Origin of the sequence: Pseudomonas sp. IT-P100, assembly GCF_949767185.1 — a bacterium.
Taxonomy (GTDB): Bacteria; Pseudomonadota; Gammaproteobacteria; order Pseudomonadales; family Pseudomonadaceae; genus Aquipseudomonas; species Aquipseudomonas fluorescens_B.
In genome coordinates this window covers 111,986-169,137 of record NZ_CATKQK010000059.1, presented here as the reverse complement: position 1 = coordinate 169,137, position 57,152 = coordinate 111,986, and the positions used below count along the sequence as shown (strand labels likewise).

The following is a 57,152-nucleotide window of genomic DNA, read 5'->3' as shown; positions in this document are numbered from 1 at the left end:
AGCCATCGTCCAGTCCAACGGGCTGAACAAGGCCATCCAGTTACGCCAGCAGACTAACCCCAAGCACATTCTGCTGGGCTTGCTCGAACCCGGCGAACGTTTCGACCTGACCATGTGCAACCCGCCGTTCCACGCCTCGATGGACGAAGCGACCAAAGGCAGCGAGCGCAAATGGCGTGCACTGGGCCGCGCCGACCCGAAACGCAAACTGCCGGTGTTGAACTTCGGCGGGCAATCGGCGGAATTGTGGTGTGAAGGCGGCGAAGCGCGTTTTGTGACGCAACTGATCGCCGAGAGCGCGCATTTCCAGCACAAAGTGCTGTGGTTCAGCACCCTGGTCTCGAAAGCCTCTAACCTTCCGGCGATTCAGACGGCGCTTAAAAAGGCCGGCGTGCTGGAAAGCCAGGTCGTGGAAATGTCCCAGGGCCAGAAGCAAAGCCGCTTCGTTGCCTGGACCTTCCAGACCAAATCCGAACAGCAGGTGTGGCGCGAGCGCTGGATAAAGAAAAGCTAACTGAATACTCCAGCCCTGTGATGAACCTGTGGGAGCGAAGCCCGCCCCCACAGGGATCTGCGGTGTTTGAAGAATTCAAGGTACAAAAAAGCCGTGCCCGGATCACTCCGGAGCACGGCTTTTTTTTACTGCGTCTTACTTGTTAACAGCGTCGGTCAGGCCTTTGGCCACAACCAGCTTGATAACTTTCTTGGCAGCGATTTCGATGGCAGCGCCAGTCGAAGGGTTGCGGCCGGTACGGGCAGGACGCTCAGTCACTTTCAGTTTGCCGATACCTGGCAGAGTGATTTCGCCGCCGTTTTCCAGCTGATCGGCAACGATTTGGCCCAGTTGGTCCAGAGCGTTACGCGCGGTGGTTTTTGGCGCGTCGATAGCTTCAGCGATGTCGGCGATCAGTTGGTCTTTAGTAAGAGCCATGTAGTGTTCCTTCCCTATCAAATTCATATGGATTGCAGAGTGCAGTGTCAGCCATCGAGCCCGATCTTCTGGATCTGGCACCCTCGGCCAATAACCACGGGATCGGGGTTATAGATACCGAAATCAGGGTTTGGTTCGACCTGACAAATGCTGAATGCACGCTTAACGCAGTGACTTCGCGTAAGACGGGGCAAAACTAGCACAGAGACGGGGAAATATCCGCCTCTAGCTACCCATTTGGTCAGCTTTATTGCTCTAAAACAGGAAAAAAACGCACAAGGCCCGCCAGACGACTGCGAATTGTCGTTCGCACCGCGCCAAAACCAGTGGTTGCGGTACACTTGGCACTTTTTCGGGAGCCTGCCCTGCTCTCTCCAACCAGCCGCTTCAAACAGCCGAGAAGCCCATGCCGATCCGTCATTGCATCGTCCACCTGATCGACAAAAAACCCGACGGCACGCCCGCAGTTCTCCACGCTCGTGATTCGGAACTGGCCGAGTCCAGCGCCATCGAGAACATGCTTGCCGACCTCAACGAGAGCTACAACGCCAAGCAAGGCAAGGCCTGGGGTTTTTTCCATGCCGAGTCCGGGGCGCATCCGTTCAGCGGCTGGCTGAAGGAATACCTCGACGGTGGCAAGGATTTCACGGCGTTCAGCCGTGTGGCGGTGGAACACCTGCAAAAGCTAATGGAAGAATCGAACCTCTCTGTGGGCGGCCACGTGCTGTTTGCGCATTACCAGCAGGGCATGACCGATTACCTGGCGATCGCGCTGCTGCACCACAGTGAAGGCGTTGCAGTGACCGATCAGCTGGACGTGACACCGTCCCGCCACCTCGACCTGGGGCAATTGCACCTGGCGGCGCGGATCAACATCTCCGAGTGGCAGAACAACAAGCAGTCCAAGCAGTACATTTCGTTCATCAAAGGCAAGAACGGGAAAAAGGTTTCGGAGTACTTCCGCGACTTCATCGGCTGTCAGGAAGGGGTCGACGGCCCGGGCGAAACCCGCACTCTGCTCAAGGCCTTCAGCGATTTCGTCGAAAGCGAAGACCTGCCGGAAGAGTCCGCCCGCGAGAAAACCAAGACCCTGGTGGACTACGCCAGCAGCCAGGCCAAAATGGGCGAGCCCATGGGCCTCGAAGAGCTGTCGGAGCTGATCGACGAAGAACGCCCGAAGGCTTTCTACGATCACATTCGCAACAAGGACTACGGCCTGTCGCCCGAGATTCCGGCGGATAAACGCACCCTGAACCAGTTCCGCCGTTTCACCGGCCGCGCCGAAGGCTTGTCGATCAGCTTCGAAGCGCACCTGCTGGGCTCGAAGATCGAATACGACGAAGAAGCCGGCACGCTGATCATCAAAGGCCTGCCCACCCAGTTGACTGACCAGCTCAAGCGACGCAACTGATGCTCGGCAGCGTACTGAAGAAATTCCTGCTGATCCTGCTGGTGGTTGTCGTCTATCAGAACTGGGGCAAGATCGAGCGGGTGTTCAACCCCTCGCAGGTGGTATCGGAGCAAACACAGGCAAAGGCCAGTGTCGTGCTCTACGCCACCGAGTGGTGTGGTTACTGCAAACTGACCCGGCGCTTTCTTGACCAGAAAGGTATTCCATACAGGGAGTTCGACATCGAGAAAGATGCCGAGGCGCGCAAGGCTTATGAAGCGCTGGGTGGCGGCGGGATTCCGATCATCGATGTGAACGGGACGTTGATTCGCGGGTATGACCCGGATGCAATCCTGGCAGCCCTCAAATAACCCGACTGCCCTCACCAAATCCCCTGTGGCGAGGGAGCTTGCTCCCGCTTGAGTGCGCAGCGCTTACAAAATAGTTGGGCCTGCTGCGCCGTCCAGCGGGAGCAAGCGCCCTCGCCACAGGTGTGTGTGGTTTATCAGCTTTTTTCGATGCTGAACCCAAACCGCGGAAAGTGCACATGCACCACGCCGCCACGTTCGTCTTCACGACGCAGAATCAATTCTTCCCTGCCCGCAAACAACAACTCCCCGGCCACCGGATCAACGCCATAATCGGTCGCGGCGATGACCACCTGCTGACCCGCCTCAAAACCATTCGGTTCATCAAACTGCTCATCCGGCAACGCGGCCGGTGTCGCATTGCGCGCCACGTCCAGCGCCTCTTCGGACGTCATTTCGCTGGACGCGCCATGACCGAAGCCCATCACCCGTCCCAACCACGCGGAAACCGCCGGATAAGCATCGACCAACGGCGCGGTCACCGGCGTAGCCTTGAGGAACCACAGACAATGAGCCAGGGCAAAGTCGGCAATCGATGGCTCGCCTAACAGGAAATCACCCTGCTCGCGCTGAAGCTGTTGCTCCAGCCGCCCCATGATCGTCGGCCATTGATGCCGGGCTTGCTCAGCGGACAACCGGGTAGCGCTGCCACCGCTAAACAGACCGGCGCGATCGGCGATGAACGCCTTGATCGCTTCCGGTGGCATATTGCCGAAGCGCACGGCAATCGATTCCGGTTGAAACACCAGGCTGACCGCATGCTGGAACACCACCGAATCGGCCCAGGCGGCGAAGGTCGCCGCGATCATTTCCTGACCTTCCGGGAAGAACGCCGGCAGGGCTTTTTCCTGCTCCAGACGACGGGCGATCAGCGCGGTGTCGCAATAAATATCAGCGCCAATCTGCAACACCGGGGTCTTGCGATAGCCGCCAGTCAGGGCCGTCAGATCAGGCTTCGGCATCACCGGCGAAATGTTCACCGAGCGCCAGGACAACCCCTTGAAGCCCAGCAGCAAGCGGGCCTTTTCAGCGAAAAGGGACGTCGGGTAATGATGAAGAATCAACTCTGACATGCTCGGCTCCGCCGCACGGAAAATGAAGCCGCAGCTTAACGCGCATTCAGCGAGCATCCCACCCATCCGCCTGATGGGGACTTATCACTCAGATTGATAAGCCGGCAGCAAACGTCGCCACCAGGCATTCCTTGGCGCTTTTCTTGAGTTTTTTGATCAGCCGCTCCTGGCGTAGCGCTTCGCTTTTATCGCGACAGACTTCGGTATAGACCAACGCCACGGCCGGACTGGAAAGGAAAAATCGCGCGCCTTTGCCGCTCTGGTGAGTGGCAAAGCGGCGGACGGGATCGTCGCTGATCCCGCAATAGAGCGAACCATTCTCCGCACGAACGAGGTAGACAAACCAGGGTTTGCTGACGGGCAGCGGTTCGGCGGCAAGAACGGAAGATTCGCTCGGGTTGTTCACGTGACGATCAAGGCTTGAAAGGAAACAAGCCGCGATCTTATCAGCGACTGGCCTGAAATGCCTTCAGCCCCTTCAACGCCTGAGCGCGAACGGCGTTTCTCACCAAAGGCGTCCAGCCCAGCAGCAGGCCCTTGAACCCCAGCGCCTGACGCGACCAGGTCCACAGATCGAAACTGTCGTGATGCTCGCAGATCTTGCCGTCGCGAAACACAAAGCGTGCCTGAATGTCATTGACCACGGTGTTGCCGGTCTGGCTGAACAGGTACGTCGCCACCCAATGTGCACCGCCGGTGCGTTCATCGCTGCGCACGTTGTCGAAGGTCAGGGAAAAATCCTTGGCCCGGGTGGTGAGCATGCGCCACATGTCGCCCGCGTCGCGCCCGCGCAATTGGCCGAACGCCGGGTCACTGAACACCACGTCATCGGTGTAGCAGGCGCTCATGGCTTCGGCATCGAGGCGCTGGAAGGCCTCATAGAACCGGGTGATCAAGGCGTTGTGGGCATCACTCATGGGCAAACTCCGGACGTTCAAAAGATGGCCTGCACGATAGTCTGCAAACACTGGGAAGACCATGGGCATTCGTGGCGGGAATACCGGGACTGCCCAATTGCACTGCGAACCTAATGCACCATGCCACTCTCACGGGCATAGGCAAACAGGTCCACATCCGTAGAAATACCCAGCCGCTGCATGGCCATGCTTTTCTGTTTGCTGATGGTGGAAACGCTGCGTTTGAAGTAGCCGGCGATTTCACTGACGGTCATGCCGCTGGCGAGCATTCTGACCACTTCGTGCTCTTTTGCGGAAAGCACGGCGGAACTCGACTGAGCCAGAGCGTCCGCCTGAAGCAGCGCCGTGCGCAATGACTCGCTGATATAACGGCGCCCTTCACCCACCGATTTGATCGCCAGGGGCAATTCCTTTGCCGACGCGCCTTTGTCGATGATCGCCACCACGCCTTGTGCGAACGCCGCTCTCAGCGTGGTGACGTTGGCAAACATCGTGACCAGAATGATCGGCGTTGTCGGGTAGCCACGTCGCAAGCGGCTCAGCATCTGCAGCCCGTCGGCCTGCAGGTTGCCCGGCATGCAAAAGTCGGTGATCAACAGATCACAAGGCGTCGTGCACAGCAGACTCGACAGACTGTCGGGCCCCTCCGCCTCCCCGACCACCACACATGTCCGGTTCAGATCGACGAGCATCCGCAAGCCGATACGAACGACCGGATGGTCGTCAGCAATGATTACGCGCATTGTCGGATTTATCCTGTTTGGTGACTGGAATGCGCGAAAAATAGCGCCGTCCGGGTCCTACCACAACGCCCTTTTCCGAGTGAAAAGCCACCTCACCCAATGTAACCGGGGGCCTGTTCTTTCTCCTATGAAACAAAAAGAACCGCCCTACATTTGCAGGCTACATCGGCGACACAGAAGGACTACAGACAACGCTACGCAGCAGGGCGATTTTTAACCCGCAGCACTCTTTCATACACCGGCCCCTCCGTTTTCGTATTAGTTGCATTCCGCCTGGCGACCTCGACCGATAGATTGCGCCCTGTCCGTATCGGGCAACTCCCAATCATCGCTCATCAAGGAAGAGCCATACATGAACACGCGTTTATCCCTTCTGACCGCTGCCTTGCTGCTGACCGTTTCCTCATCCGCCTTTGCTGCCTCCAGCACGGACCTGACCGTGAAAGGTCTGATCACTCCGAATGCATGCACGCCAGTACTGGCCGGGGGCGGCATCGCCGATCACGGCAAGTTTTCCGTACAAGACCTCAATCCCGACAAACACACTTACTTGCCTGAAATAATCATGCAAATGACAGTGAACTGCGATGCGGCTACGCCGTTTGCCATAAACCCGATTGATAACCGTGCAGGCACAAGCACTGCGGGCAATTACTTTGGCCTGGGGCTGATCAATACCCACGAAAAGCTGGGCCACTTTCGCGTTGTTCCGCGCAATGTGATGGCGGACGGCACCCACGCTCAAGCCATTCTCTCCACTGATGGTGGCGAGACCTGGCTTAAGGAAGGGTCTGCGGCATTCTGGGGGGCCAACAACATCTGGAGTGTCGGTGCTCCGGGTGCCGTCATTGCTCCCATCGCGATGAAGGAGTTGAACCTTGATCTCCATGTGCGTACCGGCATCGCCCCCGCTAACAGCCTGACCCTGACCGACGAAGTCACACTCGACGGCTCCGCAACCCTCCAGATCAAGTACCTGTAACCCTCCGTCATCAACGAGCAACGCCTGGCACACAGCGTTGCCCGCTCACTCAAAGGACGACCCATCATGGAAAGATGCTCCCTCGCTCTATTGGTCCCACTGTTGATCGCCTGTGCCCCCGTGGCCTTCGCCGCCAGCAGCACCGACCTGAGTGTCACCGGCCTGATCACCCCGAGCGCCTGCACACCCAGCCTGTCCGGCGGAGGCATCGTCAACCACGGCAAAGTCACGGTGAAAGACCTGAGACCGGACCAGCCCACGGCCCTGGACAACGGCACGCTGTACCTGGAGGTGAATTGCGATGGCGCCACGCCGTTTACCCTGACGACGATCGACAACCGCGAAGGCACTTCCGCCATCCACCCCAATAGTCACGGGCTGGGGGCCATCAACGACGACCAGAACCTGGGTAGCGTTGCACTGGGCCTGTTCGATACGGTGGCCGATGGGGTCGCGGTAAAACCCATCATTTCCCTCAACAACGGTGCCACCTGGCGAGTGTCCTCCTACCTGGGGCATGCCGGCCGGACCGGGTTCGCGGCGCTTAGCGACCTGAGCACCCCGATTGCCATCAAGGATTTACGCGCACGGCTTACGGCGTTCACCACCATCGTTCGCGCGAACGACCTGACGCTGACCGACGAAATCCCCATCGACGGGCACGTCACCGTGCAACTGAATTACTGATCGGCCGGTGTTTCCGGCTCCATTTTTTCGAACATTCAACGAGACACGTCATGACGATGTTTTCCAAAGTCACCCGTCATCTGTTCCATTCCGGCCTCGGCGCATTTGCGCTGCTGCTGACCGCACACGCTCAGGCCGACGGCATGGTGCCGAACACCTCGGTGGTTATCGTCAACGAGGCTGACGGCGAAGCGTCCGTGTCCGTGACCAACACCGATGCCAACCTGGCGTTGATGCACGTCACCCTCGAAGACATTGCCGAAGACAGCGAATCGCTGGTGTTCGTGACGCCACCGCTGGCGCGCGTCGAAGCGGGCAAAACTCAATTGGTGCGGTTCATTCTGCAGTCGGAAAAACCTTTGCTGACCCAGCGTTTGAAACGGGTGATCTTCGAAGGCATACCCCAGGGCAAAGCACCCGCCGAGGCGGGTCAGGCGCGGGTCGGCGTGACGGTGCGGCAGAATTTGCCGGTGATCCTGCACCCCAAAGGCCTGGCGCCCAATCGCACGCCATGGACCGACCTGCAATGGTCGCTGAAGGACGGTCAACTGACCGTGCGCAATGACACGCCGTATGTGGTCCGTCTGGGCCAGGAAGTGCAATTGTTGCCGGCGGCGAGCAATGCGATGTTGCCGAAAACCTACGTGCTTCCCGGTGAGCACATCAGCATCAAGGTGCCCGAAGGCGCCGCCACACAAGTGCGTTTTCAACCGGCGACGGTTTATGGCTTCGCGGTGCCGCATTACGAGGCGCCGATCCAGTCCTGACAGCGCCATGAAGAAACCGTAAGCGCCAATGTTTTCAAGGCGACGGCTCAATGGCCGTTGCCCCTGGCGTACCTGTAATCCCGGTACGCCGCAATAACCCAAGTGAACCCGATGACCACAGTATCCATTTACCGTGACGGCGAAGCCGTGCCCGTTATTCGGGGCCGCGCTCGCTCTCATCCATGGCGGCGGACCCCATTGGCGTTGCTGCTGAGCAATGCGCTGATGATGCTCGACGCCTACGGTGAGGTGTCGCTGCCGGCGTCGTTCGACAAAGACACGTTGCTGCAGCGCGGCATCGATCCGGCGCTGGCGACGTTGCTGATGCAGGCGCCGCAGTTCACGGCCGGCCGCCACCCGGTCACGCTCACCGTCAACGGCCAGCGCCACGGCCGGGTCGACGTCACGTTCGATCGCGAAGGTGCGTTGTGCTTTGATCGCACGCTGCTCGATGCGGCGAACCTTACGGTGCCTGCGCTTACGCTGGACGATAGCCAGTGCCACGATTTCCTGGGTAGCGCGCCGCAGACCGTCATCGAACCGGACCCTGCCAACCTTGCCCTGTCGTTGATCGTGCCCACCGACGCGATACGCCCCACTGCCCGGGATTTTTCCGGCTATCAAACCGGTGGTGTCGCCGGTTTGATCAATTATGACGTCACCGGTTTGCACAGCCGTTCTGGCGACAGCACCAACCGCTATGCCTCGGCCAACACCGAACTTGGCTTCAATGCCGGTGACTGGATCGTGCGCAGCCGTCAGGTACAGACCTGGCAGGACGACCTGTCCACAACGACTCATATTGCGGCGTACGCCCAGCGTACTTTCGCCAGCCAGGAAGCGGTGCTGCAGGCGGGTCAGATCAACCTCTACAACCCGGTGCTCGCCGGTGCGCAGATCACCGGTGTGCAAGTGCTGAATGAACAAGCACTGCAAGTCGAAGGGCAAAGCGCGGTCATTGAAGGGATCGCCAACAGTCAGGCCCAGGTCGAGGTCCGCCAGAACGGTTCGCTGATCCATTCCACGGTGGTGCCGGCCGGGCCGTTCGCACTCACCAACGTGCGCCGACTCAACACGCGCTCCGACGTGGAAGTCACGATCAAAGAGGACGATGGCAGCGAGCGCAGTTTTACCGTGCCGGCCGCAATGTTGGGGATCGGCCTGCCCGCGCCCGGTTATTCGCTGGGCGTCGGTCAGGTGCGCAGTGTCGGTGACGCGCAGGAGGGTGATCCCTGGGTCATCAGCGGCGGCTGGAGCGGTGCGCTCACCCCGCAAGTGTTGCTCAGCGCGGGCCTGACCGGCGCCGCCGACTATCGCGCGGCGGGCGCCAGCGTCGGCCTGCTGCCCTCGCCCGTCACCCAGGTGCAAGCCACGCTGACCGGCGCGGACGCCGCTGGCAAACAAACCAGTCAGGGACTTCAGGCGGACCTGAGCGTCTCGCATCGTTTGAACGAGCAGTGGGCGCTCAATGCCGGCAGTTCTTACCGAACCATGGGCTACCGGGAACTGGAAGAGGCGGTGCTCGCCAGCACGTCCGACCACAACCCGTCCCGTTACCGCGATCAGCAAAGCGCAGCCCTTTCGTGGTCGCATCCATGGCTCGGCGCCTTCAGCAGCGGCTTCAGCCGGTCCAGTTCGTTCGACGGCCAAAGCAACAGCCGCGCCCTTGCCTCCTGGGGCACCAGCATCGCGGGGGTATCCGTCTCGGCAACCGCCGAATGGCAGGTCAGCGGTTCGAACCGCAACGATGACAGCGTCTACTTGAACCTCAGCATTCCCCTGGGCGAGAACCGCCGGGCGCGCACCTGGGTGCGCAGTTCCGCCGGCGAATACCGCAGCGGTGTCGGCTTGAGTGAGCGGGTCAACGATCAACTGGGTTACCGGGTTGGCGTCGAACACGACACGCGCAACAAACAGGTGCAATCCACGGCAGGCGTTTCGCTGCTGCCGCGCTACACCCAGCTCGACCTCAATTACACCCGCGCCGATGCGGAACGCTCCAGCTATCAGGCCAGCGCTCGCGGCGGCGCGGTATTGCACGGCGGTGGCGTGACGCTATCGCCGTACCCGGTGAGCGACACCTTTGCGCTGCTGTCGGTGGGCGACATGGGTTCGATCAAAGTGTCGACGCCCAGCGGTCCGGTGTGGACCGACTGGCAAGGTCAGGCGGTGATCCCGCAAGTGACGGCTTACGGCAACAGCCCGGTGGAAGTCGACACCAAAACCCTGCCGCGCAACGCCGACATTCATAACGGGCTGGCGGTGATTTCGGCCGGTCGCGGCGCCGTCGACAACGTTGAATTCGGCATCACGCTGACCCGTCGTGCCTTGCTCAAGGCCACCACCGCCAACGGCGCCCCCCTGCCGCGCGGTGCCGCGGTGAACACCGAGGATGGCGAGTTCGTGACCCTGGTGCAGGACGGCGGCCTGGTGTTTTTGCCCAACGCTCTCGACCGCCGCGCACTGTGGATCAGCGCGCCGGGGCTGGAGCGTTGCGAACTGCGCTTTGAACTGCCCACCGACGCCGACGCCAATGCGTACTACGAAACCGCCCCCGCCAAGTGCCGAGCCCTCTGAGGATGATTTCATGAACCTGTCGCGCTATCTGCTGCTGACCCTCGCGCCCCTGGCACTGAGCGGATTCACGCCACTGGCCTCGGCGTCCACCGACGACTGCCAGTTCAACCTGAGCCAGCCGGTGCTTGATTACGGACTGATGAACCGGGCGATACGGCCCGATGCCGCACTGGAGCGCAACCTCGGTGAACGCCGGCTCAGCCTGACCTTGAACTGTGCGCAGCCCATCGACATGAGCCTGTTCTACCGGGCGATGGCCGCGACCGCCGAACGCTTTCACTTTGCCGAACGCGGCAGCTATCAGATGCGTATTCACGATGCCGTGCTCGATGGTCAATCAGTCGAGATCGGGTTGATTGCCGGGGTCGGTCAGCTGCCGACAGAAACGGCGTCGAGCCTGATCTGGCGACCGAAGCACGGGGTTGCCCCGGTGCAGACCGGCGTGCCGGTGCAGGGGCGCAGTTTCTCGGCGCAGCTTGAGCTGACGGCCTGGGTTCAAGAGCAAGGCATGCAAGTGCGTGACGCGGTGACCTGGGAGGCCTTCGGGGCGTTCGACGCCGTCGCCGCCGGACGCACCCGCGAGGTGACCTTGCGCGCCCGCTTCGCTCCCGCGGCCTGCGAGCCGGTGCTGTCCAACGGCGGCTTGGTCGACTTCGGCACCCTGTCGAACAAAGACCTGCACGCCGACAAAGACACACGCCTGCCGCCCAAGTCGTTGACGTTGATGGTCGGCTGCGACGCGCCGGCGTCCTTCGCCTTGATCATGCATGACAACCGCTCGGGGTCAGCGACGCTCGACAGCGAGACCGACTACGGCCTGGGCAAGGACAGCCGCGGCAACAGGATTGGCCGTTTTTCACTGCGCGTGGACCCGGCCAACGCCAATGCCGACGGCTTCGCCCGCCTCTATCGAACCGACTCCAGCACCGCCGGCATGGCCTGGAGCACCGGCAGCGCCAGCCCGGCCGCCATCGGCAAAAGCCGCTACATGGCGTTCACCGACAACACCGGCAGCGGCGCCGGCCCGGTGCTGATCCAGAACCTCAGCACCACGGTGACCGTCGACGCCGTCATCGCCCCCACCAACAGCCTCGACCTGAGCAGCGCCATCGATCTCGATGGCGCGGGAACGATCGAGATTATTTACCTGTAACACCCAACCCGATCCTGCTGGATCCGGGACGCACCTGAGCGTCTCGGGGCAGTCAGGGCACAACCTGAGAAGTGAGTAAACAATGATTAAAAAGTACTTTGCAGCACTCTCCGCCACGGCGCTGATTGGCGTTGCGCCTTATGCGCTGGCGGCTTCGAGCACTGATTTGACTGTCACAGGCCTGATCACGCCGAACGCTTGTACACCTTCGCTTTCCGACGGGGGAATGGTCGATGTCGGCAAGGTGCAGGTAAAAGATCTTAGTCCAACACGGTACACAACAGTCGGCAGTCAGCCGATGCAATTGACGGTTGCGTGTGATGCGCCAACTCCATTTGCAATAAACGCTATAGATAACAAAGCCGGGACATCAGCGTCCGACTTGTATTTCGGATTGGGCCTGACCAGCAATAATGAAAAAATAGGTTACTTCACGCCATTGATCCAAAGCGCTCTTGCGGACGGACAGCCTGCACACTCGATCAGATCAATTGATAACGGTGCGAGTTGGACGCGCATCTATCAGATTATTAAGAATAGCCTCACATCGACAAGCGTTGTCGGCACTCTCATTCCGATCGCCGTAAAGGATCTCACTGTGGAATTGATGGTTCAAACCGTCATTGCCCGCGCCGACAGCCTCACCTTAACCGACGATGTTGCTTTCGACGGTTCAGCCACATTTGAAATGAAGTACCTGTAAGCCGTGCTCCTTGCCCGAGGTCACGCTTCGGGCAAGGACTGATTCCGCTCCCCCCACACAGCGAAACCTGTCCCATGAAAAAGATTCCACACGCGCTGACGATGGCGTTCATCGCCCTGACGTCGCCACTCACCTTCGCCGCCTCGTCGACAGACCTGACAGTCACAGGCCTCATCACCCCGAACGCGTGCACCCCGACACTGGCCGACGGTGGCAACATCGACATCGGCAAAGTCCCTGCAAAGAACCTCAATCCAATCGCAAACACGGAAGTAGGCAACCACTACATGGCGTTCAACGTGAACTGCGATGCACCGGTCCTGTTCGCCGTGAAGTCCATCGACAATAAACCCGATACGAACATATCTTCCCCCCTTTTTTTTGGCGTGGGACTGACCCCCGCGGATGAAAAGCTTGGCTACTTCTGGCCATTGGTCGCCAACCTGCAAGCGGACGGTCTGAATGCGGCCGCCATTCGATCGACGGATGGCGGAGAAAGCTGGACCCGCGCCACCACCATCAATTCGAATGAGCTTCTGGCAACAAGCATTATCGGCACCACCACACCCATTGCAGTAAAGGATCTCTCAATGCTTCTGTGGATCAATACCTACATCGCTCGCGCCGACAGCCTGACCCTGAACGAGGAAGTGCCCATCGACGGCTCCATGACGCTTGAAATCAAGTACCTCCCCTGAGTCAACGCGCTGAGTCGCTCGAATGCCGGTTTCGGTCAAAAAGACCGGTTCAGCGCCGATGGGTGCCTGACACAGGCTGAACAAAATCAACGAAATGGATTTTCACAATGCAGCATTACTTCGCCGTACTTGCGACAACCCTGCTCATCAGCGCCACGCAACACACCTGGGCCGCGTCCACCGTTGACTTGACCGTCAAAGGCACCATCACCCCGCTCGCCTGCACCCCGATGCTCTCCAACAACGGCCTCGTCGACTACGGAAAAATCTCCCGGCAAGACCTCAGCGTCGACAAGCGCACACGACTGCGCGACCAGATGCTCGACCTCAACATTCAGTGCAATGCGCCCGCGCGTTTTGCCCTGCTGATGCGCGACAACCGCGACGGCTCGGCCCTCGTCAACAGCGAGATTTACTACGGCCTGAACCTCGACCACAGCAACAATAAAATCGGCTTGTATTCGCTGAACTTCGATCCGGCCAGCACGGTGGTGGACGACCTGACGCAGGTCTATCGAACCGACTCGACCACAGGCGGCAAAGCCTGGAGTTCGTCGAACACCCAGGCCATTCCGATTGGCTCCCGAAGCTATCTCGGTTTTACCGACAGCGCAGGCAGCAGCGCCGGCCCGATTGCCATTCGCAATCTGTCCAGCCGGGTGACGGTTGAAACGGTCATCGCGCCCACCTCCGAACTGGACCTGAGCACCGAGGTGCAGCTCGACGGCTCGGCGACCCTGGACGTTGTTTACCTGTAGTCAGACCTTTTCGCTGACCACCTGCACGTACAACGAACGCCCGGCACCGAGGCCGGCAAGGATGGCGCCAAGGCCGATTACGCCGAAGATCCAGCCTATGGCGTTCCAGCCGCCGGTCCAGTCATGCACGATGCCGACCGCGAACGGCCCCATGGACGCCAGGGTGTAACCGAAGCCCTGGGCCATGCTCGACAGGTTCGCCGCCACGTGCGAGTCCCGCGAACGCAACACGATCAGGGTCAGCGCCAGGCTGAACGTGCCGCCCTGCCCCAGACCGAGCAGAATCGCCCAGCCCCACAGGCCTTCGATCGGCGCGTAGAGGCAACCGAACAGACCGCCGAGGGTCAGCGCCATGACGATCACGATCGCCAGGCGCTGATCTTTGCCGCGCGTGGCCAGCCACGGTGCCGCCAGTGAACTGGCCAGTTGAATGATCACCGAACCTGACAGCACCAGGCCGGCCTGGGTCGGCGTCAGGCCGCGACCGATCAGGATCGATGGCAACCAGCCGAACACGATGTAGGCAAGGGACGATTGCAGGCCCATGTACAAGGTCACCTGCCAGGCCAACGGGTCACGCAACAGACCGCGCACCCGGTAGGCCACGTTGTGCGCGCCGTGTTTGTGCCCGACTTGCGGCAACCAGAACATCGCCGCGACCAGCGCCGGAATCACCCAGAAGCCGAGGCCCAGCGCCCAGCTTTTGTCGAAGTGCTCGCTCAATGGAACGGTTGCGCCGGCTGCCATTGCCGCGCCCAGGCACAACGCCATGGTGTAGACGCCGGTCATGGTTCCAGCGTGTTTGGCGAAGTCGCGCTTGACGATGCCCGGCAACAGAACGCCGATCACACCGATGCTCGCACCGGCCAGCACGCTGCCGGCAAACAGGCCGATTTCGCCGAATGAACTGCGCAGGATGATCCCACCCGCCAGTGTCAGAAGAATGCCCAACACCACGCGTTCAGCGCCGAAACGCCGCGCCAGGATCGGCGCCAGTGGCGCAAACAAGCCAAGGCAAAGGACCGGCAAGGTCGTCAGCAAACCGGCCTGCGCCGCCGACAGGCCGAGGCTTTTCGACACCTCGCTGAGCATCGGCGCCATGCTCGACAGCGCCGGGCGCAGGTTCAGCGCGACCAGAATCAGGCCCAGTAACAACAGCCACGGACGCCGCAGGATCGGATGACTCTGCTGGACCGCTTCATCATCGGCCTCGGCATCGATCAGCAGCTCTTCGAGCTCCGCCGTGCGTTTGGCTTCGTTGATGTGGCTGTTGCGGCTGGACATGGCGTTCTCGGTTTCAAGGTTCATTGATCAACTGCCTCGACAGGGCTTTGGCGCGTTCCGGGTCGCGTTGCTCGACGGCATCGAGCAGGTCGACATGCAGGTCGAACACTTCCTGACGGCGCGGCGTGATGCTCAAGGTCTGGCGCAATTGCGCGCCGACGACGCTGGAGAAGTAGCGATACAACTCGCTGAGGGTCGGGTTGTGCGCGGCGTCCACCAGGCGACGGTGGAACACCAGGTCGCAAGCGATGTAGCTGTCGAGATCGCCGTGATAATGATCGCCGCTGACGCTGAGCGCCTTGCGTAATTCGATGAGGTCTTCGTCGGTCCTGCGCAGGGCGGCAAGGCCGATGGCCTCGACTTCAAGGATGTGCCGTGTTTCCCGCGCCTGTTCGAGAGAGCAGCGTGACAACGCTTTCAGGGTGTCCAGCGGATCGATCACCGCCCGCAGATAACTGCCGTCACCCTGGCGGATTTCGATCAACCCGGAAAACGCCAACACACGCATGGCCTCGCGCACGGTGTTGCGGCTGATGCCCAGCTCTGCAGACAGCTCGGGTTCGGTGGGCAGACGCTGGCCGACGGTCCAGACACCTTCGGTGATGCGCAGACGCAATTGGTCCAAGGCCTGATCGACCAGGGATCGCTTAATTAATGGAGACATTTCTGACATTGGATTCGCCCTTTCATCCAATCATAGGATGAATTTTCTGACATGTTAGTCAGCTTGGCCCGACAGGACAACTGCGAAGTCGGGGCAAACACAAAAACTGTGGCAAGGGAGCTTGCCCCCGCTCAAGCGCGAAGCACTCAAAATAGCCAATCACTGGCCAACCCCTGGGGTCGCTGCACAGCCCAACGGGAGCAAGCTCCCTCGCCACAGGAGTGGTGAAATTTCAGGCAAAAAAAACCCGGAACAGAGTCCGGGTTTATTTCACTGCCTGGCTTCGATCAATGCAGGATCTGGCTCAGGAACAGTTTGGTGCGATCGTTCTGCGGGTTGTCGAAGAAGTCGTTCGGCGCAGCCTGTTCGACGATCTCGCCCTTGTCCATGAAGATCACGCGGTTGGCCACGGTGCGGGCGAAGCCCATTTCGTGGGTCACGCAGAGCATGGTCATGCCGTCTTCGGCCAGGCCGATCATGGTGTCGAGAACTTCCTTCACCATCTCCGGGTCGAGCGCTGAAGTCGGTTCGTCGAACAGCATGATTTTCGGTTTCATGCACAGGGCACGGGCAATCGCCACACGCTGCTGCTGACCGCCGGACAGTTGCCCAGGGAATTTATGTGCCTGCTCCGGAATGCGTACGCGCTCCAGGTAATGCATGGCGATTTCTTCGGCCTTGCGCTTGGGCATCTTGCGCACCCACATCGGCGCCAGCGTGCAGTTCTGCAGGATGGTCAGGTGCGGGAACAGGTTGAAGTGCTGGAACACCATGCCGACTTCGCGGCGGACCGTTTCGATCTGCTTGAGGTCGTTGGTCAGTTCCACGCCATCGACCACGATCCGGCCCTGCTGGTGTTCTTCCAGACGGTTGAGGCAACGGATGGTGGTGGATTTGCCGGAACCCGACGGGCCGCACAGGACGATACGCTCGCCCTGCTTGACGTTCAGGTTGATGTCTTTCAACACGTGGAACTGGCCGTACCACTTGTTCACGCCCTGCATCTGAATAATGCCTTCAGGGCTTGCAGGCTGTTTGATCGCTTCACTCATGACAAAACTTCCTAAATTAGGTACGGCTTTTAGCGCTTGTGGCCTGTGTCCAGCTTACGTTCCAAATGCATGGAATAGCGGGACATACCAAAACAGAAAATCCAGAACACCAGGGCCGCGAATACATAGCCTTCAGTGGCCATGCCCAGCCATTTCGGGTCGGCAGCGGCTTGTTTGACGCTGTTGAGCAAGTCGAACAGGCCGATGATGATCACCAGGCTCGTGTCCTTGAACAGCGCAATGAAGGTGTTGACGATGCCCGGGATCACCATCTTCAGGGCTTGCGGCAGAATCACCAGGCCCATGCTGCGCCAGTAACCGAGGCCCATCGCCGCGGCCGCTTCGTACTGACCTTTTGGAATCGCTTGCAGACCGCCCCGCACCACTTCGGCGACGTAGGCCGACTGGAACAGGATCACGCCGATCAGCGCCCGCAGCAGTTTGTCGAAGTTCATGCCTTCAGGCAGGAACAACGGCAGCATCACCGAGGACATGAACAGCACCGTGATCAACGGCACGCCGCGCCAGAATTCGATGAAGGTCACGCAGACCACTCGAATCGCCGGCATGTTCGAACGACGGCCCAGGGCCAGGACGATACCCAGCGGCAGAGCGCCGGCAATGCCTACGGTGGCGATCACCAGCGTCAGCATCAGGCCGCCCCACTGGCTGGTCGCCACGGTGGTCAGGCCGAACAATCCGCCATGCAGCAGGAAGTAGGCAATGATCGGGTACAGCACCAGGAAGCTCAGCCCGTACACCGCTTTACGCGGGAAGCGCGAGATGAACAACGGTGCCACGCCGATCACCGCCAGCCACACGGTCAGGTCTACGCGCCAGCGCAGGTCCACCGGGTAGTAGCCGTACATGAACTGGCCGAATCGCTGCTGGATGAACACCCAGCAGGCGCCTTCCTTGGTGCAGTCGGCGCGGGTAGTGCCGACCCAGTTGGCGTCGATGATCGCCCATTCCAGAATCGGTGGAACCACCAGGTAAATCAGGTAGAACGCGAACAGGGTCAGCAGGGTGTTGAGCCAGCTGGAGAACATGTTCGCGCGCATCCACGCCATCGGCCCGAAGACTTTGCTTGGTGGCGGCATGTCAGGTTTGAAAATATGAGTACTCATGCGCTTTTCCTTACCGCTCGATCAGCGCAATGCGCTTGTTGTACCAGTTCATCAGCAGGGAAATGCTGATACTGATCGCCAGGTACACGCTCATGGTGATGGCAATGACTTCGATCGCCTGCCCGGTCTGGTTCAGCACCGTACCGGCAAACAACGAGACCATTTCCGGATAACCGATACCGGCCGCCAGCGAGGAGTTCTTCGCCAGGTTCAGGTACTGGCTGGTCAGCGGTGGAATGATCACGCGCAGGGCTTGCGGGATGATCACCTTGCGCAGGGTCGGACCGTTGCGCAGGCCCAGCGAGTGTGCCGCTTCGGTCTGGCCGTGGCTGACCGACTTGATGCCCGAACGCACGATCTCGGCGATGAACGCCGCGGTGTACACGGTCAGGGCCAGGGTCAGCGCCAGCAGTTCCGGGATCAGCACCCAGCCACCGACGAAGTTGAAACCTTGCAGCTTGGGCATTTCCCAGTGCAGTGGGGCACCGAAGATCAACGCGCACAACGCCGGGATCACCAGGAACAACGCCAGGCCGGTCCAGAACTTGTGGAACGGAACGCCGGTGGCTTCGAAACGCTTGTTGGCCCAGCGGCACATCAGCACGATGGCGACGATGGCCACGACGACGCTGACCGCAAACGGCCAGAAACCGTCCGCCGTCAATGCGGCCGGCATGTTCAGGCCGCGGCTGCTGACGAAGAAGGTGTCACCGAAGTTATGGCTGTTGCGTGGCCCTGGCATGGTCAGGAACACCGCGAAGTACCAGAACAGGATTTGCAGCAGCGGCGGAATGTTGCGGAAGACTTCCACATAAACAGTCGCCAGCTTGGCGATGATCCAGTTCTTCGACAGCCGTGACACGCCGACGATGAACCCGAGGATCGTCGCCAGGATCACGCCGATGAAGGTCACCAGCAGCGTGTTGAGCAGGCCGATGACAAACACCCGGGCATAGCTGTCCGATTCGGTGTAGTCGATCAGGGTTTGAGCGATGCCGAAACCGGCACTGCGCTCCAGAAAGCTGAAACCGGAGGTAATGCCCCGGTGTTGAAGGTTGGTCTGCGTGTTGTCGAACAGATACCAGCCCATCGAGACCACCGCCACAATGGTGATGATCTGAAATAGCCACGCACGCACTTTGGGATCGCTGAGGCTGAGCCTCTGCTTTGGTGCGCCGATTGAATTTTGCATGAAGTGCCCCGGATGTAATGGAACAGAACATCACCCGGCGGTTGGCCCACCGGGTGATAGAACCATCAGCGCACTGGTGGTGCGTATTGAATGCCGCCGTTGTTCCACAGAGCGTTCAGCCCGCGGTCAATTTCCAGAGGAGTGCTCTTGCCGAGGTTCTTCTCGAACACTTCGCCATAGTTACCCACTTGCTTGACGATCTGGACGACCCAGTCTTTCTTCACTTTCAGGTCTTTGCCGTATTCACCGTCGGTACCCAGCAGACGTGCAACGTCCGGGTTCTTGGTGCCCTTGGCTTCGGCTTCAACGTTTTTCGAGGTCACGCCTGCTTCTTCAGCGTTGAGCATGGCGTAGCCAACCCAGCGCACGATAGCCAGCCACTCGTCATCGCCGTTACGCACGACCGGGCCCAGCGGTTCCTTGGAAATGGTTTCCGGCAGAACCACGTAGTCCTTCGGCGAAGCCAGCTTGCTGCGCTGGGCAAACAGTTGGGACTTGTCGGAAGTCAGTACGTCGCAACGACCCGATTCCAGCGACTTGGCGCTTTCATCGGAGGTGTCGAAAGTGATCGGGGTGTATTTCAGACCGTTGCCACGGAAGTAGTCGGAAACGTTCAGCTCGGTGGTGGTACCGGCCTGGATGCAGATGGTCGCGCCGTCCAGTTCCTTGGCGCTCTTGACGCCGAGTTTGTTGTTAACCAGGAAGCCGATGCCGTCGTAGTAAGTGATGAAGCCTGGGAATTTCAGACCCATGCCCGAGTCACGGGAGCTGGTCATGGTGGTGTTGCGCGACAGGATGTCGATTTCGCCGGACTGCAGCGCGGTGAAGCGCTCCTTGGCGTTCAACTGACTGAACTTGACCTTGGTCGCGTCGCCAAAGACGGCAGCGGCAACAGCACGGCAGTAGTCAGCATCGATACCAACGATCTTGCCAGTGGAATCCGGAACCGAAAAACCAGGCAGGCCATCACTGACGCCGCACTGTACGAAACCTTTCTTCTGCACTGCATCCAGGGTTGCACCCGCCTGAGCGAACCCGCTGACACCGAGTACTGCGGCTGCAGTCACGATGGCCAGGGTGGATTTCAACATCTTCATTCAAACCTCCAGTTTTGCTCTTGTTGTGTCGGAGCTTGAGTCCAGTCGCACCCTTATGAGGCGTAGTCGACCCGTGTTGGCTTTTTTTAGGGTCAACCGACGTAGGACCTGCGCTATGAGTCTAGTAGGAGAAAATCCAAATCATGGATCACTCACTTCTCACCAATCGGCCGAACGGGCTGTAGCCCTTTCACGTTCGCGAAGCCCGTAGCGGCCACTGGCGAACATCCATCACCGGATTTTTTGCTATCCCACCACGAACAATGGCCTGATAGTGTTACCGACAGGCGTGGGATTTTCGTACAGGCTTTCCTATAGCAAAGCCCGTACCAGACCGGGCGCTAAAGCGATTCAGCGACAGGTCAATAGCAAAACTTGCACCCTTGCGACATCTTCGTAACTGATCAACCCGATACGCACTCACATCACGCACTCAATGAGAGCGCACGCACACATTTGGAGCAGCCATGACCGAGCCCCTTATCCTTGAACCCGTCAAGCCCGCAGACGCCTGCGTTATCTGGCTGCACGGCCTGGGCGCCGACCGTTACGACTTCCTGCCGGTGGCCGAAGCGTTACAGGAAACCTTGCTGACCACTCGCTTCATTCTCCCTCAGGCACCGACCTGCGCCGTGACTATCAACGGTGGCTACGAGATGCCGAGCTGGTACGACATATTGGCCATGAGCCCTGCACGCGCGATCAACCGCGAGCAGCTTGAAGAGTCGTCGGACAGGATCATTAAATTGATCGACGTGCAGCGAGCCGCTGGAATAGACGCCTCGCGGATATTCCTGGCAGGCTTTTCCCAGGGCGGCGCAGTGGTGTTCCATACCGCATTCCTGAAATGGCAGGGGCCGTTGGGTGGCGTACTTGCCCTCTCTACTTATGCACCGACTTTCAGTGATGAACTGGAGCTTTGCGCCAGCCAGCAGCGCATTCCGGTGCTGTCGCTGCACGGTCAGTACGATGATGTGGTGCAGAACTCGATGGGACGGACCGCCTACGAGTATTTAAAGCAGCGTGGTGTCACCGTGACATGGCAGGAATACCCAATGGGTCACGAAGTGTTACCCGAGGAGATTCGCGACATCGGCGTCTGGCTCGGCGAGCGCTTGCGTTAACGGCTCAGCTGAAAAACAGCCCATTGATCCATCCCCCTACGCCGCGCCCGATTCTTGCATTACACTGGCCGCCGTATATTCCTTAATCAATTGATGAGATGACCGTGCTCAAAGCACTCAAGAAAATGTTCGGTAAAAGCGAGACTGAGCAGCTCGCGCCAGTCTCCAGCGCTCCGTCTCACACCCCCAGCCACCGCACCGACGGTAATCAGCCTGGCCGGACCGCACCCGTATCGGCACCGAAACACGCGCCGACGCCTGCACCAGCCACCCCCGCTGTCGAAGCCATTGCCGCTGAAACCCCGTCCGGCGAAGCCGCGAAACCTGCCAGGCCACGTCGCGAGCCCAAGCCAAAAGCACCGGTCATCCCCTGGAAACTTGAAGATTTCGTCGTAGAACCCCAGGAAGGCAAAACCCGTTTCCACGACTTCAAGCTTGCCCCGGAACTGATGCACGCCATCCAGGATCTCGGCTTTCCGTATTGCACGCCGATTCAGGCCCAGGTGCTGGGCTTCACTCTCGCGGGCAAAGACGCCATCGGTCGCGCCCAGACCGGCACCGGTAAAACCGCTGCATTCCTGATTTCGATCATTACCCAGTTGCTGCAAACCCCACCGCCAAAAGAGCGCTACATGGGCGAGCCACGGGCGCTGATTATCGCGCCGACCCGTGAACTGGTTGTGCAGATCGCCAAGGACGCCGCCGACCTGACCAAGTACACCGGCCTCAACGTCATGACGTTTGTCGGCGGCATGGACTTCGACAAGCAGCTCAAGCACCTCGAAGCGCGTCATTGCGACATCCTCGTCGCGACGCCGGGCCGCCTGCTCGACTTCAACCAGCGCGGCGACGTGCACCTGGACATGGTCGAAGTCATGGTCCTGGACGAAGCCGACCGCATGCTCGACATGGGTTTCATCCCGCAAGTGCGTCAGATCATTCGCCAGACGCCGCCAAAGAACGAGCGCCAGACGCTGTTGTTCTCCGCGACGTTCACCGAAGACGTGATGAACCTCGCCAAGCAATGGACCACCGACCCGTCGATCGTCGAGATCGAGTCGCAGAACGTGGCCAGCGAAAACGTCGAACAGCACATCTACGCGGTGGCCGGTGCCGACAAATACAAACTGCTCTACAACCTGGTCAACGACAACGGTTGGGAGCGGGTGATGGTCTTCGCCAACCGCAAGGATGAAGTGCGGCGCATCGAAGAACGCCTGGTACGCGACGGCGTCAATGCCGCGCAATTGTCCGGCGACGTGCCGCAACACAAGCGCATCAAGACGCTTGAAGGCTTTCGCGAAGGCAAGATCCGCGTGTTGGTGGCCACCGATGTCGCCGGTCGCGGCATTCACATCGACGGCATCAGCCACGTGATCAACTTCACCCTGCCGGAAGTCCCGGACGACTACGTGCACCGTATCGGCCGTACCGGTCGTGCCGGCGCCGACGGTGTGTCCATCAGTTTTGCCGGGGAAGATGATTCCTACCAGCTACCGTCCATCGAAGCGCTGCTGGGTCGCAAGATCAGCTGTGAAACGCCACCGACGCATCTGTTGCGGGCGGTTGAGCGCAAGCGCCCGTAACGCGGGCCTTGCTGAAAGAGGCGCAGCCGGAAACGGACTGCGCTTTTTTTTCGCCCCGGATATTGCTCGTGATAACTAAAAGTCCATAATGGACAAATTAGTTTACTTCCAGCTCCCGGAGCCGACCATGTCCAGCACGCCTTTTGTGATCACCCAACCCCAGGCCCGTGAATTGTTGGCACAGGTCGACGTGCCGCAGATCCTGCGCAAACTGTTCCGCGACCTGGCCACCGGGCAAGCGGTGCAACCGGCGCAGCAACTGGTGGAATTCCCCAAGGGTGCCGGCGACTTCATCAACTACCTGGGCGTGCTGGCCGAAGACGGGGTCTACGGGGTCAAGACGTCGCCCTACATCGTGCGCGAACAAGGCCCGCTGGTGACCGCATGGACCTTGCTGATGTCGATGCAGACCGGCCAGCCGCTGTTGCTCTGCGATGCGGGCGAACTGACCACTGCGCGTACCGCCGCGACCACCGCCGTCGCTGTCGACGCCCTTGCCCCGTTGAACGCCCAACGCCTGGCGATCATCGGCAGTGGCAAGGTTGCCCTGGCGCACCTGCATTACGTCAAAGGTTTGCGCGACTGGCAAAGCATCCACCTTTTCTCGCCAAACCTGAGCGACCTCAGCCCTGAAGCCCTGTCCGAGATCAAAAGCCTCGATCCACGCCTGAAGCTCGTCGACAGTCGCGAAGCGGCCGTTGAGGACGCCGACGTCATCATGCTGTGCACCTCGTCTGCTGGTCCGGTGATCGAGCCGTCCAGCCTGAGCAAACCAGCGCTGATCACCTCCATCAGCACCAACGCTCCACGCGCCCACGAAGTACCGCCGCAGAGCCTCAACGACATGCAGGTGTTCTGCGACTATCGTCTGACCACTCCGGGCTCGGCGGGCGAAATGCTGATTGCCGGTGAGCAACATGGCTGGGACACGAACGCGATTGTCGGCGACCTGCCGGACTTGATCAGCGAAAAAGTCCAGCGCCCCCGCTACGACCGCCACGTATTCTTCCGCTCCATCGGCCTGGGCCTGGAAGACATCGCGCTGGCCAATGCCATTTACCGCCTACATTCCTGACACCACAAACCCCTGTAGGAGCTGACGAGTGAAACGAGTCAGCTCCTACAGGGGATTTCTACAATTTTGGCATTTGCGCTCGACAGGAGACGTACATGAGCCAGGCAGATTTCATCATCATCGGCGGCGGGATTGCCGGCGCTTCCACCGGTTTCTGGCTGTCGCAGCACGCCCGGGTGATTGTGCTCGAACGCGAATCCCATCCGGCCTATCACTCCACCGGACGCTCGGCTGCGCTGTTCACCGCCGCTTATGGAACACCGCAGGTCCGGGCACTGACCCAGGCCAGCCGCGATTTTTTCGACGCCCCACCCGCCGGCTTCTGCGAACACCCGCTGCTGACCCCGCGTGGCGAGATGACCGTGGACTTCACCGGCGACCCGGCCGAATTGAACAATCAATACCTCAGCGCCAAGGCCACGGTGCCCGAGATGCAACTGCTCAGCGCCGACGAAGCCTGTGCACGCCTGCCGATCCTGCGCCGGGAAAAAGTCCACGGTGCGATCTACGACCCGACCGCCAGCGACATCGACACCGATGCCCTGCACCAGGGTTACCTGCGCGGCATCCGGCGCAATAAAGGTGAAGTGCATACCGACACGGAAGTCCTGAGCCTGACCCGCGACGGCGAAGACGTGTGGCAGGTCCGGACCAACGGCCAGACCTTCAGCGCCCCGGTCATCATCAACGCCGCCGGCGCCTGGGCCGACAAGATCGGCGAACTGGCCGGCGCCAGGCCGCTGGGTCTGCAACCGAAGCGCCGTGCGGCCTTCATCTTCGCCGGACCAGAAGGCGTGGACATCCACCATTGGCCGATGCTGGTCAGCCTCGACGAGTCGTTCTACATGAAGCCCGACGCCGGCATGTTCCTCGGCTCACCGGCCAACGCCGACCCGGTGGAACCGCACGACGTGCAGCCCGAAGAACTGGACATCGCCATGGGCATCTACCAGATCGAAGAAGCCACCACCCTGACCATCCGCCGTCCGACCCGCACCTGGGCCGGCTTGCGCAGCTTCGTGGCCGACGGCGACTTGCTGTCCGGTTTCGATCTGCAGGTACCCGGCTTGTTCTGGGTGGCCGCGCAAGGCGGTTATGGCATCCAGACCTCGCCCGCCATGGGCCAGGCCAGCGCCGCACTGGTGCGCGGCGTGCCCTTGCCCGAGCAACTCACGCGCTTCGGCCTGGATGCCGGGATGCTCTCCCCCGCTCGCCTGGGCTGATCCGCGTCCTCAGGTGACGTGTCGACACGATTGCGGCAAACTTCCAGCGCCCTTTTTGCAGGGCGCTGACGCTGCCTGGAGCTCCACTGTATGAACGCACCTTTAAAAGACCCGGCCCTGGACAACTTCCGAGCGATTGCCGATGCCATCGCCACGTTGTTCTTTCCCCACGCCGAGGTGGTGCTGCACGATCTGCGCACACAGAAAGTCGATTACATCGCCAATAACCTGTCGAAGCGGGAAGTCGGTGACGACTCCGCGCTGGAAGACATGCTCAGCGATGACATCAGCGAACGGAACATCGGCCCGTACGAAAAACTGAATTGGGATGGTCAGAAGATTCGTAGCCTGAGCAGCGTGCTGCGCGACAGCAACGGTCATCCACTGGCCGTGCTGTGCATCAATCTGAATATTTCGCTGTTCGAAAATGCCAAGGCCGCGCTGGACCTGTTCCTGTCACCGAGCAAGTTGATCCCGCAACCGGACTCACTGTTTCGCGATGACTGGCAGGAGAGGATCAACACCTTCCTCCACGGCTGGCTGCGCGAGCGTCAGCTGAGCCTGAACCTGCTGACCCGCGACCATAAACGCGAACTGGTGCTGGCCCTGCACGCCGAAGGCGCCTTCAAGGGCAAAAGCGCCTCCAACTATGTGGCAAACGTGCTGAACATGGGACGGGCGACGGTGTACAAACACCTGAAGGAATTGAAAGGCTGACAAGCAATTGTGGCGAGGGAGCTTGCTCCCGCTGGGTCGCGAAGCGGCCCCAAAAGATGGGCCTGCTACGCAGTCCAGGGGGAGCAAGCTCCCTCGCCACAGGTTCAGCCGCTTTAGCGGTTATTCCAGCGCCGAAGCCGGGCCGAAGAACTCATAACGGCTTTGCTTCTCAGGCACGCCCAAGGCTTTCAGGTGACGCTTCACCGCCGCCATGAAGCCTTTAGGTCCCAGGAAGTAAGCGTCCAGATCGCGCTGCTGCGGCAGCCACTCGCCCAGTTGTTCCTGGCTCAACAACCCGACCTTGTGTGCCGCCGGGCTGACGCCGTCATCTTCGTCGTAGCAATAGAAGCGCTTGAGTTGCGGGTGACGCTCGGCCAATCCATCAATCCAGTCGCGGAACGCGTGGACGCTGCCGTTGCGTGCGCAGTGGATAAAGTGCACCGGCCGCTGGGTTTCCAGCGCCGCTTCGAGCATGGCCAGGGTCGGGGTGATGCCGACGCCGCCGCTGATCAGCACCAACGGTTTGTCGCTGTCGGTCAGGGTGAATTCGCCCGATGGCGGAAACAACTGAATGCTGGCGCCTACATGCAATTGATCGTGCAGATGGTTCGAGGCGCGGCCACCGTGTTCACGCTTGACGCTGATGCGGTACTGGCCTTTGTTCGCCAGGGCTGACAGCGAATAGTTACGACGAATCTCTTCTCCATCGAGGATCAGTTTCATGCCGATGTACTGGCCGGGTTCTGCGGCGAGGATCGGACCTTTGTCCGCCGGCTCAAAGTAGAACGAGGTGATTTCCGCGCTTTCCTCGACCTTGGCCGCGACGATGAATGCCCGCGCACCGCGCCAGCCGCCCGGCGCCTGCTCTTTCTGGTCGTAGATGCTGGTTTCAGCGCCGATCAGGATTTCGGCCAGTTGACCGTAAGCGGCGCCCCAGGCACTCATCACTTCCGGCGTGGCGATCTCGTCACCCAGCACCTCGGAAATCGCACGCAACAGGCAAGTGCCGACAATAGGGTAGTGTTCCGGGAGAATTTGCAGGGCCACGTGCTTGTTGATGATCTTGGCCACCAGGTCGCCCAACTGGTCGAGCTGATCGATGTGGCGCGCATACATCAATACGCCGTTGGCCAGGGCGCGGGGCTGATCACCGCTGGCCTGGTGAGCCTGGTTGAACAGCGGGCGGACTTCCGGGTATTCGGAGAGCATCATTCGGTAGAAATGCGTGATCAATGCTTCGCCACCGCTTTCCAGCAACGGCACAGTGGATTTGACGATTGCACGGTCTTGAACGCTAAGCATAAGGTGACTCCTGAGCTACTGGGCTTTCTAATTGACTGCCCTCTCTATATCAGTTTTCGTGCCAGCTATTTAGTTGTTAAAAATCAACTACTTAAAAACATTCTAGTCATAACGACACAGCCTGACTTATAGTCATCTCGACTACATGGAGTCACTATGACTGCAAAATCCCTGCTCACTACGTTGCTTCCCCTGGTCTCGGACCTCTCCCGCGAACTCCCCGAGGGCGAGCGTTATCGGCGTCTGCTCGAAGCCATGCGCGCCCTGCTGCCCTGCGATGCCGCCGCACTGCTGCGCCTCGATGGTGAATGGCTGGTGCCGCTGGCCGTCGACGGCTTGAGCACCGACACCCTCGGCCGGCGCTTCAAAGTCAGCGAACACCCGCGCTTCGAGGCCCTGCTCAGCAGCCCCGGTCCGACCCGTTTTGCCGCCGACAGCGACATGCCCGACCCTTACGACGGCTTGGTCGATGGCCTCCACGAGCATCTGGAAGTCCACGACTGCATGGGCTGCCCGCTGTTTATCGACGAGCGCCCGTGGGGCTTGCTGACCCTCGACGCCCTCGACCCGGAACGTTTCGAACCGATCGAACTGGACGCCCTGCAAGCCTTCGCCAGTCTCGCCGCCGCCACAGTCAACGCCGCCGAGCGCATCCAACGGCTGGCCAATCGTGTCGAGGACGAACATCAGCGTGCCGAGGTTTACCGTCAGGCCAGCGGTCAGCAGAACCGTGAAATGATCGGTCAGAGCAAGGCCCACAAACGGCTGGTGGAAGAAATCAGCCTGGTGGGCGGCAGCGATCTGACCGTGCTGATCACAGGAGAAACCGGGGTCGGCAAGGAGCTGGTGGCCCAGGCGATTCATGCCGCCTCGCCCCGGGCCGACAAGCCGATCATCAGCCTCAACTGCGCCGCGCTGCCAGACACGCTGGTGGAAAGCGAACTGTTCGGCCATGTGCGTGGCGCCTTTACCGGGGCAACCAGCGACCGCCGTGGCAAGTTCGAACTGGCCAATGGTGGCACGCTGTTTCTCGATGAAGTCGGCGAGCTCTCGCTGACTGTGCAGGCCAAGTTGCTGCGGGTGCTGCAAAGCGGTCAGTTGCAGCGGCTGGGTTCAGACAAGGAACATCAGGTCGACGTGCGACTCATCGCCGCGACCAACCGAGACCTCGCCGAAGAAGTGCGCAGTGGCCGTTACCGTGCCGATTTCTATCACCGTTTGAGCGTTTACCCGCTGCTGGTGCCAGCCCTGCGGGATCGCGGGCGGGATGTGCTGCTGCTCAGCGGCTTCTTCCTGGAGCAGAACCGCTCGCGCATGGGCCTCAACAGCTTGCGCCTGAACAGCGACGCCCAGGCCGCGTTGCTCGCGTATGACTGGCCGGGTAATGTGCGGGAGCTGGAGCACTTGATTGGTCGCAGCGCGCTGAAAGCCTTGGGGCACTGCAAGGAGCGGCCGAAGATTCTTAGCTTGAGTGCGGCGGATCTGGAGTTGCCCAGCGGCAGCGTTGAGGTCGCGTCAGAGCAACCGGCTACGACTCCGGCGGCATTGGTGTCGGGGGACCTGCGTGAGGCGACTGAAAATTATCAGCGGCAATTGATCAGCGCTTGCCTGGATCGGCACCACAATAACTGGGCGAGCGCGGCGCGTGAGCTGGGCCTTGATCGGGCGAATCTTGGGCGGATGGCGAAGCGCCTGGGCATGAAGTAGCGAGTTTTTCCTGGCGAGGGAGCTTGCTCCCTCGCCACAGGGTTCACCGTTTGGCCGCCGAAATGCATTTGGCCTAAAGCCTGCCCCCAACAAGTCGATAACCCGGCATCAATAGCTTTTGGCGACTTTCCATTCGCCCATCACCTTTTTCCTCAGAAGGTTTTTATGTCCACCACCAAAGCCCGCGCAGACTCACTTTCGCTTCTGCTGTTTACCTTGCGCAGTGGCAAGCTGATGGCGATCAACCTGCTCAAAGTCAGTGAAATCATTCCCTGCCCGCCGCTGACCAAGCTGCCGGAGTCGCACCCCCACGTCAAAGGCATCGCCACCCTGCGCGGCGCGTCGTTGTCGGTGATCGACCTCAGCCGCGCCATTGGCGAGCGGCCGCTGGAAGACCCGAACGGCGGCTGCCTGATCGTCACTGACGTCAGCCGCTCCAAGCAGGGCCTGCACGTTCAGGCCGTGAGCAAGATCGTCCATTGCCTGACCACCGACATCCGTCCGCCGCCCTTCGGCTCCGGCGGTGTGCGCTCTTACATCACCGGTGTGACGTCGGTCGACGGTACGCTGGTGCAAGTGCTGGACATCGAAAAAGTCATCCACGGCATCGCCCCGGCACAGATCGAAATGGCCCCGACCGAACTGAGCATGGAAGACGCCGAGGTGTTGGGCAACGCGCGCATCCTGGTGGTCGACGACAGCCAGGTCGCCTTGCAGCAGTCGGTGCACACCCTGCGCAACCTCGGCCTGCAATGCCACACCGCGCGCAGCGCCAAGGAAGCCATCGACTGCCTGCTGGACCTGCAAGGCACGGCCCAGCAAATCAACCTGATCGTCTCGGACATCGAAATGTCGGAGATGGACGGCTACGCCTTCACCCGCACCTTGCGCGAAACCCCGGACTTCTCGCACCTGTATGTGCTGCTGCACACCTCCCTGGACAGCGCGATGAACAGTGAAAAGGCACGTCTGGCCGGCGCCAACGCGGTGTTGACCAAGTTCTCCTCGCCGGAGCTGACCAAGTGCCTGATCGAAGCGGCCAAGGCGGTCGCCGAACAGGGTCATTGAGTTTGAACGACGCCTTTTGTTTTCTGATGCGGCGCAACCTGGTGGAGGTGGTGCCCGCCATCACCTGGCCTCCGGGAATCGTCCTGCACAATTACCGCCCCGAACTGGCTGAAGCCGTTCATCGCCTGATGGAACTGGGCTACCTGGAAGGGGGCGGTCGCGTGCCGGCGCTGGATACCTGGCAACAGCGATTCGAGACCGATCCCGAGTACGATCCTTCACTGTGTTTCATCGCCCTGGATGCCGACGGTATCGTTGGCGTGTGCCAGTGCTGGACCAGCGCCTACATCAAGAATCTGGTGGTGCATCCACGCGCGCAGGGCCGGGGGCTGGGTCGGGCATTGCTGTTGAATGCTTTCAACGTGTTTCAGCAGCGTCATGAAGGGTTTGTGGATTTGAAGGTGCTGGAAGACAACGTTCGGGCTCAGCGGTTGTATGAAAGTTGCGGGATGTATGTGGTCCGCCGGGAGCCGGTTCCAGCCTGACACATCGCCATCAGGCATACTCTGCCCACACACGCCCAAGGATGCCTGATCAATGAAAGCCACCACCCTCGCCTTTCTCTGTCTCTCCGCCCTCGCCGCTCAAGCACATGCTTCCACCCCTGAAGCCTGGGCCGCCTTCGACAAAGCGATGCTCGCCAGTTGCATCAAGGCCAGCGGCCTGACAGACGCCTTCCCCGTCGGCAAAGCCGCACAGTTCGATGACCGTGTCGACTACACCGCCATGCTCCTGCAAGGCCGCTACCCGCAAAAACACATGAAAGGCCAGCAAGGCACCGAGCTGTGCCTCTACAACAAGAAAAGCAAAACCGCCTACGTGACCGAATGGGACTCCATCCGCCTGCCGGCCAAATCCAAGTGAATGGCGCATAACTTGCTTCGAAGCAGACCTTCGCGGTGGCATTCTGTCGCCGTTTCGGGCCCAGACAGGCGACTGATCCTTCGATGAATACGACGTTTTCCTGCGTAGGTTGTGGCAAGTGCTGCAATGACCACCACGTTCCCCTGACCCTGACAGAAGCCCGGATGTGGGCGGCCGACGGCGGTCAGGTGATCGTGCTGGTGGAAGGTTTCCTGGGCAATGGCCTGGGCCTGCCGGCGCAGCAACGCGAACATGCCGAACGCCGTTCGGCGGTGGTGCAAAGCGGCGCGTCCGAAGCGTTCGTGGCCATCACCTTTGCGGCTTACAACATTGGTCCCTGCCGGAATCTTGACGAAGACAACCTCTGCCGCATCTACGAACGCCGGCCGCTGGTGTGCCGTATCTATCCGATGGAAATCAATCCGCACATTCCCCTCAACACGTCGATCAAGGAATGCCCGCCCGAATCGTGGGAGCAAGGACCGGATCTGATCGTCGGCGGGGAACTCGTCGATCAGGAACTCGCAGGACTTATCCAGCGCTCGCGTCAGGCGGATCGCGATGACATCCGCACCAAGGATGCGATTTGCGCGTTGCTGGGAATTCGGACTACAGCGCTCAAGGGCGATGGATTCACCGCGTACCTGCCGGACATGAGCGCATTCGCCACGGTTATCGACCAAGTCGCGCAACAACCGCTGACGGACGCGAGCAGTGACTGGCAGTTCCACGTGTCCGGCGACGACATCGCCGGGCAAGTGTTGGCGGCCGGCGCAGAAGTGACCACCGAAACACCGCGCAACTACGCGTTCATTTCGTTGCGCGCGGCTTAACGGCGTTCTCGCCAGAACTCCTGCGCCAACTGCCGCAAATCCCCTGCCAGCCCCGCCACGTCTTCGGAGTTGGCCTGGCTTTGCCGGCCCTCGCTCACCGTGACTTCACAGGCGGAGCGAATGCGGCTGATGTTGCGGTTGATGTCTTCACTGACCGTGCTCTGCTCTTCCACCGCCGAGGCGATTTGCAGACTCATTTCGGTGATCTGATTGACCCGCCGACTGATCGCGTCCAGTGCGTCGGCGGCGCGCCGGGCCTGTTCGACGCTGCTTTCCACCTGTTCACTGCTTTGCTGCATCACCACCACTGCATCCCGCGTGCCGTTTTGCAGGGTGCTGATCATGCGCTGAATCTCGTTGGTCGATTGCTGGGTGCGCTGGGCCAGGCCCCGCACTTCGTCGGCCACCACCGCAAAACCGCGCCCGGCATCCCCGGCTCGTGCGGCCTCGATGGCCGCGTTGAGGGCCAGCAGATTGGTTTGCTCGGCGATGCTGCGGATCACCTCCAGCACTCCGGTGATTTCGCTGCTGTGTCCTTCCAGCTGATGAATCACATCGGTTGCGTGCGCCAGTTCCTCGGCCAGACGCAAGACGGCGTGGCGACTCTCACTCACCAGTTGATGACCTTCGCGGGTTTCGCTGCCGGCCAGATCGGCCGCTTGCGAGGCTTGCTGCGCATGGCTGGCAACCTGAGCCACGCTGGCGGACATCTGATGAATCGCCGCCGCCACCTGATCGGTTTCAGCCTGTTGATCCAGCGTGCTGCTGTGACTGCTTTGCAAGTGATCGACCAGTTCCGCCGCATGCCCGGCCAGTCGCTGCGACGCATCACCGATGCGCCCCACCACCGCGCCGATCTGCGCTTCGAGCATTTGGAAGGCAAACTCGATCTGGCCGAACTGATCCCGGCGGCCGGTGTAAATGCCCTGGCTCAACGGGTTGTCGGCAATCTGTCGGGCGCGCTCGGCAAGCGCTGTCAGCGGGCGCAACATCCGTCCGGTTCCAACCGCCGCCAACCCGCTGCCCACGACAAACGCCAGCATCCCGAACACGGCTGATGACGGGTTAAGCCACACCTCGATGCCCACTACACAGGCCAGCGTCACACTGAACAATGCCACCACTTTGAGTCCCGGTGCGAACACAGGCAGGCGTTGCAACAGCGGCACCCGACCGTCGCGAAGGTTTGCGTAGGCTTTTTCCGCTGCTTCGATCTGCCGCACCGAGGGCCGGGTCCGGACCGACTGATACTCCACGGCCTGACCGTTCTGCGTCACCGGCGTGGCGTAGGCGCTCACCCAATAGTGATCGCCATTCTTGCAGCGATTCTTCACCAGCCCCATCCACGAACGGCCACTTTTGAGGGTCTGCCACATATGCGCGAAAGCCGCCGCCGGCATGTCCGGGTGACGCAGCAGGTTGTGCGTCGAGCCCTGCAACTCCTCACGGCTGTAGCCGCTGATCCTGATGAAGTCGTCGTTGGCGTAGGTAATCGCGCTGGTCAGATCAGTGGTCGAGAGGATGTTCGCATCAGCCGCAACGTCGACATTACGGCCGGTCACCGGGAGGTTGATCTTCATGGAAAGCGCGCTCGTTGGATGGAAAGAGTCGGCAGGGCTGCTGACTCTAAGCGCACTGATTCCACAAACGTTGATCTGGCTCAGGATATGAGCACTTAGCCATCATCGCGATTGAAAACCGCGGCGGATGACCAATGGCGGAGGGTGGAAACTCAGCGCTTGCCCATCGAACGACGGGTGCCGGGAGGCGCTGCGCCGGGGGTCTTGGTGTGGCCGTTCTTGGCGCCGTTCTTGTACCACGGCTGGCTGGCGGCTTTCGCGGCGGTCAGTTCACCCGGCTTGAACGGGAACTTGAACGCCGGGATCGCGGCTTTGGTTTCGCTGTCTGCGCTGGAGTCGACGCTGTCTGGCAGGTCTGCCTGGTCGTCGCTCAAGGCGTCGGCAACCGGCGGTTGTGTCGGGGAAGTCATGAAAGCTCCGGGTGATGCAATAGAATCGGGCCCGGTCAGCGAGCCGCGAAAGGCAGCAGTATACCTGTGTCGGGGACGGCAGGCTTTATGCCGCGAGTGAGTCTGTCGGGTTTTATGCTGGCTGGGCTGACATCATCGCAGGTAGCGCGGCTATCAGAGTCCGGTAAGCCGCTGTATCACACAGCTCAACAATTGCGATGCGCTATCCAACAACTGAGTCAACAACGCTTCATCCTCATCCTCATCCACGTAACCTTCGGACTTCGCCAAATTGCGCCGTTCATGGCACAAGGCGAACAATCGAACCTGCACTTTGTTCACCTCGGCGATTGCTCTTCCATAGGTATGAGCCGCTCCATCACGTCACTGTAGTGCAGCCCCTCGCCGATCAAGATCAGATCAGATCAGATCAGATCAATGTCACTGGATGCGTTTGCCTGATCCTTGGCAATGGAACCGTACACAAATGCCCAAATGACCTGTTCGGCAAAGGGCTGCAGTGCCTGGCGCAGAGGCTCGGCGATGCAGAAAGTCTTGCGAGTGATACCCGATAGTTCGGCATAAATCGGGCAATCGGGGTTGGCTTGATAATGGGTTTGGTTGCCCTGCCGGGTCATGGCCAATACGCCCGGGCGTTGTAACCGATCCAGCTCACGCATGAGACTGCCTTTCCCTACCTGAGCCCAGCGAGCAATTTCGTTAGCGTAGAAACGTTGGTCAGGTCTGCCAAACAACAAGCCCGGCACTTTTTGCTGCGTGCCCGTAAACAAAGCTTCGCTGAGAGAAAGGTTCTTCACAGTGACGACCAAAGAGTCCCAAAAAGGGAACGACAGGTCCCTTTTCGGGACCTATCAAGGCGAAAGAGCCACAAACCCCAAACTGACAGCGCCGTCAGTTAGCCGTCACCTTCCTGACCGGCGAACAGGTTTATAAAGGGAGGTATAACCCTGACCAGACTCCTCCCCCCCCAGCCCCCGGCGCCCCACTCGCATGCGAATTCAGAAAAAACCCGCCTTGATCGCCGCTCTTCTGATTGTCCTGGCAGCGTTGGGCGTGTGGTATGCCACCAAACCCGTGACAGCCAAACTCGCTGCGCCCACGGCGATCCCGGTTAGGGTGGTGAACGTCGCCGAAAAAGACGTCCCTCGCTACGTCAGCGGCATCGGCTCGGTGTTGTCTTTGCACAGCGTGGTAGTGCGCCCGCAGATCGACGGCATCCTCACTAAAATCCTGGTCAAGGAAGGTCAGTTGGTGAAGAAGGGGGACCTGCTGGCCACCATCGACGACCGCTCGATCCGCGCCAGCCTCGACCAGGCCCGCGCACAACTCGGCGAAAGCCAGGCGCAGTTGCAAGTGGCGCTGGTGAACCTCAAACGCTACAAACTGCTTAGCGTCGACGATGGCGTCTCAAAGCAGACCTACGACCAGCAACAAGCGCTGGTCAATCAGCTCAAGGCCACCGCCCAAGGCAATCAGGCTTCGATTGATGCCGCGCAGGTGCAGCTTTCCTACACGCAGATTCGCTCCCCGGTCAGCGGTCGAGTCGGTATTCGCACGGTGGATGAAGGCAACTTCCTGCGCATGACCGACACCCAGGGCTTGTTCACGGTGACCCAGATCGACCCGATCGCCGTGGAGTTTTCCCTGCCGCAGCAAATGCTGCCGACTCTGCAAGGCCTGATCAACGATCCGGAGCACGCTCAAGTGAAGGCCTACATCGGTGCCGACACCGACGGCGAAACCGGCAACCTGCTGGGCGAGGGTCACCTGACCCTGATCGACAACCAGATCAGCGCCAACACCGGGACCATCCGCGCCAAGGCCGAATTCAACAACCCCGGGCAGAAACTCTGGCCGGGCCTGCTGGTGACGGTAAAGATTCAGACAGCATTGGATAAGGATGCGCTGGTGGTGCCGCCCACCGTCGTACAACGCGGGCTCGATCAACACTTCGTGTACCGGGTCACGGGTGACAAGGTTGAAACCGTCCAGGTACAGATGGTCTATCAAGGCAGCGGACAGGACATCATCAAAGGTGTGAAACCGGGCGACGTGCTGGTCAGCGACGGCCAATCGCGGCTCAAACCCGGCTCGACCGTGCAGGTCCTGACCGAGCCACCGCAAGTGGTCCAGTCGGAGTCGAGGCCATGAAGGGCCACGGCTCGGTTTCGGCGTGGTGCATCGATCATCCGGTGGCGACGATCCTGCTGACGTTTGCCCTGGTGTTGCTGGGTGTCATCGCCTTCCCACGCCTGCCGATTGCACCGCTGCCGGAAGCCGAATTCCCGACCATCCAGGTCGCCGCGCAACTCCCCGGCGCCAGCCCGGAAACCATGGCGTCGTCGGTGGCCACGCCGCTTGAAGTGCAATTCAGCGCCATCCCCGGCGTGACCCAGATGACCTCGAGCAGCGCCCTCGGCTCGACCAACCTGACCCTGCAGTTCACCCTCGATAAAAGCATCGACACCGCCGCCCAGGAAGTTCAGGCCGCCATCAATACCGCCGCCGGCAAACTGCCCAAGGACATGCCGAACCTGCCGACGTGGCGCAAGGTCAACCCGGCCGATAGCCCGGTGCTGATTCTCAGCATCAACTCAACCTTGATGCCCGGCACCGAACTCAGCGATCTGGTGGAAACCCTGCTGTCCCGTCAGATCAGTCAGATCGACGGCGTAGGACAGATCAACATCACCGGTCAGCAACGTCCGGCGATTCGCGTGCAGGCCTCGGCGGACAAACTCGCGGCCATCGGCCTGACCCTGGCGGACATTCGCCTGGCGATCCAGAACACCAGCCTCAACCTGGCCAAAGGTGCTTTGTACGGTGAGTCGAGCATTTCCACGCTGTCCACCAACGACCAGTTGTTCCATCCCGAGGAATACAGCCAGCTCATCGTTTCCTACAAGGACGGTGCCCCGGTTCACCTCAAGGATGTTGCCACTGTCGTCAATGGTTCGGAGAATGCCTACGTGCAAGCCTGGGCCGGCGACAAGCCCGGGGTGAACCTGGTGATTTCCCGGCAGCCGGGCGCCAACATCGTTGAGACCGTGGACCGCATCCAGGCCGCCCTGCCCGGCCTCGAAGCGATGTTGCCGGCCTCGGTGCAAGTCAAGGTGCTGGTCGACCGAACCCAGACCATCCGCGCCTCGTTGCATGAAGTGGAGATCACCCTGCTGATCGCGATCATGCTGGTGGTGGCGGTGATGGCGCTGTTCCTGCGCCAATGGTCGGCGACGCTGATCGTGTCGGCGGTACTGGGTGTTTCGCTGGTCGCCAGTTTCGCCCTGATGTACATCATGGGTTTCAGCCTGAACAACCTGACGCTGGTAGCGATCGTGGTGGCCGTGGGGTTCGTGGTCGACGATGCGATTGTGGTGGTGGAAAACATTCACCGACACCTGGAGGCCGGCGATGGCATGCGCGAAGCGGCGATCAAGGGCGCCGGCGAGATTGGCTTCACCGTGGTCTCGATCAGTTTTTCGCTGGTGGCGGCGTTCATTCCGTTGCTGTTCATGGGCGGCGTGGTCGGGCGACTGTTCAAGGAATTCGCCCTGACGGCCACGTCTACGATCATGATTTCAGTGGTGGTGTCGCTGACCCTGGCGCCGACGCTCGCGGCGCTGTTCATGCGCGCCCCGGTGCATCACGCCCACAGCAAACCCACGTTCGGCGAACGGTTGCTGGCGTGGTACGAAAAAGGCCTGCGCCGCGCCCTCGCCCATCAGAAATTGATGATCGGTGTGTTCGGGTTGTCTCTCGGTCTGGCCATTGCCGGCTACATCTTCATTCCGAAAGGTTTCTTCCCGGTCCAGGACACTGGTTTTGTCCTCGGCACTACCGAAGCGGCCGCCGACATTTCCTACCCTGACATGGTGAAAAAACACCTGGCGATGGCGGAAATCGTCGCGGCCGATCCGGCGGTCGCGGCGTTTTCCCACTCGGTTGGCGTTTCGGGCAGCAACCAGACCATCGCCAACGGCCGCTTCTGGATTTCCCTGAAAAAACGCGGTGACCGCGACGTCTCGGCCAGCCAGTTCATCGACCGGATTCGCCCGCAACTGATGAAAGTGCCCGGCATCGTGCTCTATCTGCGCGCTGGCCAGGACATCAACCTGAGCTCCGGCCCGAGCCGCGCGCAGTACCAATACGTGCTCAAGAGCAACGACGGCGCGACCCTCAGCACCTGGACCCAGCGCCTGACGGAAAAACTGCGCACCAACCCGGCGTTCCGCGACATTTCCAACGACCTGCAACTGGGCGGCAGCATCACGCACATCAGCATCGACCGCAGCGCCGCCTCGCGTTTCGGCCTGACCGCCAGTGATGTCGACGAAGCGCTGTACGACGCGTTCGGTCAGCGGCAGATCAACGAATTCCAGACCCAGATCAACCAGTACAACGTGATTCTGGAGCTGGACACCCAGCAACGCGGCAAGGCCGAAAGCCTCAACTATTTCTACTTGCGCTCGCCCCTGAGCGGGGAAATGGTGCCGCTGTCGGCGCTGGCGAAATTCGATGCACCGACCGTGGGTCCGTTGTCCATCGCCCATGACGGCATGTTCCCGGCCGCCAACCTGTCGTTCAACCTGGCGCCCGGGGTGGCGTTGGGCGATGCGGTGATCATGCTCAATCAGGCCAAGGCTGAAATCGGCATGCCGGCGGCCATGAGCGGCAACTTCCAGGGCGCGGCCCAGGCGTTCCAGAGTTCGCTGGCCAGCCAGCCATGGCTGATTCTGGCGGCGCTGGTGGCGGTGTACATCATTCTTGGCGTGCTCTATGAGAGCTTCGTGCATCCGCTGACTATCATCTCGACGCTGCCCTCGGCGGGGCTCGGGGCGGTGATCATGCTGTGGATTTGCGGCCAGGACTTTTCGATCATGGCGCTGATCGGGCTGGTGCTGCTGATCGGCATCGTGAAGAAAAACGGCATCCTGATGATCGACTTCGCCCTCGAAGCCCAGCGTAAAGGTGGCCTGCCACCGGAAGAAGCGATCTACCAGGCCTGTATCACCCGATTCCGGCCAATCATCATGACCACCCTCGCCGCCCTGCTCGGCGCGCTGCCGCTGATGCTCGGCTATGGCACCGGCGCCGAACTGCGCCAGCCATTGGGGATCGCGGTGGTCGGCGGCTTGCTGGTGAGCCAGGCGCTGACGCTGTTTACCACTCCAGTCATATACTTGTGGCTTGAGCGGCTATTCCATCGGCCCAAACCAGCGCCAGCACCGATGCCGGCGTTGGCGACCACAGACTGAGGCGGGGTCATGCGCGTTCTGATTATCGAAGACGAGGAAAAAACCGCGGACTATCTGCACCGCGGCCTGACGGAACAAGGTTACACCGTGGACCTGGCGCGGGACGGCGTCGAAGGCCTGCACCTGGCGCTGGAAAGCGACTACGCGGTGATCGTCCTCGACGTCATGCTGCCGGGCCTCGACGGCTTCGGCGTGCTACGCGCGTTGCGTGCGCGCAAGCAAACCCCGGTGATCATGCTCACCGCCCGCGAGCGTGTCGAAGACCGGATCAAAGGCCTGCGCGATGGCGCCGACGATTACCTCGGCAAACCGTTTTCCTTCCTTGAACTGGTGGCACGCCTGCAAGCCCTGACCCGTCGCAGCGGCGGCCATGAACCGGTGCAAGTGAGCATCGCCGACCTGTGGATCGATCTGATCAGCCGCAAGGCGACCCGCGCCGGTACGCGACTGGACCTGACCGCCAAGGAGTTCTCGCTGCTCAGCGTGCTGGCCCGCCGACAAGGGGAAATCCTCTCGAAAACGGCGATTGCGGAAATGGTCTGGGACATCAATTTCGACAGCGACGCCAACGTCGTCGAAGTCGCGATCAAACGCCTGCGCGCCAAGCTCGACGGGCCGTTCGACGAAAAACTGCTGCACACGATCCGCGGCATGGGTTATGTGCTGGAGAGCCGTGGTGTCCAGTAATTCGATTGCGCTGCGTCTGAGCGGGATGTTTACGCTGGTAGCGCTTCTGGTGTTTCTGTTGATCGGCTGGGCGCTTTATCAACAGGTCGACAAGGGCCTGGGCCTGCTGCCCGAAGCCGAGCTGGACGCGCGTTACAGCGTGCTCGAATCCACCGTCGGCCGTTACGGTACGCCGGAGCATTGGGTGAAGATCAACAACAAGCTCAAGCTGTTGGGTGAAGAAGACAAACGCATCAGTTTCTGGATCATCAGCGGCGATCCGCACTACGAATACGGCAACCTGACGCCACAGATCCGCGACTTCGCCGATGGGCCGCTGGGCATGCGGGATCTGCAGTTGCCGGATCAGCCTTATCCGCTGAAAGTGCTGGTCAGCCAGTTTCCGGCCAAGGATCAACGACCGCCATTGCGCTTCATGATCGGCATCGACACAGAGACGTTTTTCCAGACCCAGCATCATCTGCTGGTTGCCCTGATCAGCCTCGCGATTGTCGGTGTGCTGTTGGCCTCGGCACTCGGTTATTGGGTGGCACGGATCGGTCTGAAACCGTTGATCAAGCTGTCCCAGGAAGCCCAGCGACTGGCGCCGCCGTTGCGTTCCGGGCGCTTGCGCCTGTCGTCGCTGCCACCGGAACTCAATCAGTTCGTCAACTCGTTCAACTCCACGCTGGAGCGGGTCGAACAGGCCTACTCGCGGCTTGAGTCGTTCAATGCCGATGTCGCCCACGAATTGCGCTCGCCGCTGACCAACCTGATCGGCCAGACCCAAGTGGCGCTGACGCGTGGGCGCTCGGCCGAACACTACTTCGAAGTGCTGCAATCGAACCTCGAAGAGCTGGAGCGGCTGCGCTCGATCATCAACGACATGCTGTTCCTCGCCAGTGCCGATCAGGGCAGCAAGGCGACCAAACTGACGTCCACCTCACTGGCCGATGAAGTGGCGACGACGCTGGAGTATCTGGATTTCATTCTTGAAGATGCGCAGGTCCAGGTGCAGGTCAGTGGCGATGCGCAGGTGCGGATCGAGATTGCGCATCTGCGGCGGGCGCTGATCAATTTGCTCAGCAACGCAGTGCAACACACCGAGCCCGGCCAGGTGATTCAGGTACGCATCGAGGTCGAGGAGCATCAGGTCAGCATCGGCGTCGCCAACCCCGGCTCGCCGATTGCCAGCGAGCATTTGCCGCGGTTGTTCGAGCGCTTTTATCGGGTCGATGCGTCGCGCAGCAACAGTGGCAACAACCACGGTCTGGGGCTGGCAATCGTCAAGGCGATTGCGCTGATGCATGGTGGCGATGTGTTTGTGCACAGTGACCACGGCATGAATACCTTCGGCATCCATTTGCCGGTCTGAATCACCTTGCTCCCTGTGGCGAGCGAGCTTGCTCGCGCTCGGCTGCGAAGCAGCCCCAATCGGTCACTTGGTTTTTCTGACAAACCGAGGCGCCTGGGTGCGACTGCTGCGCAGCCGAGCGCGAGCAAGCTCCCTCGCCACAAAAGCCGTCGCCCAAGCAGGCACTGTTGCCTTAATCGCAACAGTCCTTTCATGAATCCGCTCTTTTTCCCCTCTCCAAAGCGCCTTATCTTTGCCGCACCAAACAGCACTTGCCAAGCAAGAAGGTTTTAAAGATGTCCAACACCATGGGTATTGCCAGCGCGTTCGTTTTGTCCTCTTTGTTCCTCTCCCCGTTCGCCATCGCTGAAGAGTCGCAGACCTTCGTCGCGCACAATGCAGCACGCGCTGCGGCGTTCGAAGCGTATCAGAACGAAATGACGGCCAAGGCTCCGGACGCCGCGCGAACCCCTCAATCCTCTTCTTCTCAGGCCCAGCCACAGGTCGAGAAAGATAGCTGAACGCAAACTATCGCTCTATTTTCCCTCGACACTTTCATCGGCTCTTCCCGTTGAACAGTTGTCTTCAAAGCCGCTGCTGTCAGCGGCTTTTTTTTGTTGTCGCTTCATTGATCATTACATCCATTGCAACGATGCGGGTCAGTGTTCAGCCAGTCGACATCAGGACACCGATGAATACCTGCTGATCGTCGACTACCCGCTCAATGTCTTCTAAGCTTGGGTAAGTAAAGGCCAGCGCGTTTTGCTGGTCTTTTTTTTGCTCCTCAAGCAGACATCTTCCCCATGCCCGCGAGCCGCCCCAGACACGTTTCAGGCAAGACCGGTCGCCCCGAGCTCATGGTGATCCTCGGCAGCACCCTGACCGTTATCGCGATCATCAGCATCGTCACTTTCCTGTTGATCCGAGAACACGCCAACGCGCAACAGGCCGCCACCCGCAGCGCCACCACGATTGCGCAACTGATCGACGCCGACGTGCTGCGCACGGTCGAACTCTACGACCTGACCCTGCAAGGCCTGATTGCCGCTTCGCAGCGCGACGACTTGAAACAGGTTTCGGCGCAGATCCGCCATCTGGTGCTGTTCGACCGCTCTACCACGGCGCGCTTCAAGGGCGACATTCTGCTGCTGGACAAGCAGGGCGAGGTGATTGCGGACTCCTCGCTGATCGAGCCCAAGCCCGGCAACTTTGCCGATCGCGATTATTTCCTCGCACATGCTTTCAACCGCGACACCGGCATGTTCATCAGCCGACCGTTCCAATCCCGCTGCGATTGCGAGGACAGCGACGAATGGCGAATCAGCTTCAGCCGCCGCATCTCATCGGCTACGGGTGAGTTCCTCGGGGTTGCCGTCGCTTCGATGCGCCTGGGTTACTTCGATCAGTTGTTCAACAGCCTGAACATCGGCGCCGGCAGCGCGCTGTCCATCATCAACGACGACGGTATATTGCTGGCGCAGAAGCCTCATCTGGTCAATGACTCGATCGGCAAAAGCTTCGCCAATCGCCCCAATGTCCAGCGCATCCTGCGCGAACGCAACGGCAGCTTTGACAGCGTGTCGAGCGTCGACCGTGAGCAACGCCTGTATACCTTTTCCAGGGTCGGCAACCTGCCATTGACGGTGATCGTCGCGCTCTCGGGGAACGACGTGTTCGCCGCCTGGAAGCGCACGGCGATGGTGATCAGCGGTGCGACCGGCGTGTTGTGCATCGGCCTGCTTTGGCTGACCTGGCTGCTGTGCCGGGAGCTGCGACTGCGCCACCACGCCGAGCAGGAACTGGCACAGCTGGCCGCCACTGATGACCTGACCGGCGTGGCCAACCGCCGAACGCTGGATCAGACACTGCGTCATGAGTGGTTTCGCGCCCAACGGTCGGGTAAACCGCTGTCGGTGTTGATGATCGACGCCGACCACTTCAAGGCCTTCAACGATCAACATGGCCATCAGGCGGGCGACGATGCGCTACGCGCTCTGGCCAAAGTGATCGCCGAGAACGTACGGCGACCGGCGGATCTGGTCGCCCGGTACGGAGGGGAAGAGTTTTCGGTCATCCTGGCGGAAACGGACAGTGCGGGCGCACAGCAGATTGCCGAACACATCCGCGTTGCCGTGGAGCAACTGCCGTTTGTGGCGGGCATTGAATCGCCGATTACTGTCAGTATTGGCATCAGCACCTGGACCACGACCACCGACACCAGCCTCGAGCAGTTGCTGTTTGCGGCGGACAAGGCGCTGTATCAGGCGAAGGAAAGCGGGAGGAATCGGGTGGTGGCTACGCAGTGAGATCGTCGGTGTGGCGGCCCGCGATGGGGCCAGAACGAACACCGCATCACTTTCCGGCAGACATAAAAAAAGGCCACCCGAAGGCAGCCTTTAAAAACTAGAGAGGTTTTTACTTACACCGCCGCAACCGGACGCATGTAAGAGATCGGTGCAGTGCTGGCGTCTTCGAAAGTCACGACTTCCCAAGCATCTGTCTGCTCAATCAACTTGCGCAGCAGCTGGTTGTTCAATGCATGTCCGGACTTGAAGCCCTTGAACTCACCAATCAGGCTATTGCCCAGCAGGTAGAGGTCACCAATTGCATCGAGGATCTTGTGCTTCACGAATTCGTCTTCATAGCGAAGGCCGTCTTCGTTCAGTACGCCATCCGCGTCGACCACAATAGCGTTTTCAACGCTGCCGCCGAGTGCGAGGTTGTGCTTGCGCAGGTACTCGATGTCACTCATGAAACCAAAGGTACGGGCGCGGCTGACTTCTTTTACGAACGAAGTGCTGGAAAAATCCACGCTTGCACTTTGTGTGCGGTTACGGAAAACCGGGTGATCGAAATCGATCTCGAAACTCACCTTGAAGCCTTCGAAAGGGACGAAAGTGGCGCGCTTGTCGCCATCTTCCACTGTCACTTCCCGCAGGATCCGGATGAACTTCTTCGGTGCGTCCTGTTCTTCCAGGCCGGCCGATTGAATCAGGAATACGAAAGGTCCAGCGCTGCCATCCATGATCGGGACTTCGGACGCGGAGAGCTCGACGTAGGCGTTATCGATGCCCAGGCCAGCCATGGCCGAGAGCAAGTGCTCCACCGTATCCACTTTGGTGTCACCACTGACCAGCGTGGTCGACATCGTGGTTTCACCAACGTTTTCCGCGCGGGCAGGAATCTGCACCACAGGGTCGAGATCGGCACGACAAAACACAATGCCGGTGTCGATAGGTGCGGGCTTGAGGGTCAGGTATACCTTCTCCCCGGAGTGCAGGCCTACACCTGTGGCACGGATAATATTTTTCAGTGTGCGTTGTTTAATCATGGCTTGGGCCGCTTCAGCGCAAATTGCGAACTGGTATCAACAAAGGCTGGCGATAATAGCAGACCAGACCTTTGCTGAACACCAATCACCTTCATAGCCCTGATACATTCCATTAATCGGCCTGACGACGCAGGAAAGCCGGGATGTCCAGGTAGTCCAGATCATCTTGCGGATTCATCTTCGCAGCAGTCGCAGCACCGGCCTGAGCCTGGTTGCGCATGACGGTCGGACGGTCCAGGTCACGGTAGTTTACCGCTGGCGCTTCCTGACGAGCGGGAGCCGATTGTTGCGACTGAGACGCCATGGAGGTGTGAACGGTGTTGTCGATGACCTTCACAGGCTTCTCGATTTTCGCGCCCAGACCGGTGGCAACCACAGTCACGTGCAACTCGTCGCGCATGTCCGGATCGATAACGGTACCGACCTTGACCATGGCGTGCTCGGAAGCGAAGGCTTCGATGATGCTACCCACGTCGGAGTACTCACCCAGGGACAGGTCAGGACCGGCGGTGATGTTCACCAGGATGCCGCGTGCACCTTGCAGGTTCACGTCTTCGAGCAACGGGTTGCGAATGGCCGCTTCGGTGGCCTCGCGTGCACGGTTCGGACCGCTGGCGCAGCCAGTGCCCATCATCGCCATGCCCATTTCGCTCATCACGGTACGCACGTCGGCAAAGTCGACGTTGATCATACCCGGACGCTTGATGATGTCGGAGATACCGCGAACGGCACCGGCCAGTACATCGTCAGCCTTGGCGAAAGCCGACAGCAGGCTTGCGTCCTTACCAAGGATGGTCAGCAGCTTCTCGTTGGGAATGGTGATCAACGAGTCGACGCTTTCGGACAGCAGACGAATACCTTCGTCGGCGATCTGCATGCGCTTGCGACCTTCGAACGGGAATGGACGGGTCACCACCGCAACGGTGAGGATCCCCATTTCCTTGGCCACTTCAGCAATGATCGGCGCAGCACCGGTACCGGTACCGCCGCCCATGCCGGTGGTGATGAACACCATGTTGGTGCCCTGCAGGACTTCGGCAATGCGCTCACGGTCTTCGAGAGCGGCCTGACGACCTACTTCAGGATTGGCGCCAGCGCCGAGACCTTTGGTCACGCCGGTGCCCAGTTGCAGGATGGTCCGCGCGCCAATGCTCTTGAGCGCCTGGGCATCAGTGTTGGCGCAGATGAATTCAACGCCTTCAATGTTGCTCTTGACCATGTGATTGACAGCGTTGCCGCCGCCTCCGCCAACACCGATAACCTTAATGACCGGGCTTGCGGGGATGTTGTCTACGAGTTCGAACATTTTCCCTCTCCTTTGATTCTCTAGTTTTTTCGCCTACTGCCTGTATCTACAACGGTGCTGCGGTAATTCTTAGAAGTTGCCTTGCACCCAGCTCTTGATGCGATCGATCAAGGCGGCTTTCGGCTCTTCATTGCTGTAGCTGTCGCGGCTGCTGATGCCCGAGAACGAAATCCCGTCGGACTGCTTTTGCAGGCCGTACATCAACAGGCCAACGCCGGTGGAATAAATCGGGTTGCGCACCACGTCGTCCAGACCCTTGACGCCATGGGGCACGCCCAGGCGGACCGGCATGTGGAAGATTTCTTCGGCCAGTTCGACCGCGCCTTCCATCTTCGACGTACCACCGGTCAGCACGATGCCGGCCGGGATCAGGTCTTCGTAGCCGCTGCGACGCAGTTCGGCCTGGATCAGCGTGAACAGCTCGTCGTAACGCGGCTCGACCACTTCGGCCAGGGCCTGGCGCGACAACTCGCGCGGTGGACGGTCGCCGACGCTTGGCACCTTGATGGTTTCACCGGCGCCGGCCAGTTTGGCCAGGGCGCAGGCGTAGCGAATCTTGATTTCTTCGGCGTACTGGGTCGGGGTGCGCAACGCCATGGCGATGTCGTTCGTCACCTGATCGCCCGCAATCGGGATCACGGCGGTGTGACGGATCGCACCTTCGGTGAAGATCGCGATGTCGGTGGTGCCGCCGCCGATGTCCACCAGGCACACGCCCAGCTCTTTCTCGTCGTCGGTCAATACCGAGTAGGCCGAGGCCAGCTGCTCGAGAATGATGTCGTCGATTTCCAGACCGCAGCGACGCACGCATTTCTCGATGTTCTGTGCCGCGTTGACGGCGCAGGTGACCACGTGGACCTTGGCTTCCAGACGCACGCCGGACATGCCCAGGGGCTCACGAACGCCTTCCTGGTTATCGATCACGTAATCCTGCGGCAGGGTGTGCAGCACGCGCTGGTCAGCCGGGATCGCCACGGCCTGGGCCGCGTCGAGGACGCGTTCAAGGTCGGCGGAGCTGACTTCGCGATCACGAATCGCGACGATGCCGTGGGAGTTCAGGCTGCGGATGTGATTGCCCGCCACACCGACGAACGCCGAGTGGATCCGGCAACCGGCCATCAGCTGCGCTTCTTCGATCGCGCGCTGAATCGACTGGACGGTGGACTCGATGTTCACCACCACGCCTTTCTTCAGGCCGCGGGACGGATGAGTGCCGATCCCGACGATTTCCAGCGTGCCGTCGTCCGAGACCTCGCCTACCAGCGCCACCACCTTGGAGGTGCCGATATCGAGACCGACGATCATTTTGCCGCTTTGCACGTTTGCCATGGGTCCTGCCTCTTCTTAATTCTTCGCGACAGCGGGTTGGGCTGTCGTGGGCGCTACAGGTTCCCGCCAGCCAACAGCGAGGCCGTTGGCGTAGCGCAGATCGATGCGCGCAATGTTCGTAATCTGTTCTTTAAGCGTCTTGTCGTAGATGGCAATGAAACGGCGCATCTTTTCCACCTGGTTGCCGCGGCCCAGCAGCAGTTCGATCCCCGGGCCTGCACTGCCGGCGCCGGTGGTCAGGAACCAGCTGCCCCGCTCACGCAACTCCAGGCGTGCAATCGAGAAACCCAACGGCCTGAGCATCTGGCTCAGCACCTGGTATTGCTGCATCACTTGCTGCTGAGCCCGTTGTGGGCCGAACAGCTGTGGCAAATGTTCGTAGTTCGCCAGTTCACGCGGGGTGAACGCCTGACCCTGGTTGTTCAACAGCGATTCGTCGCCCCAGCGGGCCACCGGCAGTTGTTCTTCCAGGCGGATCACCACTTGATCCGGCCATACCCGACGCACTTCGGCGTGGGCAATCCAGGGCATCTGTTCCAGCTCGGTGCGCATGCTCGCCAGGTCGATGGTGAAGAAGCTCGACGCCACGTAAGGGGCGATCCGCTGCTGCACCGCTTGCTGGCTGATGTAGCTCAGGTCGCCCTGCACCGCGACCTTGGAGATCGGCCGGTCGGCGTACGGCAGCAACCGCTGTGCGCCTTCGTAAGTACCGAACCCCACCGCCACTAACATCACCGGCCAGAACAAGGCTTTGAGAAAACCAAAATTGGCTTTCGGCAGGCGCGCGGACATCGGCTCTTTGGCCACCATTCGGCTGGCACCCCGCGGCACCGGCTTGCGGCCGGGTGCTGGTGGGGGCTGATGTCTCAACTGTGCGCCTTGCATGGTCTTACCCTCGCGCCTCGATGCTGGCTGCCAGAATCGCCAGAACCAGCTGCTGGAAATCCAGACCGGCAGCACGGGCCGCCATCGGCACCAGACTGTGATCGGTCATGCCCGGTGCGGTATTGACTTCGAGGAACCAGAACTGCCCGTCGGCGTCCTGCATCACGTCTGCCCTGCCCCAACCGGCGATACCCAGCGCCTCACAGGCTTTCGCCGTGAGGTCCATCAATTCTTTTTCCTTGGTGCTGTCCAGGCCACACGGAATCCGGTACTGGGTATCGGAAGCCACGTACTTGGCGTCGTAGTCGTAGAAGCTGTGCGTCGTGCCCAGGGCAATGGGTGGCAACACCTGGTCACGCAGGGTGGCGATGGTGAACTCCGGACCTTGAATCCATTGCTCGACCAACACTTGCGAATCGTAGGTACTGGCCGCTTTCCACGCGTCGATCAACTCGGACGCGGAGGTCACTTTGGCCATCCCGATACTTGAACCTTCATGGGCCGGTTTGACGATCAAAGGGAAGCCCAGTTCCGTCGCCGCCGAAATACAATCGGCCTCGGAACTCAATACCGCGTGGCGTGGCGTCGGAATGCCGAGGCTGTGCCAGACCTGTTTGGTGCGCAGCTTGTCCATGGCCAATGCCGAAGCCAGAATGCCGCTGCCGGTGTACGGAATGCCCAGGCACTCCAGCAGGCCTTGCATGCTGCCGTCTTCACCGCCACGACCGTGGAGAATGATGAAGGCGCGGTCGATTTTTTCGTTGAGCAAACGCTGCAACAGGTCATCGCCCACGTCGAGACCGAACGCGTCCACGCCGGCGCTTTGCAGCGCGTCGAGAACCGCGTTACCCGACTTCAGGGATACCTCACGCTCGGCACTCTTGCCGCCGAACAGCACGGCGACGCGGCCGAAATCTTTCGGCGCGATCGTGGAGACGAGGTTGGCGTAAGCAGCAGTCATTTCAACTTCCCCACGCTTGGCGCGGCAACGGCGCCAGCGAACAACGGACTGTTCAACAGTTTCGGTGCAAGACCGCCAATATCACCGGCGCCCTGGCACAGCAGGATGTCGCCGGCACGCAGCAGCGGCTTGACCACCGGCGCGAGGTCGACACCGCGCTCGATGTAGATCGGGTCGAGCTGGCCGCGCTGACGGATGCTGTTGCACAGCTTGCGGCTGTCGGCGCCCGGGATCGGCTCTTCACCGGCCGGATACACTTCCATCAGCAACAGGACGTTGGCGTCCGCCAGTACATTGACGAAATCGTCGTAGAGGTCGCGGGTGCGGCTGTAACGGTGCGGCTGGTAAACCATCACCAGGCGGCGCTCCGGCCAGCCACCGCGCACGGCCTTGATCACAGCGGCCACTTCAGTCGGGTGGTGCCCGTAGTCGTCGACCAGCATCACGCTGCCGTCTTCGACCGGCAGTTCGCCGTAGACCTGGAAGCGTCGGCCAACACCCTGGAAGCCGGACAGGCCCTGGACGATGGCTTCATCGCTGACGCCTTCGTCAGTGGCGATGCAGATGGTGGCCAGTGCGTTCAGCACGTTGTGGTTGCCCGGCATGTTCACCGAGACATCCAGCGGCTCGCGGTCAGGACGCAATACGGTGAAGAAAGTCTGCATGCCCTGCTGACGCACATTGATTGCGCGCACGTCGCAGTCATCGCCGAAGCCGTAAGTGACGGCCGGACGTTTGACCTGCGGCAGAATTTCACGCACCACCGGGTCGTCCAGGCACACCACCGCCAGACCGTAGAACGGCAGGTTGTGCAGGAACTCGACGAAGGTTTTCTTCAGTTTGTTGAAGTCACCGTCGTAGGTCGCCATGTGGTCGGCGTCGATGTTGGTGACCACGGCCACCAGCGGCTGCAAGTGCAGGAAACTGGCGTCGCTTTCGTCGGCTTCGGCGATCAGGTAGCGGCTGGTGCCGAGCTGGGCGTTGGTGCCCGCGGCATTCAGGCGACCACCGATGACGAAGGTCGGATCCAGGCCACCGGCGGCGAACACCGAAGCGATCAGGCTGGTGGTGGTGGTTTTGCCGTGCGTACCGGCAACGGCGATGCCGTGGCGATAACGCATCAACTCGGCCAGCATCTCGGCGCGTGGCACCACCGGGATGCGGCGTTCCAGCGCGGTGGCGACTTCCGGGTTGGAGGTGTTCACGGCACTCGACACCACCAGCACATCGGCGGCGGAAGCGTTTTCAGCGCGGTGGCCAATGAAAATCTGCGCGCCAAAGGATTCCAGGCGTTCGGTCACCGGCGAAGCTTTCAGGTCCGAACCGGACACTTCATAGCCCAGGTTCAGCAACACTTCGGCGATCCCGCACATGCCCACGCCGCCGATACCGACGAAGTGGATGCGACGGATGCGGCGCATTTCCGGTTGCGGCATGGCTTTCTGATTCTCAACCATGGGCCACCTCCAGGCAGGTATCGACCACGTTACGGGTCGCATCGGGTTTGGCCAGGCGGCGTGCCGCAGTGGCCATGTCGGTGAGTCGTTGTGGTTGCATCAGGACCTCTGTCAGGCGTGCGGCAAGATCCGCAGCGCCAGTCGTTCTTTGCGGCATCAGGAAGGCAGCGCCTTCACGGGCCAAATAATCGGCGTTGCGGGTCTGGTGATCGTCGATCGCGTGGGGCAAGGGCACCAGCATCGAGGGCAGACCGGCGGCGGCCAGTTCACTGATGGTCAGCGCGCCTGCTCGGCACACCACCAGGTCGGCCCAGCCATAGGCGTGGGCCATGTCTTTGATGAAAGGCTGCACTTGCGCCTCGACGCCAGCCGCGCGATAGCGCTCTGCAGTCACTTCATCGTGGTTTTTGCCGGCCTGATGAAACACTTCCGGGCGCAGGTCGGGGGCGACGAGCGACAGGGCTTCAGGCAGCAACTTGTTCAACGGTTCTGCGCCCAGGCTTCCGCCCAGGATCAGCAAACGCGCCTTGCGACCGGCCAGGGCGGGTCGCGGTGTGTCGAGGAACAGCTCGGTGCGCACCGGATTACCGGTGGTCCGTCGGCTGTCCGACAGGGTAAAGGTGTCGGGGAACGCTTCACAGACTCGGGCGGCCAACGGCACCAGCAACCGATTGGCGGTACCTGCCACCGCGTTCTGTTCGTGAACGATCACCGGCACACCAGCCAGTTTGGCTGCAACACCGCCAGGACCGGTCACATAACCACCAAAGCCGACTACGCACACCGGACGCAGCTGGCGAATGATCGCCCGCGCCTGCCAGACGGACTTGAGCAACATCAACGGCGCCTTGAGCAGGGACAATTTGCCCTTGCCGCGCAGACCGCTGGCATTGATCCGATGCAGCTCGATACCGGCCAGCGGCACCAGATCGTTCTCGATGCCACGCGGCGTCCCGAGCCAATGCACGGTGTAGCCGCGGGCCTGGAATTCGCGAGCGCAGGCCAGCGCCGGGAACACGTGGCCACCGGTGCCGCCCGCCATGATCAGAACGTTAGCGCCCATGGGTCGACTCCTCGGCGAAGTCGCTCTCATGAAACTCCATCTCTTCGCTGCCCAGATGGGTTCGACTTTCCCACTCGATGCGCAGCAACAAGCCGAGACAGGCACAGCAGATCACCAACGAACTGCCGCCATAACTGAGGAACGGCAAGGTCAGGCCCTTGGTCGGCAGCAGGCCGACGTTCACCCCGATGTTGATCAGGAACTGACCAATCCACAGGAACGACAGGCCATACGCGATGTAAGCGGCAAAGAATTGCTTGGCCTTCTCGGCCCAATACCCGATGTACATGCCGCGAATACAAACGAAGACGAATAGCGCGACCGTGCACAAGGAACCTACGGCACCCAGTTCTTCGGCCAGGACCGAAAACACGAAGTCGGTGTGGGCTTCCGGCAGGTAGAACTGTTTCTGCACGCTGTTGCCCAGGCCCACGCCCAGCCATTCGCCACGACCAAACGCGATCAATGCCTGCGATAACTGATAACCGGCACCGAACTGGTCAGCCCACGGATCGGCAAAGTTGGTCAGACGCGCCATTCGATACGGCTGTACCTGAATCAGCAGCACCACCGCCGCGACCGCCAGAACCACCATCAAGGAAAAACGGAACAGCCCGACCCCGCCGAGGAACAGCATCGCCGCCGCAGCGCCCATCATCACGACGGTGGCACCGAAGTCCGGCTCCATCAGCAACAGCCCCGCCATCGGCAGCAGCACGATGAACGGCTTGAAGAATCCCATCCAGCTTTCACGCACTTCTTTCTGGCGACGCACCAGATAACCGGCGAGGTAGATCACCACGAATACCTTGGCGATCTCGGAAGGCTGAACGTTGAAGAAACTGAAACCGATCCAGCGCATCGACCCGTTCACTTCACGGCCGATCCCCGGAATGATCACCATCACCAGCAAACCGAACGCACCAATCAGCATCAGCCAGCCCAGGCGCTGCCAGGTGGCGATCGGAATCATCATGGTGACGATGCAGGCACCCAGGCCCAGCACCACGTAGATCAGGTGGCGAATCATGTAGTACAAGGCACTGCCCGACTGCACGGCCGCCACTTCGGTCGAGGCCGATGCAATCATCACCAGACCGAGGCCGAGCAAGGCCAGGCAACCGGCGAGCATCGGGAAGTCGAGATCGATGCCGCGCCCGGTAATGAGCGGTGAAGGGTACGGCTTGATGATGTTGAGCAGGCTCATGCCAGATCCTCCACGGCGCGGACGAACTGGTGACCACGGTCTTCGTAATTCTTGAACATGTCGAAACTGGCGCAGGCCGGCGACAACAGCACCACGTCGCCCGGTTGTGCTACGGCCCGGCATTGCTCCACCGCATCGACCAGCGAACCGACGCGGATCAGCGGCACGGCGTCGCCAATGGCCTCGCCGATCTTGTCGGAGTCGCGGCCCATCAGGATCACGGCGCGGCAGTTGGCCGCCACCGGATCACGCAGATCATTGAACTCGGCGCCCTTGCCGTCGCCACCGGCGATCAGCACGACCTTGCCGTCGATGTCCGCGCCCAGGCCTTCGATGGCAGCCAGTGCGGCGCCAACGTTGGTAGCCTTGGAATCGTTGTAATAGCCCACGCCATCAAGGTCACGAACCCACTGGCAGCGATGCTCAAGCCCGGCGAACGTGCGCAGGCTCGACAGCATGGCGTCGAACGGCAGCCCGACCGCGTGGCCAAGGGCCAAGGCCGCCAGGGCATTGGACTGGTTGTGGGCACCGCGAATTTTCAACTCGCGCACCGGCATCAGGTTCTGGAATTCGAAGGCCAGGTACTTCTCGCCGTGCTCCTCCCGGATACCAAAGGCCTTGAAATCAGGCTTGCCCAAACCGAAGGTCCAGCAAGGCTGGCCTTCGCCAATCAATGGACGGGTCAGCGCGTCCTGACGATTGACCACAAATTGTTTGGCGCCGCGGAAGATCCGGTGCTTGGCCAGGTGATAGGCCGGCAGACCGCTGTAGCGGTCCATGTGGTCTTCGCTGATGTTGAGCACAGTCGCCACTTCGGCGTTGAGTTGGTCAGTGGTTTCGAGCTGGAAGCTCGACAACTCCATCACGTACAGCTCGACGTCATCGCGAAGCAGGTCCAGCGCCGGGGTGCCAAGATTGCCGCCGACGGCGACACGCTTGCCCGCCGCAGCCGCCATCTCGCCCACCAGGGTGGTGACGGTGCTTTTCGCGTTGGAACCGCTGATGGCGACAATCGGCGCCTTCGCATTACGCGCGAACAGCTCGATGTCACCGGACAGTTTCACGCCACGGGCAGCAGCGGCCTGCAGGGCCGGGGTCGCCAGCGCCAGGCCGGGGCTCACGTAGAGTTCGTCGGCACGGCACAGGAATTCGACGTCCAGCTCGCCACAACGCACTTCCACGTGCGGATAGTCACGCTTGAGCGTGGCCAGTTCCGGTGGATTTTCCCGCGTATCGGCGACAGCAAACGACGTGCCCCGGTTCGCCAGGAAGCGAACCAGGGACATGCCGCTCTTGCCGAGGCCGACAACGATGCGGAAGTGGTCAGAAGCGATCAGAGACACTCGTTCTACCTCAGCTTCAGGGTGGCAAGGCCGACCAGTACGAGAATCACGGTGATGATCCAGAAACGGACGATCACGCGTGGCTCGGGCCAGCCCTTGAGTTCAAAGTGGTGGTGAATCGGCGCCATGCGGAACACGCGGCGACCGGTCAACTTGAAGGATGCGACCTGGATGACCACCGACAGGGTTTCCATCACGAACACACCGCCCATGATGAACAGGACGATTTCCTGGCGGACGATCACCGCGATGGTGCCCAGGGCTGCGCCCAGCGCCAGTGCGCCAACGTCGCCCATGAAGACTTGTGCCGGATAGGTGTTGAACCAGAGGAAGCCAAGGCCCGCACCGATCAGCGCACCGCAGAACACGATCAACTCACCGGCGCCCGGTACGTACGGGATCAGCAGGTATTCAGCGAATTTCACGTTACCCGACAGGTAGCAGAAAATGCCCAGGCCACCGCCGACCATCACGGTCGGCATGATCGCCAGGCCATCGAGGCCGTCGGTCAGGTTGACCGCGTTGCTCGAGCCGACGATCACGAAATAGGTCAGGACGATGAAGCCGGCGCCCAGCGGAATGCTGTAGTCCTTGAGCATCGGCAGGATCAGGGTGGTTTCGACCGGCGTCGCAGCGGTCATATAAAGGAAGATCGCCGCGCCCAGGCCGAACACCGACTGCCAGAAGTATTTCCAGCGGCTTGGCAAGCCTTTGGAGTTCTTCTCGATCACCTTGCGATAGTCATCGACCCAGCCGATGGCACCGAACAGCAACGTGACCAGCAACACGGTCCACACATAGCGGTTGCTCAGGTCAGCCCAGAGCAAGGTGCTCACCCCGATCGACGACAGGATCAGTGCGCCACCCATGGTCGGCGTGCCGGATTTGGACAGGTGCGATTGTGGACCGTCGTTACGAACGGACTGACCGATCTGGCGGTTCTGCAACGTGCGGATCATCCACGGGCCGTAGCACAGCGACAGGACCAGCGCGGTCAGCACACCGAGAATCCCGCGCAGGGTCAGGTACTGGAAGACCGCGAAGCCTTTGTAGAACTGTTGCAGGTACTCCGCTAACAGCAGCAGCATCAATGTTTCTCCAGGCTGGACCCGCACAAAGCGGCGACGATGTTTTCCATCGCAGCGCTGCGCGACCCCTTGATCAAAATGGTGGTGTTTGTGTCTTGCTCGGCGCCGAGGGCCTTGATCAATTCAGCTTGGGTACTGAAGTGAAAAGCCTGCTCGCCGAAAGCCATCACGGCATGGGTCATCATGGGCCCGACCGCGTAAAGCGCGGAAACCTTGCCACGGGCGTACTCGCCCACGTCGCGGTGTCCCTGCTCCGCCCAATCGCCCAACTCGCCGATATCCCCGAGCACCAGAACGGTGCGTCCGGAAAAGCCGGCGAGTATATCAACGGCAGCGCACATGGAGGTGGGGTTCGCGTTGTAGGTGTCATCGATCACGCGCATGCCATTGGTGGCCAGTTGCGCAACGGTGCGGCCCTTGACCGGCTGCACGGCGCCAAGGCCGGTGGCGATACCGAACAGCGACACGCCCAGGGCATGCGCGGCAGCGGCGGCGGCCATGGCATTGGCAACGTTATGGGTGCCGAGCAGGTTCAGTTGGACGCGCTCCACACCGTCAGGACTGTGCAGGTTGAACGCCGGGCAACCGCGAGCGTCGCGGTCCAGGTCGCTGGCGTAGAAGTCGGCGCTGACGTTGCTCAGGGCGAAGGTCAGGACTTTGCGACCGGCGGCGCGGGTCTTCCAGATCTCGAAGGCCTTGTCGTCAAGATTGAGCACCGCGACGCCATCGGCCGCCAGTCCTTCAATAATCTCGCCCTTGGCTTCAACGATTTTTTCCGGCCCGCCGAACTCGCCGACGTGGGCGGTTCCGGCATTGTTGAGCACGGCCACATGGGGTTTGGTCATGCCGACGGTGTAGGCGATTTCACCAAGACGCGAAGCACCCAGTTCGATCACGGCCGCAGTATGTTCCGGCGCGAGTTCGAGCAAGGTCAGCGGCACGCCGAGGTCGTTGTTCAGGTTGCCGCGGGTCGCCAGCACCGGACCGCGCGTGCGCAGGATGCTCGCGAGCATTTCCTTGACCGTGGTCTTGCCGCTGGAGCCCGTGATGGCGGCAACCGGATGGGTAAACGCCGCACGATTCATCGCGCCCAATTGACCCAGCGCCTGACGGGTGTCCTTGACCAGCAATTGCGGCAGCGCGCTGTCGGCGACTTCGCGCTCGACCAGGGCACCGACGGCGCCTTTGCTGGCAACGTCGTTCAGATAATCATGACCGTCGAAGCGCGGACCGGTCAGGGCAATGAACAGCTGACCCGGCTTGATCGCACGGCTGTCGATGCTGACACCCTCGAACGTGGCATCGGCGAGGATCAATCGGCCATTCAGTGCGCGGGTCAGTTCGCTCAGTTTCAGGGGTTTAAGCATGGGCCACCTCCCACGCGGTCAACGCGTGATCCGCTTCGACCAGATCAGAGAAGTCGTGGCGCTGACCGTTGATTTCCTGATAGTCCTCGTGACCTTTACCGGCCAGGACAATCACGTCATCCACCGAGGCGCTAGCGATCAACTGGGCAATCGCCTGACCACGACCGGCGACGAAAGTAACTTTGTCCACATCGGTGAATCCGGCGCGGATGTCATCGAAAATCACGGCCGGATCTTCGGTGCGCGGATTGTCATCGGTCACCAGCACGCCATCGGCCAGACGCTCGACCACTTCGGCCATCAGCGGACGCTTGCCGCGATCGCGATCACCGCCGCAACCGAACAGGCACAACAAGCGGCCTTTGGCGTGCGGGCGCAGGGCCATCAATACTTTTTCCAGCGCATCCGGGGTGTGGGCGTAATCGACCACCACCAACGGCTGAGTACCGCCACCCAGGCGCTGCATGCGTCCGGCAGGGCCTTCGAGTTTTGGCAGGACCTTGAGAATTTCGTCCAGCGCATAGTCCAGACCGAGCAAGGCGCCGACCGCAGCCAAGACGTTGCTCAGGTTGAAGCGACCGAGCAAGGTGCTGCGCAGATGGTGCTCGCCTTGCGGTGTAACCAAGGTCGCGCGCACGCCTTCGTCGTCGAACTGCGCTTCGCGGCAATACAGGTAAGCGCTGCTGTCGAGCAGGCTGTAGGTGATCAAGCGCGATTCGCGTTTTTCGGCAGCCAGTTGCCGACCGAAATCGTCGTCGAGGTTAACCACCCGGCATTTCAGATCGTTCCAGGCAAACAACCTGGCCTTGGCTTCGCCGTAGGCTTCCATGGTGCCGTGGTAATCCAGATGATCGCGGGACAGGTTGGTCATCACCGCCACATCAAACG

53 protein-coding genes and 2 pseudogenes (2 of these 55 running past the window's edge) are annotated in these 57,152 nt (G+C 60.7%); 27 read left to right on the top strand and 28 right to left on the bottom strand.

Translation table 11 applies throughout. The features are described from left to right. Positions 1-514, top strand: partial view of a 23S rRNA (adenine(1618)-N(6))-methyltransferase RlmF gene (gene rlmF, locus ACM6IQ_RS30150; RefSeq protein WP_414880555.1) — the 3' portion only. Its footprint begins 509 nt before the window's first position; the window shows 514 of its 1,023 coding nt (coding positions 510-1,023); the start codon falls outside the window, past its left edge; its stop codon occupies positions 512-514. Positions 515-649: 135 nt separating this feature from the next. On the opposite strand, the gene ACM6IQ_RS30145 is transcribed toward rlmF, so the two are convergent. Beyond that, complete coding sequence (locus ACM6IQ_RS30145) at positions 650-931, bottom strand: HU family DNA-binding protein (protein ID WP_007905514.1); 282 nt, start codon at positions 929-931, stop codon at positions 650-652. 406 nt (positions 932-1,337) lie between these two features. Between ACM6IQ_RS30145 and yejK the strand changes: the two genes are divergently transcribed. After that, complete coding sequence (gene yejK / locus ACM6IQ_RS30140; RefSeq protein ID WP_017340640.1) at positions 1,338-2,342, top strand: nucleoid-associated protein YejK; 1,005 nt, start codon at positions 1,338-1,340, stop codon at positions 2,340-2,342. Next, positions 2,342-2,692, top strand: a complete 351-nt coding sequence (locus ACM6IQ_RS30135; RefSeq protein WP_017340641.1) for a glutaredoxin family protein — start codon at positions 2,342-2,344, stop codon at positions 2,690-2,692. The genes yejK and ACM6IQ_RS30135 overlap by 1 nt, the downstream gene beginning before the upstream one ends. A gap of 134 nt (positions 2,693-2,826) precedes the next feature. On the opposite strand, the gene ACM6IQ_RS30130 is transcribed toward ACM6IQ_RS30135, so the two are convergent. The 4 genes from ACM6IQ_RS30130 to ACM6IQ_RS30115 all read right to left on the bottom strand — a co-directional run bounded on the left by ACM6IQ_RS30130 (position 2,827) and on the right by ACM6IQ_RS30115 (position 5,422). Then, positions 2,827-3,762 (bottom strand): glutathione S-transferase family protein, encoded by a 936-nt coding sequence (locus tag ACM6IQ_RS30130; RefSeq protein WP_031319108.1) that lies wholly within the window; start codon positions 3,760-3,762, stop codon positions 2,827-2,829. Between the two features lie 88 nt (positions 3,763-3,850). Beyond that, positions 3,851-4,168: a GIY-YIG nuclease family protein gene (locus ACM6IQ_RS30125; RefSeq protein ID WP_017340643.1), complete on the bottom strand. Its 318-nt coding sequence runs from the start codon at positions 4,166-4,168 to the stop codon at positions 3,851-3,853. A 40-nt stretch (positions 4,169-4,208) separates the two neighbouring features. Further along, entirely contained in the window at positions 4,209-4,679 is a 471-nt protein-coding gene (locus ACM6IQ_RS30120; RefSeq protein ID WP_017340644.1) for a nuclear transport factor 2 family protein, read from the bottom strand. A gap of 110 nt (positions 4,680-4,789) precedes the next feature. Next, complete coding sequence (locus tag ACM6IQ_RS30115; RefSeq protein ID WP_414880554.1) at positions 4,790-5,422, bottom strand: response regulator; 633 nt, start codon at positions 5,420-5,422, stop codon at positions 4,790-4,792. Between the two features lie 352 nt (positions 5,423-5,774). On the opposite strand from ACM6IQ_RS30115, the gene ACM6IQ_RS30110 reads away from it, so the two are divergent. The 8 genes from ACM6IQ_RS30110 to ACM6IQ_RS30075 all read left to right on the top strand — a co-directional run bounded on the left by ACM6IQ_RS30110 (position 5,775) and on the right by ACM6IQ_RS30075 (position 13,747). Further along, positions 5,775-6,404: a DUF1120 domain-containing protein gene (locus ACM6IQ_RS30110; protein WP_017340646.1), complete on the top strand. Its 630-nt coding sequence runs from the start codon at positions 5,775-5,777 to the stop codon at positions 6,402-6,404. Between the two features lie 66 nt (positions 6,405-6,470). Continuing rightward, positions 6,471-7,091 (top strand): DUF1120 domain-containing protein, encoded by a 621-nt coding sequence (locus ACM6IQ_RS30105; RefSeq protein WP_031319109.1) that lies wholly within the window; start codon positions 6,471-6,473, stop codon positions 7,089-7,091. A gap of 50 nt (positions 7,092-7,141) precedes the next feature. After that, a complete protein-coding gene (locus ACM6IQ_RS30100; protein ID WP_017340648.1) occupies positions 7,142-7,858 on the top strand; it encodes a fimbria/pilus chaperone family protein in 717 nt (238 codons plus the stop codon). Positions 7,859-7,969: 111 nt separating this feature from the next. Then, on the top strand, positions 7,970-10,435 hold the full coding sequence (locus tag ACM6IQ_RS30095) for a fimbria/pilus outer membrane usher protein (protein ID WP_414880553.1): 2,466 nt from the start codon (positions 7,970-7,972) through the stop codon (positions 10,433-10,435). Between the two features lie 10 nt (positions 10,436-10,445). After that, the gene (locus ACM6IQ_RS30090; protein ID WP_414880552.1) at positions 10,446-11,588 is read left to right on the top strand and encodes a DUF1120 domain-containing protein; all 1,143 of its coding nucleotides are present in this window, start codon (positions 10,446-10,448) and stop codon (positions 11,586-11,588) included. Between the two features lie 82 nt (positions 11,589-11,670). Beyond that, entirely contained in the window at positions 11,671-12,291 is a 621-nt protein-coding gene (locus ACM6IQ_RS30085) for a DUF1120 domain-containing protein (protein ID WP_414880551.1), read from the top strand. 74 nt (positions 12,292-12,365) lie between these two features. Continuing rightward, on the top strand, positions 12,366-12,989 hold the full coding sequence (locus ACM6IQ_RS30080; protein WP_017340652.1) for a DUF1120 domain-containing protein: 624 nt from the start codon (positions 12,366-12,368) through the stop codon (positions 12,987-12,989). 107 nt (positions 12,990-13,096) lie between these two features. Next, positions 13,097-13,747, top strand: coding sequence for a DUF1120 domain-containing protein (locus ACM6IQ_RS30075; protein ID WP_414880550.1), 651 nt, complete (start codon positions 13,097-13,099; stop codon positions 13,745-13,747). Here the strand turns inward: ACM6IQ_RS30075 and ACM6IQ_RS30070 are convergent, their stop codons facing one another. The 6 genes from ACM6IQ_RS30070 to ACM6IQ_RS30045 all read right to left on the bottom strand — a co-directional run bounded on the left by ACM6IQ_RS30070 (position 13,748) and on the right by ACM6IQ_RS30045 (position 20,163). After that, a complete protein-coding gene (locus tag ACM6IQ_RS30070) occupies positions 13,748-15,055 on the bottom strand; it encodes a CynX/NimT family MFS transporter (RefSeq protein ID WP_017340654.1) in 1,308 nt (435 codons plus the stop codon). After that, complete coding sequence (locus ACM6IQ_RS30065; protein WP_017340655.1) at positions 15,045-15,704, bottom strand: FadR/GntR family transcriptional regulator; 660 nt, start codon at positions 15,702-15,704, stop codon at positions 15,045-15,047. The genes ACM6IQ_RS30070 and ACM6IQ_RS30065 overlap by 11 nt, the downstream gene beginning before the upstream one ends. Before the next feature lie 278 nt (positions 15,705-15,982). After that, complete coding sequence (locus tag ACM6IQ_RS30060) at positions 15,983-16,747, bottom strand: amino acid ABC transporter ATP-binding protein (RefSeq protein ID WP_017340656.1); 765 nt, start codon at positions 16,745-16,747, stop codon at positions 15,983-15,985. A 29-nt stretch (positions 16,748-16,776) separates the two neighbouring features. Beyond that, positions 16,777-17,874, bottom strand: a complete 1,098-nt coding sequence (locus tag ACM6IQ_RS30055; RefSeq protein WP_414880549.1) for an amino acid ABC transporter permease — start codon at positions 17,872-17,874, stop codon at positions 16,777-16,779. 10 nt (positions 17,875-17,884) lie between these two features. Next, the gene (locus tag ACM6IQ_RS30050) at positions 17,885-19,066 is read right to left on the bottom strand and encodes an amino acid ABC transporter permease (protein WP_017340658.1); all 1,182 of its coding nucleotides are present in this window, start codon (positions 19,064-19,066) and stop codon (positions 17,885-17,887) included. Positions 19,067-19,131: 65 nt separating this feature from the next. After that, positions 19,132-20,163: an amino acid ABC transporter substrate-binding protein gene (locus tag ACM6IQ_RS30045; protein ID WP_017340659.1), complete on the bottom strand. Its 1,032-nt coding sequence runs from the start codon at positions 20,161-20,163 to the stop codon at positions 19,132-19,134. A gap of 467 nt (positions 20,164-20,630) precedes the next feature. Between ACM6IQ_RS30045 and ACM6IQ_RS30040 the strand changes: the two genes are divergently transcribed. The 5 genes from ACM6IQ_RS30040 to ACM6IQ_RS30020 all read left to right on the top strand — a co-directional run bounded on the left by ACM6IQ_RS30040 (position 20,631) and on the right by ACM6IQ_RS30020 (position 25,888). Continuing rightward, entirely contained in the window at positions 20,631-21,287 is a 657-nt protein-coding gene (locus ACM6IQ_RS30040; protein WP_017340660.1) for an alpha/beta hydrolase, read from the top strand. A 98-nt stretch (positions 21,288-21,385) separates the two neighbouring features. Continuing rightward, a complete protein-coding gene (gene rhlB, locus ACM6IQ_RS30035; RefSeq protein ID WP_414880548.1) occupies positions 21,386-22,873 on the top strand; it encodes an ATP-dependent RNA helicase RhlB in 1,488 nt (495 codons plus the stop codon). A 127-nt stretch (positions 22,874-23,000) separates the two neighbouring features. Then, complete coding sequence (locus ACM6IQ_RS30030) at positions 23,001-23,948, top strand: ornithine cyclodeaminase family protein (RefSeq protein WP_017340662.1); 948 nt, start codon at positions 23,001-23,003, stop codon at positions 23,946-23,948. A 95-nt stretch (positions 23,949-24,043) separates the two neighbouring features. Further along, positions 24,044-25,171, top strand: a complete 1,128-nt coding sequence (locus ACM6IQ_RS30025) for an NAD(P)/FAD-dependent oxidoreductase (RefSeq protein WP_017340663.1) — start codon at positions 24,044-24,046, stop codon at positions 25,169-25,171. 90 nt (positions 25,172-25,261) lie between these two features. Next, positions 25,262-25,888: a transcriptional regulator gene (locus ACM6IQ_RS30020; protein WP_017340664.1), complete on the top strand. Its 627-nt coding sequence runs from the start codon at positions 25,262-25,264 to the stop codon at positions 25,886-25,888. A 120-nt stretch (positions 25,889-26,008) separates the two neighbouring features. On the opposite strand, the gene hmpA is transcribed toward ACM6IQ_RS30020, so the two are convergent. Beyond that, positions 26,009-27,190, bottom strand: coding sequence for an NO-inducible flavohemoprotein (gene hmpA, locus ACM6IQ_RS30015; RefSeq protein ID WP_414880547.1), 1,182 nt, complete (start codon positions 27,188-27,190; stop codon positions 26,009-26,011). Between the two features lie 156 nt (positions 27,191-27,346). On the opposite strand from hmpA, the gene norR reads away from it, so the two are divergent. The 5 genes from norR (at position 27,347) to ACM6IQ_RS29990 (ending at position 31,662) form a co-directional block, all read left to right on the top strand. Beyond that, positions 27,347-28,897: a nitric oxide reductase transcriptional regulator NorR gene (gene norR, locus ACM6IQ_RS30010; RefSeq protein WP_017340666.1), complete on the top strand. Its 1,551-nt coding sequence runs from the start codon at positions 27,347-27,349 to the stop codon at positions 28,895-28,897. A 165-nt stretch (positions 28,898-29,062) separates the two neighbouring features. After that, entirely contained in the window at positions 29,063-29,965 is a 903-nt protein-coding gene (locus ACM6IQ_RS30005; RefSeq protein WP_017340667.1) for a chemotaxis protein CheV, read from the top strand. A gap of 26 nt (positions 29,966-29,991) precedes the next feature. Then, positions 29,992-30,450: a GNAT family N-acetyltransferase gene (locus ACM6IQ_RS30000; protein WP_414880583.1), complete on the top strand. Its 459-nt coding sequence runs from the start codon at positions 29,992-29,994 to the stop codon at positions 30,448-30,450. Between the two features lie 52 nt (positions 30,451-30,502). Further along, a complete protein-coding gene (locus tag ACM6IQ_RS29995; protein WP_414880546.1) occupies positions 30,503-30,829 on the top strand; it encodes a hypothetical protein in 327 nt (108 codons plus the stop codon). Positions 30,830-30,912: 83 nt separating this feature from the next. Then, positions 30,913-31,662 (top strand): YkgJ family cysteine cluster protein, encoded by a 750-nt coding sequence (locus ACM6IQ_RS29990; RefSeq protein WP_017340670.1) that lies wholly within the window; start codon positions 30,913-30,915, stop codon positions 31,660-31,662. On the opposite strand, the gene ACM6IQ_RS29985 is transcribed toward ACM6IQ_RS29990, so the two are convergent. The 4 genes and pseudogenes from ACM6IQ_RS29985 to ACM6IQ_RS29970 form a co-directional block, all read right to left on the bottom strand. After that, positions 31,659-32,705 carry a methyl-accepting chemotaxis protein gene (locus tag ACM6IQ_RS29985; RefSeq protein ID WP_414880582.1) on the bottom strand — a complete coding sequence of 349 codons (1,047 nt, stop codon included), beginning with the start codon at positions 32,703-32,705 and terminating at the stop codon, positions 31,659-31,661. The two genes, ACM6IQ_RS29990 and ACM6IQ_RS29985, sit on opposite strands and share 4 nt — an antisense overlap. Positions 32,706-32,960: 255 nt before the next feature. Further along, positions 32,961-33,242, bottom strand: a pseudogene (locus ACM6IQ_RS29980) (PAS domain-containing protein); the annotation flags it as partial. Positions 33,243-33,394: 152 nt separating this feature from the next. Next, positions 33,395-33,652 (bottom strand): hypothetical protein, encoded by a 258-nt coding sequence (locus tag ACM6IQ_RS29975; RefSeq protein WP_414880545.1) that lies wholly within the window; start codon positions 33,650-33,652, stop codon positions 33,395-33,397. Between the two features lie 320 nt (positions 33,653-33,972). Further along, positions 33,973-34,449, bottom strand: a pseudogene (locus ACM6IQ_RS29970) (transcriptional regulator); the annotation flags it as partial. Positions 34,450-34,642: 193 nt separating this feature from the next. Between ACM6IQ_RS29970 and ACM6IQ_RS29965 the strand changes: the two are divergent. The 6 genes from ACM6IQ_RS29965 (at position 34,643) to ACM6IQ_RS29940 (ending at position 43,233) form a co-directional block, all read left to right on the top strand. After that, positions 34,643-35,803, top strand: a complete 1,161-nt coding sequence (locus ACM6IQ_RS29965) for an efflux RND transporter periplasmic adaptor subunit (protein ID WP_414880544.1) — start codon at positions 34,643-34,645, stop codon at positions 35,801-35,803. Next, entirely contained in the window at positions 35,800-38,907 is a 3,108-nt protein-coding gene (locus ACM6IQ_RS29960) for a multidrug efflux RND transporter permease subunit (protein WP_414880543.1), read from the top strand. The genes ACM6IQ_RS29965 and ACM6IQ_RS29960 overlap by 4 nt, the downstream gene beginning before the upstream one ends. A 9-nt stretch (positions 38,908-38,916) precedes the next feature. Beyond that, positions 38,917-39,594, top strand: a complete 678-nt coding sequence (locus ACM6IQ_RS29955) for a heavy metal response regulator transcription factor (protein ID WP_007916978.1) — start codon at positions 38,917-38,919, stop codon at positions 39,592-39,594. Further along, positions 39,584-40,948 carry a heavy metal sensor histidine kinase gene (locus ACM6IQ_RS29950; protein WP_414880542.1) on the top strand — a complete coding sequence of 455 codons (1,365 nt, stop codon included), beginning with the start codon at positions 39,584-39,586 and terminating at the stop codon, positions 40,946-40,948. Before ACM6IQ_RS29955 ends, ACM6IQ_RS29950 begins: the two co-directional genes overlap by 11 nt. A 275-nt stretch (positions 40,949-41,223) precedes the next feature. Beyond that, complete coding sequence (locus tag ACM6IQ_RS29945) at positions 41,224-41,448, top strand: hypothetical protein (protein WP_017340677.1); 225 nt, start codon at positions 41,224-41,226, stop codon at positions 41,446-41,448. A gap of 282 nt (positions 41,449-41,730) precedes the next feature. Then, a complete protein-coding gene (locus tag ACM6IQ_RS29940) occupies positions 41,731-43,233 on the top strand; it encodes a diguanylate cyclase (protein WP_414880541.1) in 1,503 nt (500 codons plus the stop codon). 113 nt (positions 43,234-43,346) lie between these two features. On the opposite strand, the gene lpxC is transcribed toward ACM6IQ_RS29940, so the two are convergent. From lpxC to ACM6IQ_RS29880, 12 genes are all read right to left on the bottom strand, one after another. Next, positions 43,347-44,258, bottom strand: coding sequence for a UDP-3-O-acyl-N-acetylglucosamine deacetylase (lpxC, locus tag ACM6IQ_RS29935; RefSeq protein ID WP_017340679.1), 912 nt, complete (start codon positions 44,256-44,258; stop codon positions 43,347-43,349). Positions 44,259-44,370: 112 nt separating this feature from the next. Then, the gene (ftsZ, locus tag ACM6IQ_RS29930; RefSeq protein ID WP_414880540.1) at positions 44,371-45,564 is read right to left on the bottom strand and encodes a cell division protein FtsZ; all 1,194 of its coding nucleotides are present in this window, start codon (positions 45,562-45,564) and stop codon (positions 44,371-44,373) included. A gap of 69 nt (positions 45,565-45,633) precedes the next feature. Further along, a complete protein-coding gene (gene ftsA / locus ACM6IQ_RS29925) occupies positions 45,634-46,893 on the bottom strand; it encodes a cell division protein FtsA (protein WP_017340681.1) in 1,260 nt (419 codons plus the stop codon). A gap of 15 nt (positions 46,894-46,908) precedes the next feature. Then, the gene (locus tag ACM6IQ_RS29920; RefSeq protein WP_017340682.1) at positions 46,909-47,778 is read right to left on the bottom strand and encodes a cell division protein FtsQ/DivIB; all 870 of its coding nucleotides are present in this window, start codon (positions 47,776-47,778) and stop codon (positions 46,909-46,911) included. 4 nt (positions 47,779-47,782) lie between these two features. After that, the gene (locus ACM6IQ_RS29915) at positions 47,783-48,739 is read right to left on the bottom strand and encodes a D-alanine--D-alanine ligase (protein ID WP_017340683.1); all 957 of its coding nucleotides are present in this window, start codon (positions 48,737-48,739) and stop codon (positions 47,783-47,785) included. Further along, the gene (gene murC / locus ACM6IQ_RS29910; RefSeq protein ID WP_414880539.1) at positions 48,736-50,196 is read right to left on the bottom strand and encodes a UDP-N-acetylmuramate--L-alanine ligase; all 1,461 of its coding nucleotides are present in this window, start codon (positions 50,194-50,196) and stop codon (positions 48,736-48,738) included. The genes ACM6IQ_RS29915 and murC overlap by 4 nt, the downstream gene beginning before the upstream one ends. Continuing rightward, on the bottom strand, positions 50,189-51,259 hold the full coding sequence (murG, locus tag ACM6IQ_RS29905) for an undecaprenyldiphospho-muramoylpentapeptide beta-N-acetylglucosaminyltransferase (RefSeq protein WP_017340685.1): 1,071 nt from the start codon (positions 51,257-51,259) through the stop codon (positions 50,189-50,191). The genes murC and murG overlap by 8 nt, the downstream gene beginning before the upstream one ends. Continuing rightward, the gene (gene ftsW, locus ACM6IQ_RS29900; RefSeq protein WP_017340686.1) at positions 51,249-52,466 is read right to left on the bottom strand and encodes a putative lipid II flippase FtsW; all 1,218 of its coding nucleotides are present in this window, start codon (positions 52,464-52,466) and stop codon (positions 51,249-51,251) included. Before ftsW ends, murG begins: the two co-directional genes overlap by 11 nt. Then, entirely contained in the window at positions 52,463-53,809 is a 1,347-nt protein-coding gene (gene murD / locus ACM6IQ_RS29895) for a UDP-N-acetylmuramoyl-L-alanine--D-glutamate ligase (protein WP_017340687.1), read from the bottom strand. The genes ftsW and murD overlap by 4 nt, the downstream gene beginning before the upstream one ends. 5 nt (positions 53,810-53,814) lie before the next feature. Then, on the bottom strand, positions 53,815-54,897 hold the full coding sequence (gene mraY, locus ACM6IQ_RS29890) for a phospho-N-acetylmuramoyl-pentapeptide-transferase (protein WP_008037292.1): 1,083 nt from the start codon (positions 54,895-54,897) through the stop codon (positions 53,815-53,817). Further along, a complete protein-coding gene (locus ACM6IQ_RS29885; RefSeq protein ID WP_414880538.1) occupies positions 54,897-56,264 on the bottom strand; it encodes a UDP-N-acetylmuramoyl-tripeptide--D-alanyl-D-alanine ligase in 1,368 nt (455 codons plus the stop codon). Before ACM6IQ_RS29885 ends, mraY begins: the two co-directional genes overlap by 1 nt. Continuing rightward, positions 56,257-57,152 carry the 3' portion of a UDP-N-acetylmuramoyl-L-alanyl-D-glutamate--2,6-diaminopimelate ligase gene (locus tag ACM6IQ_RS29880; RefSeq protein ID WP_017340689.1) on the bottom strand. 568 nt of this gene lie beyond the right edge of the window, so only the last 896 of its 1,464 coding nucleotides appear in the window; its start codon lies off the right edge, out of view; its stop codon occupies positions 56,257-56,259. Before ACM6IQ_RS29880 ends, ACM6IQ_RS29885 begins: the two co-directional genes overlap by 8 nt.

Coding starts and splice junctions, on each gene's coding strand:
- rhlB (WP_414880548.1), top strand. CDS start 21,386: ATGACCGTGCTCAAAGCACTCAAGAAAATGTTCGGTAAAAGCGAGACT.
- ACM6IQ_RS30095 (WP_414880553.1), top strand. CDS start 7,970: ATGACCACAGTATCCATTTACCGTGACGGCGAAGCCGTGCCCGTTATT.
- ACM6IQ_RS30050 (WP_017340658.1), bottom strand. CDS start 19,066: ATGCAAAATTCAATCGGCGCACCAAAGCAGAGGCTCAGCCTCAGCGAT.
- ACM6IQ_RS30045 (WP_017340659.1), bottom strand. CDS start 20,163: ATGAAGATGTTGAAATCCACCCTGGCCATCGTGACTGCAGCCGCAGTA.
- ACM6IQ_RS30075 (WP_414880550.1), top strand. CDS start 13,097: ATGCAGCATTACTTCGCCGTACTTGCGACAACCCTGCTCATCAGCGCC.
- ACM6IQ_RS30110 (WP_017340646.1), top strand. CDS start 5,775: ATGAACACGCGTTTATCCCTTCTGACCGCTGCCTTGCTGCTGACCGTT.
- ACM6IQ_RS30020 (WP_017340664.1), top strand. CDS start 25,262: ATGAACGCACCTTTAAAAGACCCGGCCCTGGACAACTTCCGAGCGATT.
- ACM6IQ_RS30085 (WP_414880551.1), top strand. CDS start 11,671: ATGATTAAAAAGTACTTTGCAGCACTCTCCGCCACGGCGCTGATTGGC.
- ACM6IQ_RS29915 (WP_017340683.1), bottom strand. CDS start 48,739: ATGACTGCTGCTTACGCCAACCTCGTCTCCACGATCGCGCCGAAAGAT.
- ACM6IQ_RS30120 (WP_017340644.1), bottom strand. CDS start 4,679: ATGAGTGATGCCCACAACGCCTTGATCACCCGGTTCTATGAGGCCTTC.
- lpxC (WP_017340679.1), bottom strand. CDS start 44,258: ATGATTAAACAACGCACACTGAAAAATATTATCCGTGCCACAGGTGTA.
- ACM6IQ_RS29990 (WP_017340670.1), top strand. CDS start 30,913: ATGAATACGACGTTTTCCTGCGTAGGTTGTGGCAAGTGCTGCAATGAC.
- ACM6IQ_RS30000 (WP_414880583.1), top strand. CDS start 29,992: ATGCGGCGCAACCTGGTGGAGGTGGTGCCCGCCATCACCTGGCCTCCG.
- ACM6IQ_RS30080 (WP_017340652.1), top strand. CDS start 12,366: ATGAAAAAGATTCCACACGCGCTGACGATGGCGTTCATCGCCCTGACG.
- ACM6IQ_RS29960 (WP_414880543.1), top strand. CDS start 35,800: ATGAAGGGCCACGGCTCGGTTTCGGCGTGGTGCATCGATCATCCGGTG.
- ftsA (WP_017340681.1), bottom strand. CDS start 46,893: ATGGCAAACGTGCAAAGCGGCAAAATGATCGTCGGTCTCGATATCGGC.
- ACM6IQ_RS29985 (WP_414880582.1), bottom strand. CDS start 32,705: ATGCTGGCGTTTGTCGTGGGCAGCGGGTTGGCGGCGGTTGGAACCGGA.
- ftsZ (WP_414880540.1), bottom strand. CDS start 45,564: ATGTTCGAACTCGTAGACAACATCCCCGCAAGCCCGGTCATTAAGGTT.
- ftsW (WP_017340686.1), bottom strand. CDS start 52,466: ATGAGCCTGCTCAACATCATCAAGCCGTACCCTTCACCGCTCATTACC.
- ACM6IQ_RS29940 (WP_414880541.1), top strand. CDS start 41,731: ATGCCCGCGAGCCGCCCCAGACACGTTTCAGGCAAGACCGGTCGCCCC.
- ACM6IQ_RS30130 (WP_031319108.1), bottom strand. CDS start 3,762: ATGTCAGAGTTGATTCTTCATCATTACCCGACGTCCCTTTTCGCTGAA.
- ACM6IQ_RS30060 (WP_017340656.1), bottom strand. CDS start 16,747: ATGAGTGAAGCGATCAAACAGCCTGCAAGCCCTGAAGGCATTATTCAG.
- ACM6IQ_RS30055 (WP_414880549.1), bottom strand. CDS start 17,874: ATGAGTACTCATATTTTCAAACCTGACATGCCGCCACCAAGCAAAGTC.
- ACM6IQ_RS30090 (WP_414880552.1), top strand. CDS start 10,446: ATGAACCTGTCGCGCTATCTGCTGCTGACCCTCGCGCCCCTGGCACTG.
- ACM6IQ_RS30145 (WP_007905514.1), bottom strand. CDS start 931: ATGGCTCTTACTAAAGACCAACTGATCGCCGACATCGCTGAAGCTATC.
- yejK (WP_017340640.1), top strand. CDS start 1,338: ATGCCGATCCGTCATTGCATCGTCCACCTGATCGACAAAAAACCCGAC.
- ACM6IQ_RS29920 (WP_017340682.1), bottom strand. CDS start 47,778: ATGCAAGGCGCACAGTTGAGACATCAGCCCCCACCAGCACCCGGCCGC.
- ACM6IQ_RS29975 (WP_414880545.1), bottom strand. CDS start 33,652: ATGACTTCCCCGACACAACCGCCGGTTGCCGACGCCTTGAGCGACGAC.
- ACM6IQ_RS30005 (WP_017340667.1), top strand. CDS start 29,063: ATGTCCACCACCAAAGCCCGCGCAGACTCACTTTCGCTTCTGCTGTTT.
- murG (WP_017340685.1), bottom strand. CDS start 51,259: ATGGGCGCTAACGTTCTGATCATGGCGGGCGGCACCGGTGGCCACGTG.
- ACM6IQ_RS29955 (WP_007916978.1), top strand. CDS start 38,917: ATGCGCGTTCTGATTATCGAAGACGAGGAAAAAACCGCGGACTATCTG.
- norR (WP_017340666.1), top strand. CDS start 27,347: ATGACTGCAAAATCCCTGCTCACTACGTTGCTTCCCCTGGTCTCGGAC.
- ACM6IQ_RS30105 (WP_031319109.1), top strand. CDS start 6,471: ATGGAAAGATGCTCCCTCGCTCTATTGGTCCCACTGTTGATCGCCTGT.
- ACM6IQ_RS30100 (WP_017340648.1), top strand. CDS start 7,142: ATGACGATGTTTTCCAAAGTCACCCGTCATCTGTTCCATTCCGGCCTC.
- ACM6IQ_RS29995 (WP_414880546.1), top strand. CDS start 30,503: ATGAAAGCCACCACCCTCGCCTTTCTCTGTCTCTCCGCCCTCGCCGCT.
- ACM6IQ_RS30065 (WP_017340655.1), bottom strand. CDS start 15,704: ATGTCAGAAATGTCTCCATTAATTAAGCGATCCCTGGTCGATCAGGCC.
- mraY (WP_008037292.1), bottom strand. CDS start 54,897: ATGCTGCTGCTGTTAGCGGAGTACCTGCAACAGTTCTACAAAGGCTTC.
- ACM6IQ_RS30070 (WP_017340654.1), bottom strand. CDS start 15,055: ATGAACCTTGAAACCGAGAACGCCATGTCCAGCCGCAACAGCCACATC.
- ACM6IQ_RS30115 (WP_414880554.1), bottom strand. CDS start 5,422: ATGCGCGTAATCATTGCTGACGACCATCCGGTCGTTCGTATCGGCTTG.
- ACM6IQ_RS30025 (WP_017340663.1), top strand. CDS start 24,044: ATGAGCCAGGCAGATTTCATCATCATCGGCGGCGGGATTGCCGGCGCT.
- ACM6IQ_RS30135 (WP_017340641.1), top strand. CDS start 2,342: ATGCTCGGCAGCGTACTGAAGAAATTCCTGCTGATCCTGCTGGTGGTT.
- ACM6IQ_RS29945 (WP_017340677.1), top strand. CDS start 41,224: ATGTCCAACACCATGGGTATTGCCAGCGCGTTCGTTTTGTCCTCTTTG.
- ACM6IQ_RS30040 (WP_017340660.1), top strand. CDS start 20,631: ATGACCGAGCCCCTTATCCTTGAACCCGTCAAGCCCGCAGACGCCTGC.
- ACM6IQ_RS29885 (WP_414880538.1), bottom strand. CDS start 56,264: ATGCTTAAACCCCTGAAACTGAGCGAACTGACCCGCGCACTGAATGGC.
- murC (WP_414880539.1), bottom strand. CDS start 50,196: ATGGTTGAGAATCAGAAAGCCATGCCGCAACCGGAAATGCGCCGCATC.
- hmpA (WP_414880547.1), bottom strand. CDS start 27,190: ATGCTTAGCGTTCAAGACCGTGCAATCGTCAAATCCACTGTGCCGTTG.
- ACM6IQ_RS30030 (WP_017340662.1), top strand. CDS start 23,001: ATGTCCAGCACGCCTTTTGTGATCACCCAACCCCAGGCCCGTGAATTG.
- ACM6IQ_RS29965 (WP_414880544.1), top strand. CDS start 34,643: ATGCGAATTCAGAAAAAACCCGCCTTGATCGCCGCTCTTCTGATTGTC.